Origin of the sequence: Novosphingobium sp. SG751A (genome assembly GCF_013149295.1) — a bacterium.
In the GTDB taxonomy this organism is placed as follows: Bacteria; Pseudomonadota; Alphaproteobacteria; order Sphingomonadales; family Sphingomonadaceae; genus Novosphingobium.
Genome location: NZ_JABGCB010000002.1, coordinates 57,672 through 114,463, shown reverse-complemented (window position 1 = coordinate 114,463; position 56,792 = coordinate 57,672). Strand labels below are relative to the sequence as shown.

Here is a 56,792-nt window from a genome sequence, read left to right as displayed (position 1 = left end):
TCGGCTTCATCACGCTGCCCAGCTCATAGGTCTGGTTGGTGGCGCGGTTGAAAATATTGGCCTGCTTGGTCGGATCGCTGTCGGAAATATCCTGCGGGCGCAGGGCGTTGGGGTTAAAGCTGGGCAGCGAGGCCAGCGCCATCACTTCGCCCGTGTCCACATCCATCACGATGCCCGCCGCGCCCTTGGCCTGTGCGCGGGTCATGCCCCACATCAATTCATCCTCGAGCGCGCCCTGAACCCGCGCGTCGATGGAGAGGACAGCGGGCGCACCGCGCGTCGCCGGATCGGTCAACTGCTTTTGGAAAACCGCCTCCATGCCGACCTGGCCCAGCCCCTTGCTGTCGACATAGCCCAGAATATGGGCCGCCATCGTGCCTTGGGGATAGTAACGCTCGGCCTCACGCGGGAATTCCAGCGCCGGTTCGCCCAGCGCGTGGATCTTGTTCGCCTCTTCAGGCAGGATGCGGCGGCGCAGATAGCCCGCCTTGCCCGAAGCAAGGCGCCGGGTCAGTTCCTCGACATCCTCATCGGGAAAAATGCGGACGAGCGCGGCGGCCAGATCGGCGGGCGAACGCACCAGCGGCGAGCCGTCGCCCATGGCATGGGGGTTGAACCAGAGCGCATAGGCCGGAAAGGCGCGCGCCAGCGGCACGCCGTTGCGATCAAGAATATCGCCCCGGTCGGGCAGCCCCGCCGTCCCCTCTCCGCCCGGACGCCCCGGATCGGAAAGGCCCAGATGCGCGATGCGCAGCAGCGCCAGAAGCAGCAGCATGGCAAAACCCACCAGCACCCAGAGCGCGCGAAACCGCGCCTGCGCCAGCGCCAGCGCGCGCACATTCTTGAGCACGCGGGCCTTTTCCGGGCCCTGCCCTTGCAAAGTGACGCCTTTATCCGCCATGCCCGCCGCTGCCAGTATGCTCATTCACGATGCCCCGCATTTTGCCCCGCCCGCCCGGAAAAGCGAGCCAGATGCTCGGAGATATCCTCGGATTTCTTTGCCTTCTTCGCGCCCGGTGTCGCGACCGCCGGTTCCGGCTTGGCGCCCATGCCCAGCGCGGCGAAGGGCGAGGTGGGCTTGGCCTCCACCGCCATCATCGTGCGCACCGAGGCATTGACCGCATCGGCCGAAGCCACGCGGATCGGATCGGGCGCATCGGGCGAACGCGGCTTGCCAAGGGCGGCGAGCTGACGCTCGCTTTCCAGATATTGTCCGACCGTGGGCGCGCTGTAGCCAAAGTCCACATCGTTGAAGGCTTTAAGCTGCTGCTGGCTGGCGCGCGTCTCGAACTCGGTTTCGAGGAACAGCTTTTCCTGCTTCAACTGCGTGATCTGTCGCTCGGCCAGCCGCACCTGACTTTTCACCGCATTGACGCGGAACGTCAGCGCCAGCGTCAGGGCAAGGCAAATCACCAGGGTCATGCCCCAGCCGATCGTGTGCATGCGATCACGGGTCAGATTCACGGGCGCCTCCGGGAGACAGCAGGACGAGCGGGAACATCGGTGCGCGTGGCAAAGCGCAAAGTGGCCGAACGCGCGCGGGGGTTGCGGTTCAACTCCACCTCGCCCGCGCGAATGGCTTTGGAAATATGGCTGTAGACAGCAGGAGCCGCGCTTGCGGCGACCGGCATATAGCGCGAGGTGGCACTGGCCACGCCGCTGGCATCCTTGAAGAACTGCTTGACGATGCGGTCCTCGAGGCTGTGAAAACTGACGATGGCCAGACGCCCGCCGGGATTGAGCAGGCTCTCGGCAGTGGCCAGCAGAGCCTCCAGTTCGCCCAGCTCATCGTTCACATGGATGCGGATCGCCTGAAAGCTGCGCGTGGCCGGGTCCTTGGGCGCGCCCGGCTTGTAGCCCAGCGCGCGGCGCACGACATTGGCCAGTTGCCCGGTGGTTTCAAGCGGGCGCGCGGCGACGATGGCGCGGGCGATGCGGCGCGACTGGCGCTCCTCGGCGTAATTATAGAGGACGTTGGCGATCTCTTCCTCAGCCGCCTCGTTGCAGAAATCGGCCGCGCTGGGCCCTTCCTGCGACATGCGCATGTCCAGAGGCCCATCGCTGGAAAAGGCAAAGCCGCGGCCCTGCTGGTCAAGCTGCATCGAGGACACGCCAATATCGGCCACCAACCCGTCAATCGCGCTCACGCCCGCCTGCGCCAGCGCATCGCCAACTTCCGAAAAGCGGCGCGGATGCAGGATCAGCCGGTCATAACCGGCGCCCCATTCGCGCGCGGCGGCAATCGCATCGGGGTCGCGGTCAAACGCATGGACCGTGGCCCCCGCCGCCAGCAGCGCGCGCGTATAGCCGCCCGCGCCCAGCGTGGCATCGACGATGACCTTGCCCGAAAAATCAAGCGAGCCTGCCGGATCCAACGCGCCGATGACCTCATCGAGCAGCACCGGAATATGCGGGGCATCATGCGGGATCGCAGCCAGAAGGCTCATTTGCGCGCCCTCCCGCCCGCTGCGGCCAGATAGCTCTCGCAGCTCGCCTTGGGCCCGATCCATTCATCGCCCGCCATCGCCATCAGCACTTCGGGCGACCACAGCGTGAAATAGTCCATCGTACCGTGGATATAGAGCCCATCCGTGATCGAAGCCTGGGCGCGCATGTGCGCGGGCAGGATAAAGCGGCCCGAATTGTCAAAGGCCACGCGCGTCAGATTGCCAAAGACCAACGCATCACGCGCCCGGGTAGAGGGGCGACCGGCGGCCACATCGGCGGCATGCTTCACACGGATTTCCTCGGCAAGCTGGTTTCGATAGGACGTGCCGCAGGCGAACAGACAGGGCCATTCTTCATGGCGGGCCACCAGCATCTCGTTAATGTTGTCGCTGGCCTCGGCCACGATCTTGCGGATGTCGGCAGGCAGGACGAAGCGCTCCTTGTCGCCCTTCGGCGAGAAGCCCTGTCCCATATAAATGACCGGGAAACCAGTCACCCCACCCACTACCTTTGCGAAGAAAGCCCCACCAATTGGGCAAAGCTTCGCCGATTGCCGCAGCGCCAAGGCCACGCCAAACCCCCGCAAAAGGACGGCTGAAACTCTACCCGATGATCATGTTCTATCGCGGAGTCTGCGGGCGGGAAAGGGACTTTGCGGGAAAATCTGCCACTTTGTGGAAAAGAATGAAAATTCCCTTATTTTTCAGGTTTATATAACGCTACGCTCAACGGCAATTTATTACCAAATCATTACCAAACCACCTCTGAGAGCACGTCAATTCCGTAATTTCCCGAGGTTCGCCATGGGTGGAAAACGACCCTTCCCGCCGATTCCCGCATACAGAGATTCGCGAATCCCGCATGATTCCCGTTATTTTGCCCGATTGTTGCGCCAAGGTGCCGCCCGGTGGCGCATTTTCCCGACTACGGCAGGTCTTCCCGCAGGTGGCACAGTTTCCCGCCGGTGGCAGGTTTTCCCAAAAGTGGCAGGTTTTCCCGCGCCGATCTGCGCGCGCGGAGAAGAACGCCGATCAATGCGGCGCGGCGGGCGTCACGCGGGGCGATGCGCCCGCTTGCACCTTGCCCGCATCGGGCGAAGGAATGACGCCAATGTCGGCCAGAGGATCGCTGCTGCCCCCCGCGCTGGTGCTGGCCTGCGCGCTGGCGGCGGCGGCATCGTTGCGCCGCGCATTGTCCATGATGATATTGGCCAGCCCCACCAGCAGCAGCATCAGCGACAGGCCGAACAGGCCCACCTGCAAACGCTGCACCATCTGCGCGCGGATTTCGCGCGGGGTGCGCTCAAATTCCGAGGTGGCCGGATCGCTTGGGGTGGAAATCTCCGTCATCGCGCGGATCTTACTCCATCACGCCAGCCAAGGAAAGACCGGCAGCCCCTTCGCCTCAAGCCACGCCTTGTTATAGAGCGTGGAGAGATAACGCAGCCCGGTGTCGCACAGGATCGTGGCGACGCGCGCGTCCTTCTTGCCCTCGGCCACCAGCTTGCGCCCCAATGCCACCGCCCCCGCGACATTGATCCCGCTCGACAGGCCCAGCGCAAGGCCTTCCTCGGCCAGCAGGCGGCGGACCCATTCGAGCCCTTCCGCGTCCGACATGCGGAATTGCGTGTCGATCGGCGCCCCGTCCAGATTGGCGGTGATCCGCCCCTGCCCGATGCCCTCGGCCACGCTGCTGCCTTCGGCCTTCAACTCGCCATGGGCATAGTAATTATACAGCGCCGCGCCATAGGGATCGGTCAGCGCAATGGTGATGTTCTCATCAAACGCCTTCAGCCCCAGCCCGACGCCCGCCAGCGTGCCGCCCGTGCCCGCCGCGCAGGTAAAACCATCAAGCCGCCCTTCCATCTGTTCCCAGATTTCCGGCGCGGTCGATTCGATATGGGCCTTGCGGTTGGCGGTATTGTCGAACTGGTTGGCCCAGATCGCGCCCTCGGTTTCCTCGGCCAGACGGCGCGACGTATGCACGAAATGCCCCGGATTGCTGAAGGGCGCGGCCGGCACCAGCACCAGCTCGGCCCGCAGCGCGCGCAACGTGTCCATCTTCTCGCGGCTCTGGGTTTCGGGCATGACGATGATCGTCTTATAGCCCAGCGCATTGGCGACCAGCGCGATGCCGATGCCCGTATTGCCCGCCGTACCCTCGACAATCGTGCCGTCGGGCTTAAGCGCGCCCGAGCGCTCCGCATCGCGGATGATCCACAAGGCGGCGCGATCCTTCACGCTCTGCCCCGGATTGGCAAATTCGCACTTGCCCCAGATCTCGCAACCTGCCGCCTCGCTCGGCCCTTTCAAAAGGACCATCGGGGTGTTGCCAATCAGATCGAGGGTGTTTTGATAAACGGGCGCTTTCGTCATGCCGCCCTAGGTAGGGGCGCCTTGCGCAACGCGCAATGCATTTGCGCAAGGCACCCCTAAAGTCAGGCTTTTAAACCCGCGCGCGAAACCCGGCGCGGCCCCAAAAGATCAGTCCGCCTCGGCAATCGTCACGCGCATGCCGTCGATGGCGTCGGTCACGGGCAACTGGCACGACAGGCGCGAATTGCCGTCGCGGTGGTCGCTGCTGTCCAGCAGGTCGTCTTCGTCGGCGCTGATCGCGGGCAGCTTGTCGGCAAAGGCCGGGTCGATATGCACATGGCACGTCGCGCAGGAGCAGCAGCCCCCGCACAGCGCCAGCAGATCGTCAAAACCCGCATCGCGAATCACTTCCATCACCGTGCGGCCGGTCTGGGCCTCGACTTCCTTTTCTTCACCCGCACTATTGACGATCACCAGCTTCGGCATATCAAATCCCTCTGTATGATGCGCAGTTATATGAAGCGCAGCGCAACGGCGCTTGGCCACGGCTGCTATCGGCAAGCCGCCGGTTTGGCAACAGGCCGAATTGCGCAAAATTTTGTCATTTCCATTCACGAAACGGGCACAAATGGGACTTTCGGCAGAAGCGATTGAAAAGGGGCTGAATGCCATTGCGCAAACCACGCCGGGCATTGCGCAAGCGCTCGGCCGGGTGGGATTGCCCGAGCCGCGCATCCGCGCGCGCGGCCATGCCACCATGCTGCGCACCATCGTGGGGCAACAGGTTTCAGTAGCCGCCGCCTCGTCCATGTGGGCCAAAATGGTGGGCGTTGCGGGCGAGGAGGCTGATCCATCCGCGCTGCTGGCCGCCGATTTCGATACTTTGCGCGCCTGCGGCCTCTCGCGCCAGAAACAGTCCTATGCGCGGTCGCTGTGCGAAATGGTGCTGGCGGGCGAACTCGATTTTTCCGCCCTGCCCGCCGATGACGAGGAAGCCATCACCCTCCTCACCCGCATCAAGGGCATCGGGCGCTGGTCGGCCGAAATCTACCTCCTCTTCGCCGAAGGCCGCCCCGACATCTGGCCCGCCGGCGACCTTGCCGTCCAGATCGGCCTTGGCAAATTGCTGGGACTGCCAGAGCGGCCAAGCGAGAAGCAGACGCGGATATTGGCCGAAGGGTGGCGGCCCCATCGGGGCGCGGCGGCGATCTTTACGTGGCATTGCTATAACAATGCGGCTTTGTGATTGTTTTGATTAAGGAAAGTCAAGATGCGAGGGACTCGTCCCTCGCGCTCCCATTACTGTCTGCGTAGCGCAAGGGCGGCGGCGTTGCGTGTCGGACGCGAGGTTGAAATGGAAAGCCTGCGGCGCGGACAGGCCTGACCCTACCGCGCCGCAGGCTTTCACTCCTCTAAACACCCCCTGGCCAGCCTCCCCCCATTAACGGGATTGCAAAGGGCCCCCGCCCTTTGCCCGCCGGAGGCACATCAAAGCCCGCCGGAGGCAAAACCTTCTTCTTGGCAGCCCCCCCACTTTTCCCTATCGCCACCCCACCATGACCGCCACCGCCCTCACCGCCACTGATCTGTGCTGCCGCCGCGGCGACCGCTGGCTGTTTTCGGGCCTTTCTCTGGGCTTGGCGCGGGGACAGGCGCTGCATGTTCTGGGGCCGAATGGGCTGGGCAAATCCAGTCTGATGCGGATGCTCGCGGGCCTGCTCCCGCCCAGCCCCGATCCGGTCAGCGGCATCACTGGCGCCATCGCGTGGGACGGCCCGCTGGCCCTGATGGACGAGCGCCACGGCCTTGATCTGGGCCAGCCTCTGGGCGCGGCGCTGGCGTTTTGGGCGCGGGTCGATGGGCCGGTGCCCGATGAAGCCATCAACGGGCTGGGCTTGGCCAATCTGCTCGACGTGCCGGTGCGCTATCTCTCCACCGGCCAGAAGAAGCGCGCCGCCCTTGCCCGCCTGATCGGCCAGAACGCGCCCAACTGGCTGCTGGACGAGCCTTTGAACGGGCTGGACGTGGCCGCCTGCGCGATGGTCGAACGCATGATCGCGCGCCACTGTGCGGGCGGAGGCGCCTGCATTATCGCCTCGCATCAATCCCTTGGCATCCCCGGACTCACCCGCCTCGACCTTGCCGAGTACGCGCTGTGAAGGGGGCCGCCCTCCTCGCCATCCTGCGCCGCGATCTGCGCCTGCTCCTGTTGGGCAGCGGGGGCGGAGGCGGCATCATGCTGCCCATCCTGTTCTTCCTTGCCGTCGCCATCATCTTCCCCTTCGCCGTCGGACCGGACCCCAAACTCCTCGCCCGCGTGGGCGGAGGCGTGATCTGGCTGGCCGCGCTGCTGGCCGCGATCCTGCCGCTCGACCGCCTGATCGAGCCCGACCGCGAAGCCGGCCTGTTCGAGCAATGGGCCCTGCGCGGCATCTCCGAAGAAGTCATCGTCGCCCTGCGCCTGCTGGCCCACTGGCTCTCCTTCGCCCCGCCCCTCATGCTGGCCACCCTGCCCGCCGCCGCGCTGCTCGGCCTCGACGCGCGCACCATCACCCTCGTCGAACTGGGCCTCCTTGCCGGAACCCCCGGCCTTGCCGCCGTGGGCGTAGCGGTGGCCACCATCACCGCAGGGTTGAAAGGCGGCGCGGCGCTGGCGGGCCTGCTCTTCATCCCCCTATGCGTGCCATTGCTCATCTTCGGCGCAGGTGCGCTGGCCATCGGCGGCGAGAGCGGATTGGCGCTGGCGGGCGCGGCCAGTCTGGTGCTGGTGGCCTTGACGCCTTTTGCCGGGGCGGCGGCGTTGCGGGCGGGCAGGTAGAAGTTTGCCTCCGGCGGGCAAAGGGCGAGGGCCCTTTGCAATCCCGTTACTGTCGGCGTTGCGGAGGAACTGCAACGGTGCGTTTGGAGGCGAGGACGAGAAAGGCAGGTAAGCCGCTTCGCGGAAAGAAAATAGGCGTTGCGCAAAACGGGGCTACAGTGGACATGAGAGATGCCGTTTTTTCCGTGTTTCCACGATGGTGGTGTCGATGACCGATATACTCAGTAGCGCTTTGAGCTTGAGTATTTGGCTGTGCGTGCTGCTTGCCAGCCAATATCATTGGAGAGGGCGCGTTGTGCTCGCCGTATTCGGCTTCCTCATTGTGCTGAAAGCCGCAGAATTGATCTCGCCATTAGAAATCAAGGTGCAATCGCGTTTAGGCCGCCCACTCAATATTGGAATGGAGTGTGCGACCTTGGTGCTGATTGTGTGGTCTTTGTTCAACCATGCCAAGCCGAAGCCGCCCAAAACAAATTGATACCCCAGCCCTGCGACCATCCCCCGCCGCGCAGCGGCCTTCAAACCCGTCACCTCGCCCCAAAACACCACGCCGCCACCCACGCGCCACCCCATAACGGGATTGCAAAGGGCCCCCGCCCTTTGCCCGCCGGAGGCAAACCTCCCCCCTTTAAACAAACCTCCCCGGTCCAAACACCCCCGGATCAACCTCGCCCGGCTCCTGCCCCAAGAGCAACCGCGCCGCCATCTCCGCCGCAGCGGGCGCGGTCTGGATGCCAAACCCACCCTGCCCCGCGCACCAGAAAAAGCCCGGCACCGAAACATCCCAGCCATAGACCGGCAACCGATCCGGCGCGAAGCTGCGCAACCCCGCCCAGCGATGCTCGACCGCCTCGACGCGCCAGTCGACCACCCCCTCAAAGCGATCGATCGCCACGGCCACGTCGATTTCCTCGGGCGCCGCATCGCAGGGCGGCACGGGCGTTTCATCGTGCGGCGTCAGCCAGAGCCGTCCGCCCTCGGGCTTGAAATAGAACGTCCCACCCATGTCCATCACCAGCGGCATGGCGGCCTGCGCTTCGGGCGAAACACGGATCTGGGCCATAGTGCGCCTTAACGGCTGAATACCCACGGGCCGCGCCCCGGCCATCGCAGCCACCTCGTCCGCCCAGGCGCCCGCCGCATTGACCAGCACCCCGGCGCGGATCTCGCGCCCATCCTCAAGGCTCAGCGCCCAATCGCCATCACGAGACGCAGCCGCCAACCGCGCCCGCGTCCACACCTCGCCCCCGCCGCGCCGAAAGGCAGAGAGGTAATGCTGATGCAGCCCCGCCACATCGATGTCGCGGCATGACGGCTCGGCAAGGCCCGCCACCCATTGCGGATCGAGGCCCGGCACCTGCGCCTCCATCCCCGCGCGGTCCACGGCGGGCAGATCGACGCCAGCGCCTGCAAAATCCTCGGCAAATTCCTCCAACGCGGCCAGATCCTCACGCCGCGCCAGATGCAGCCCGCCGCGCGGATGCAGAAAGCCCAGTTCCTCCAGCACCGGCCCGGAGGCCAGCGTCAAAGGCTGAACCTGCGGCCCGCCATAGGTTTCCTGCCAGAAAGCCGCGCTGCGCCCGGTGGAATGGTATCCGGGGCGGTCCTCGCCCTCCAGCATGACCACAGACCCCGCGCCGCGCGCCAGCAAATGCGCGCCCAGCGAGGCGCCCGCCATCCCGGCGCCCACGATTGCTATATCAAACCTCTGGCTCATCGCCCGACCCAAGCCGCTCAAAGCGCGCGGGTCAAGTCCGGTGTCACAGGCTGGGCCACATGCTCGCTCAGAAAGGCCTCGATCCGCTCCATGGCAGGCTCGCGCACCTCGTCCACCTCGCGCAGGATCTCATGGGCGGCCTCGGGGCCGAAACTCATGATCTCGCCATGGGGCAAGCGCCGCGCCGCCTTCAGATTGGCCCGGTGGCACACCAGCCCATCGGCGGCGGTCGACAGGATCAGCACCGGCGTCTCGACCCGCTCCAGCACGCCGGGCGCCATGAACGTCTCCATCGAGCGCAGCCCCGCCGCCATCCAGCCCCAACTGGCCGGGCCCATCGCCAGTTCGGGCCGCACCGCGCGCCAGTCCATCTCCTGCTGATAGCGCCGCGCGTCATGGGTCAGCAGCCCTTTGCGCGCATGGAGCGAGCTGGCCGGTTTTTCCCCGCCATTCCACGCCGGACGCCGCGCATCGCCCAGTTTGAGCATCGCCCAGCCCAGCATCTTTTGCGACCAGAAAGGCGCCCCCCCCGCCGCAAAACCCAGCATTGGCGCCGAAAGCACCAGCGCATCGGGATCGACCCGCCCCTGCGCCAGTGCGCGCAGCGCCAGATGCCCGCCCATCGAATGGCCGATCAGCACCACCGGCCCCGACCTTTCGCCCCGCCATTGCCGCCAGAACGCGGCCAGATCCTCGACCCACACCGAAAAATCATCGACATGCCCGGTAGTCGCATCCATCCCCAGCCGCCCCGACCCGGCCTGACCGCGCCAGTCGAGGCTGGTCACATGCCACCCGGCATCGCGCCATTCCTCCAGCGACTCGAGGTATTTTTCATAGAAATCGCCCCGTCCGGGCATGAACAGCAGGCTGCCGCGCAGAACATGGCGAGGGGAAAGATCGATTCGACGGATCGGCCAGCCATCGGGCGCCATCCAGAATTGCTCAACACCGCCCTCGGGAAGTTCCATTAGCACCTCTTTTCCGCCTTGCCGCCCGTCAGCCCCCCGATTGCGCCCGCATCCGCCATTTGCGCGCCTTGCGTTGGTTACTGTTTGGTAAGTCATCACCACTAAACCGGAACCCTGATCCACCCAGAGGTCCGCATGCTTGGTTTCTCCTTTTCCTACGGTCTGCTGATCGGCTTGGCAATCGCGCTGCTGGTGGCTGCCTATACCGATATGCGGCGGCGCCAGATCGACAACTGGCTCAATGCCGGGATCGCCCTTGCCGCGCCGCTGTTCTGGTGGGCCTGCCATATGGGCATGGCCGAAATCGGCTGGCAACTGGCGCTGGCGGGCGGGGCCTTTGTGGTGCTGGCCGGATTGTTTGCGATCGGGGCCATGGGCGGGGGCGATGTCAAGCTGCTGGTGGCGCTGGCGCTGTGGATCAAGCCGGTCTGGTTTGCCCAGTTGCTGATGGTGATGGCGGTGTCGGGCGGCGTGCTGACGGTGGCTCTGGCCGCATGGCATGTGGCGCGGCGCCATCCGCACAGGCCATCGATTCCCTATGGCGTTGCCATTGCCCTTGGCGGGCTGTGGGTGATCGCATCGGGCTATTTATTTCCCGCCGCCGGAACCGTTCTGGCGGGGTGATCGAATGTTAACCAATTTATCGGATATTTCCGGTCGTTCTGCCGTTAATGCGTAAGGGGCTTGTTCCGCGATGGATAGACGAAGGCTGATGCTGTTGATTGGCGCGATGGTCATCGCGATCGGCACAGCGCTTGCTGCCCGCAGCATGCTCTCGGGCGGAAACGTGGCCCCGGTCGTTCAGGCCGCGCTGCCCGTGGCGCCCACCGGCCCCAAGGTTCTGGTGGCCCAGCGCGCGCTGCCCCCCGGCACGATCATCACGGCCGACGCGGTCAATTTTCAGGATTGGCCGGGCAACCTGATGAAGGAAGCCTATTTCGTTGACGGCAAGATCGACATGAACAAGCTGATCGGCACGGTGGTGCGCTATCCGGTCACCGCGGGCCAGCCGCTGACGCAAGGCGCGCTGGTGGCGCCGGGCGACCGGGGCTTCCTTGCCGCCGCGCTGGGCGCGGGGATGCGCGCGATCACCATCACCGTCTCGGAAAAGTCGGGCGTGGCGGGCTTCATCTTTCCGGGCGACCGGGTGGACGTCATGCTCACCCAGACCATTCGCGGCAATGGCGGCGACGCGCAATCGCTTAACGTGACGGAAACCGTGCTGCGCAATCTGCGCGTGCTGGCCACCGACCAATCGACCGAAAACCAGACCAACGAGGGCAAGACCGTGGTACGCACCTTCCACACGGTCACGCTGGAGGTCACGCCCAAGATCGCCGAAAAGATCGAGGTGGCTCAGGCCGTGGGCGCGCTCAGCCTGACGCTGCGCAGCCTTGCCGACAATCAGGGCGATCTGGACCGGGCGATCGCCAATGGCGCGGTCAAGCTGCCCGAGGGCGCATCCAAGGCCGATGAGACCCGCCTGCTGGCCGGCGCCGCGCGCCGTCCTGCTTCGTTCAGCAACAGCGGATCGGGCGGCGAATCGATGACCACCGGGGCCGAAGTTTCGCGTTTTCAAAAGCGCACCCTGCCCGCCAGCGGCCCGACCATGCCTGCAGCAGGCGGCCCCTCGATGGGCGCGCCGGTGGTGGCGCGAGTGAACAACAATGGCGTGCGCGTGATCCGCGGACGCGACAGTCAGACCGTTTCCATGGGCGCCAATGGCCAGCCGGTTGCCGCGATTGCCAATGGCATGGGCGCGGCGGGCAACGCCTTTGGCGGCGGTGCATCCGGCCCTCTGGCCCAACCTTGAGATGAGAGGCCACAAGATGCAGCACCGCCTCACCCTTCCACTGTCTGGCCCTCTGGCCGCCATCGCGCTGGCCTCGGCCTGTCTGGCAGGCCTTGCGCCTGCCACGCTGAGCGCGGGGCCTGCCCATGCGGTCAAAAAGCCCGCCGCAAAGCCGGTTATGGCCCCCGCCAACGGCCCCAGCCGCGAAACGATGCGCGACCTTGGCGCGCGTGCCTATGCCCCCGTGGCGATCAGCGGCCCTTCGGCGGCCATGGCGGTCGCGCTGGGGCGCGGACAACTGGTCAATCTGCCCGGCCCGATGAAGGATGTCTTTGTCGCCGATGACAAGATCGCCGATGTTCAGGTCAAATCGAACAACCAGCTCTATGTCTATGGCCGCAGCGCGGGCGAGACGACGATCTATGCCAGCAATGCGGCAGGGCAAGTGATCTGGTCCACCAATGTGCGCGTGGCCAGCAACATCGACAGCGTCGACCAGATGCTGAAAGTCGCCATGCCCGAATCGCACATCAATGTGGCAACGCTGAGCGCAGGCACCTATCTGCTGACCGGCACCGTGGGCGCACCCGAGGATGCGGCCGAGGCCCAACGCCTCGTCACCGCCTATCTTGGCAAGGAAGCCAATGTCATCACCCGCCTGAAAACGGCCACCCCGCTTCAGGTCAACCTTCAGGTGCGCATCGCCGAAGTCTCGCGCTCGCTGACCAAGACGCTGGGGTTCAACCTGACCACCATGGGCAATGGCGGCAACGGATTCCAGTTCGGCGTTTCGCAGGGCCGCTCCTTTACCACCTTCACCCCCGGTTCGCCGCTGAATGTGGGGGGGACAGGAAAATATTATGCGAACACCCCCAACGGCGTCCAGGAAAAGGACGCCACATCGCTGTCGGCCCTCTCCACCGCCACCACGCTGGCCGGTACCGGCACGCTGCTGGGCGTAAACATTCTGGGCGCGCTGGATGCGGGCGAACAGATCGGTCTGGTCACCACGCTGGCCCAGCCCAACCTGACCGCGCTGTCGGGCGAGACGGGCGAGTTTTTGGCGGGCGGCGAATTTCCGATTCCGATCTCATCGGGCCTCGGCACGGTCTCGATCGAATATAAGAAATATGGCGTCAGCCTGAGCTTTACCCCCACCGTCCTGTCCGACGGGCGGATCAGCATGCGTGTGCGCCCCGAGGTTTCCGAACTCTCCAGCCAGGGCGCGGTCACGCTCAACGGCTATTCGATCCCCGCGCTTTCCACCCGCCGCACCGAAACCTCGGTCGAGCTGGGTTCGGGGCAAAGCATGATGATCGGCGGCCTGTTGTCAAACAAGGCAAGCAACACGATCCAGAAAATGCCCGGTGCGGGCGATCTGCCGGTGCTGGGCGCCTTGTTCAAATCCACCAGCTTTACCAAGGGCGAGACCGAACTGGTGATCGTCATCACCCCCTATCTGGTCAAGCCGGTCAATGATGGCGACATCAAGCTGCCCACCGACGGCATGCAGACCGCCAATGACATCCAGCAGGTGGCCGCCAATATGTTGAGCGAGGGCAAGAGCGGGGCGGAACGTCCCAAGCCGACCCTCAAGCCCTCCGAAGGCGAGAACGCGCCGCCCAAAAAGGTGAGCGCCGCCCCCGAAACCAAGGCGGGCAAACGCGCCGTGGCCGGCGAAGCAACCCAACCCGGCTTCAGCCTGAACTAAAGCGAGGCAGCGATGAACAGGATCTCTTCTCCTTTGTCCGGGCGCCTTTGGGGCGGAGCCGCGCTTGGCCTGTCGCTGATGCTGGCGGGATGCGGCGGCGTGGCGGAAAACCGGATGCTCTCCAGCGTCAATCAGCCCGTGGTCAGCCACAACAGCTTTGCCCTTGATGTCATCACCGGGCCGGGCGGCATCTCGCGCGCCGAGGCGCAGCGCCTGTCGGGCTGGTTCGATGCGCTGGGTCTGCGCTATGGCGACCGGGTAGCGATTGACGATCCGCTCAAAAGCGAGGCAACCCTTGGCGCGCTTGCCGAACTGGTCGGGCGGCGCGGCTTGCAGATCAGCCGCGAGGTGCCGGTGGGCGAAGGCAGCGTGAACGCGGGCATGGCGCGCATCGTGGTGACGCGCGCGGTGGCCAGCGTGCCCAATTGCCCCAACTGGTCGGACAACAGCGAAAGCAATTTCAACAATGCCACCAGCCATAATTACGGCTGCGCGGTAAACGGCAATCTGGCCGCGATGGTGGCCGATCCGGACCACCTGCTTTCGGGCGCGCGGGCCAAGGGCCAGACCGTGGTGATGACCAGCAACAAGGCCATCGACGCCTATCGCGCGGCCAAACCATCGGGCGATGGCGGCAATGCGGTCAAGAAGGTCGGCACCGGGGGGAGCAATTAAGCCATGAACGCACCGTGGAAACCCGGATCGGCGCAAGGGCGCGACAGTTTCGCCGCCTATGTCTGCGACGAGGCAACGCTGGACGTGATGCGCCCGCTGGCCGCCGATTTCGGCTGGGCGCCGGAAAAATGCACGCGCGGGGGCCTGCGCAGCGCGGTTCAGGCGCTCTCGGTCAGCTCCTCGCCCTCGATCCTCGTGGTTGATCTGTCGGAAAGCGGCGATCCGCTGGGCGATATCAACGCCTTGGCCGAGGTGTGCGAGCCCGGCACGGTGGTGATCGCCATCGGCCAGGTCAATGACGTGCGCCTCTATCGCGACCTGCTGGGCAGCGGCATCCACGATTATCTGCTCAAGCCCCTCTCCTCGGGCCTGATGCGCGACGCGCTGGTTCAGGCGCAGAACATGCTCAACGCCCCGCGCGCCAGCGAGGCCGGATCGGACACGCCGCATCTGAGCACCGCCGTCATCGGCACGCGCGGCGGTGTCGGCGCCTCGACCGTGGCCAGTTCGATCGCATGGCTGTTTTCCACCGACCACAAACAACCCACCGCCCTGCTCGATCTGGACATCCATTTCGGCACCGGCGCGCTCAGCCTCGATCTGGAGCCGGGCCGCGGCCTGACCGACGCCATCGAGAACCCCAGCCGCATCGACGGACTGTTTATCGAACGCGCGATGATCCGGGCGGGCGAACATCTCTCGCTGCTCTCGGCCGAGGCGCCGATCAGCCATCCGCTGCTGACCGACGGTTCGGCCTTTGTCCGGCTGGAGGAAGAATTCCGCCACGCCTTTGAACACACGGTCATCGATCTGCCGCGCAACATGCTGATCAATTTTCCGCATGTGCTGGCGGACGTGAATGTCGTGCTGCTGGTGACGGAGCTGACGCTGGCGGGCGCGCGCGATGCGATCCGCATCCTGTCGTGGCTGCGCGCCAATGCATCGCACGCGCAGGTGATGGTGGTGGCCAACCGCGTGCAGACCGGCATCGCCGAAATCAGCCGCGCCGATTTCGAAGCCTCGATCGAGCGCAAGATCAACGTGGTGATCCCCTTTGACGTCAAGGCCGCCGTCCATTGCGCGAAACTGGGCCAGACCTTTGCCGAGGCCAACCGCGCCACCAAGGCAGGCGCGGCGCTGCGCGATCTGGCGCTCTCGGTCAAATCGCTGATCGCGGTCGAGGCCAAGGAAGGCACGGCCCAGCCGGAACGCAAATCGCTGCTGGGCAAGATCGATTTCATGGCGCTGCTGAGCGGCAAGAAGGACGGGGCGAAAGAAAAGGCGCGCTGATATGGACACGGTCCAGATCCTGCTGATCACTTTTGGCGCGGGCGGCGTGCTGATGCTGCTGGCGCTGGCCTTTGGCGGGCCTTCGCCGGCCAAGGAAGGCGCGCGCCGGTTGCAATCGGTGCGTTTCCGCCATTCCGAAAGCGCGACCGACAAGGTCGAGGCGCAGATGCGCCGCGCCCTGGCCCAGCGCCGCCCGATGATCAGCAACGATGGCCGCCCGCGTTCCCAGCTCGAAATGCTGGCGCTGCGCCTGCACCGCGCGGGCAAGACATGGACCGTCCGGCAATATATCCAGGCCTCGGCGGGCCTTGCGGCGGTGGTGGCGCTGCTGCTCTGGCTCAAAAGCGGATCGCTGATGCTGGCGCTGATGGTGGGTCTGCTGGTGGGGGCGGGCGTGCCGCATATGGTGGTGGGCTATCTGATCCGCAAACGCTATGATGATTTCACCGCCAAATTTCCCGACGCCATCGAATTGCTGGTGCGCGGCCTGCGCTCCGGCCTGCCGGTGACCGAAACGCTGGGCATCGTCTCGACCGAAGTGCCCGGCCCTGTGGGTCAGGAATTCAAGCTGGTGACCGAACGCATCAAGATCGGGCGCGGCATGGACGAGGCGCTTCAGGACACCGCCGACCGGCTCAACATGGCCGAATTCAACTTTTTCTGCATCACCATCGCCATTCAGCGCGAAACGGGCGGCAATCTGGCCGAAACACTGGGCAATCTGGCCGATGTTTTGCGCAAACGCGCCCAGATGAAGCTGAAGATCCGCGCGATGAGTTCGGAATCGAAAGCTTCGGCCTATATCGTCGGTTCGCTGCCTTTCATGGTATTTCTGATGATCAACTGGGTAAACCCGCAATATCTGGCCGGTTTTTTCACTGATGATCGCCTGATCATCACCGGCCTTGGCGGGCTGACATGGATGGGCATCGGCGTGTTCATCATGGCCAAAATGGTCAGCTTCGAGATCTAAAGGGGGCAAGGCGATGGACCAGACTGCGGCGCACCCCCATATTCTGGGCTTTGATGTGTTTTTCGTCGGCACGCTGCTGGCGGGCGTGGCCGCGATCATGGTGATGGTGGCGATCTATGCCGCGCTGACCGTGCGCGATCCGATGCAGAAGCGGGTCAAGGCGCTCAACGAAAGGCGCGAGCAGTTGAAGGCGGGCATCGTCTCGCACACGCCCAAAAAGCGCGCCAATATCGTGCGCCGGTCGGACACGACCGATGCGATCCGCATGATCCTCGACAAGCTGAAAGTGTTGCAGGACAGCCAGTTGGCCGATGCCCAGCAAAAGCTGGCGCAGGCAGGCATCCGCAACAAGGAATGGGCGGTCGCGATCATCTTTGGCCGCATGGTGGCGCCGATCATCCTGGGCGGTCTGGCGGCAATCGTGATCTATTGGATCAATTATTTCCCGCTGTGGACCGATTTCAAGAAATTCATGGGCTTTGCCGCCGCCGTCGTCGGGGGCTACAAAGGCCCCGACATTTACGTCCAGAACCTGATTACCAAGCGCACCGCCGCGATCCGCAAGGGGCTGCCCGATGCGCTCGACCTGTTGGTGATCTGCGCCGAGGCGGGCCTGACGGTGGACGCAGCCTTTTCGCGCGTGGCCAAGGAACTGGGCCGCGCATACCCTGAATTGGGCGATGAATTCGCGCTGACCGCCATCGAATTGTCCTTCCTGTCCGAACGGCGCCAGGCGTTTGAAAATCTTGCCTATCGCGTGGCGCTCGATTCGGTGCGCGGGGTGGTGACCACCATGATCCAGACCGAGCGCTACGGCACCCCGCTGGCCTCGGCGCTGCGCGTGCTCTCGGCCGAATTCCGCAACGAGCGCATGATGCGCGCCGAGGAAAAAGCCGCGCGCCTGCCCGCGATCATGACCGTGCCGCTGATCCTGTTCATCCTGCCGGTGCTCTTCATCGTCATCCTTGGCCCGGCGGCCTGTTCGATTGCCGACGCCTTCAGCAGCGGCCCGGCGGCAACGAAGAAATAATCCTGTCCTACAGCAAACCATTCCGGTTATAAGCCGCCACCATCCCGCGCCATGATCCGCATCGGGGGCCGTCGACAGCCCCCATCGGACCCCGGCAAGGGAGGACCGGCAGGCAATGCGGGGCAAAGGCGGCGGCATCACAGTCGCCAGCGCGCCCAACCGCCAAAAAGCCAGCGGGATCAAGACGATGGACGGAAGCCTGCGAGCCCGCCCGCCATCCACCCAGCTGATGAGGGCCGAGCAGGGACACCGGCGTTTCCCCTGCCATTCGCCAAAACGCGCCACACCGCCGCCCTTGCGCACCAAGGCGGCCCGCCATGCCTGCCGGTCCACGGCCCTTTATCCGCATTGGCCCGCGGAGGCGACGCTATGGTCGCCTCAGATTTCCCGGTGCGATTCGAGGTATTTCTCAGGAATGCGCAGGATCTCGGCGGCAATCTGGGTCTCGCGCAGAAAAAGCCACAGGCCCCACATCAACAGCGCAACCGAGATCAGAAAGCCCCCCGCCGCCACGCGCTCCAGCGGCACCGACACCATCTCCTCCAGAAACAGGATCGCCACCGTCAGCCCGATGCACAGACCCGACATCACCAGCACGCGAATAGCCTTGGTGTTCAATTGGATACGCAGATCCACCTGACGCATTTCCAGCACCACGATGTCATGCGCCGCCCCGGTGGTTTCGCCATAGAGCTTTTGCAAAGCGCGCGCACGATCCACGATCCGGCCCAGCCGCGTGGACAGGATGTTCATGATATTCCCAATCGCCACCAGAACGAAAACCGGGGCAAGGGCAAGCTGGATAGTATGCGCAATCATGGCTTCGTTTCTAATTCATGGGCGCGCCAAACCCAAGGCCCCCCGATTCCTATTCACAGGAACCAGCTCTGCTTCCACCCAAAGACCGATTCGACCGCCCGCCCGGCCCCGTCGCGCGCGGGATTGAAACGGAAGCGCTCCATCGCCATCCGGCAGGTCAGCGCGTCGGCGGCGGGATCGCGGCTGGGCCGGTGGATGCGGCAGGCAACCGGGCGACCATCGAGACCCACCGTGATCGCCACGATGACATAATCGCCGATCCGTGCTTCGCGCCCCTCGCGCGGATAGTCGCGGGCGGTGATGGTTCCGGCGATCTTGACGGCCGGGCCGCCCCCGCCCTGCCCCATGCCGCTGCCCCCCGCGCCGCCGCCATCGCCCGATGGCGCGGCGCCCGTCCCCGCCCCGCTGCTCGCGCCCGAGGATTGCGCGGCGCCGGTGCCGGCCACGGAGGGCGCCACGGCGGGACGCAGGGCAAGTGCGGCCTTGGGCGCGATCACCGGGCGAGGGATGGCCTTGTCGCCAGCGGCCCCCTTGGGCGCGGCAGCCTGCGGTTTGGGTTGCGTCTGAGGTTTGGGTGCGGGCGGCGGCAGAGTGAAATCGACGCTTTCCATCGCCCCCGCCGCGCCATCAGGCACCCCCTCCACCCCGCGGCCCAGCCCCAGCAGGGCCAGCAGCACCAGCCCCTGTATCCCGCCCGCCAGCATGGCGGCGCCAAGGCGCACTCGATAGGAAGGTTGCTCCATCACGGTCAGTCTAGCACCAACGCCCCGCTGCGCGCCAAAGCAAAAAGGGGCGGAAAGCCTAAGCCTTCCGCCCCTGTATCCGAAACCTGAAACAGGCTTACTTCTTCAGCGTGCCCAGATAAGCCACGATGTTGGCGCGCTCGGCCGCATCGGGGATCACCATCGCCATGCGGCTGCCAGGCACCAGCTTGGTCGGGCCGGCAATCCACTGATCGATCAGCGCCGGGGTCCAAGCCTTGCCATAGGCCTTGAGCTGGGGCGAATACATCGCGAAATCGGTGGTGCCGGCCTTGCGGCCAACCACGCCCAGCAGGTTGGGGGCCATGGTGGGCTTCTGGCCCGCGCCGATCACGTGGCACAGCTGGCACTTGGTCTTGAACGAGGCCGCGCCCTTGACCGGGTCACCGGCAGCAGCAGCAGGAGCGGCAAAACCGAGAGCCATCGTGGCGGCAGCCACCAGCGCGGCAGCGGGGGTAAACAGTCGCGACATCGTCATTCATCCTCTTTTCAAGCGAAAGGCCCGGAATATGCGATTCATCAAGAATCATCCCGACCGTCCTTTTCATCGGCGCTCATGCCCGCAAAGTGGCGGGGAAAGCAAGCGTTGAGAAAGGCCCGATCGCGTTCATAAACAACGCGAACCTCTGGCATTTTCTCTGGCCTTGCCGCCCCTTGTCCCACAATGCGCAGTTTTGCGCTGTACGGCTCTTATCGGACAAAATGGCTGTCGGCGCGCTGAATAGGAATTACAGCCTTTCGATCTTCTGCGTGGCCTCATCAATGATGCGCGCCACTTCGAAAGGCAGATCCTCGCCCGCCCCATCGCGGCCCAGCCGCTCCATGATCGCCGCACGCAGATTGTGGACCGCGCGGCGCACCGGGGCGCCATCGGTCCGCTCGGCCTGCGCGGCCAAGGCCTTCAGCCGGGCAAAGAGCGCCTCGATCTGTTCGGTCTTACCCTCGATTTCGCCGCGGCCAAGGTCGCTGATGGCAAACAGGCGGCGCTTGCCCCCTGCGGTGTCCACCTCGACCACCAGCTCCATTTCGCTCAGCATCACCAGCAGCGGGTAAAGCACGCCGGGGCTGGGCTGATAGGCGCCGCCCGATTGCTCGGCAAAGGCACGGATGATCTGATAGCCGTGCTGGGGCGCATCGGCCAGCAGCGCGAGGACCAGCAGGCGCAATTCATCGCCGTCATACAGCTTGCCCCGGCGTCCGCCGAAGCCGCGCCCGCCGCCCCGGCCGCCAAAGCCGCCCCCGCCGAAACCGCCCCCGCCAAAGCCACCGCGCCCGAACGGGCCGCCTTCAAAGCCGCCGTCAAACCCGGCGGCAAAGCGCCCGTGATGGTCGTGATGCCCATGTTGGCGATGGCCGTGATGGCCAAAGCCGTGGGCGCCCTTGCGCCCGTGTTTTCCGATGTTCGATCCGAACATTGCATACTCCTTCATATCGGTCATGAAGCCGAATGTAGGAGAATTCTAAAAACCTTCAAGATATATCTTTAAAAAAATTCCACCCGCCGATTGTCCCGGTCGATCCGCCACCCCTGCCGCCTGTGGGGATCATGCGAAACATGGGCGACATAGCCCGCCCCCCGCGCCTCCCAATCAGCCGCCGCCATCGCCTCCCAATCGCGCCGCAACCAGCGCCCATCACGCGGAAATTGCGCGAAATCCCCGGCTCGCCGCTGGGCCGAAAGCGCCGCGACATAATCCTCCAGCGCCTCGTCCCGCGCGGCCCAATCGACCCAGCCGATCGCGCTGTCCTGACAATAGGCATTGTTGTTGCCCTGCTGGGTGCGGCCAAATTCATCGCCTGCGGTCAGCATGATCGTGCCGGTCGAGGCGAACAAAGTACCCAGCAGCGCGCGCATATCCGCCCCACGCCGCGCGTTCACCTCGGGCGAATCGCTGGGCCCTTCCACGCCGCAGTTCCAGCTGTGATTCTCGCCATGGCCGTCGCGATTATCCTCGCCATTGGCATGGTTGTGGCGATGGGCATAGGCCACCAGATCGGCCAGCGTGAAGCCGTCATGGGCGGCCAGAAAATTGACGCTGCGGCATTGCTGCTCGCCAAACACATCCGCGCTGCCCGCAAGGCGCGTGGCCAATGCGCCCAGCGAACCCTCACCCTTCCAGAACCGCCGCACATCATCGCGAAACGCATCATTCCATTCCAGCCAGCCCGCCGGAAAGCGCCCCAACTGATAGCCGCCCGGGCCAATATCCCACGGCTCAGCAATCATCACCCGGTCGGCCAGCAGGGGATCGGCGGCAATTTCGGCAAAGATCGGCGCATGGGCGTCAAACCCCGGCCCCCGCGCGAGAACCGGCGCCAGATCGAAGCGGAACCCATCCACTCCGCATGTGGCCACAAAATGCCGCAACGCCGCCAGCGTCAGTTCGCGCACCGGCGCATAGGCGAAATCCAGCGTATTGCCGCAACCCGTATCGTTGATCAACGCCCCCGCCGGGGCATGGGCATAGGCCGCATTATCCAGCCCGCGCAGCGACAATACGCCGCCCAGCACATCGCTCTCGCCGCTGTGGTTGAACACCAGATCGAGGATCACCCCGATCCCCTCGGCCCGCAGCGCCGCCACCGTCTCGCGCAATTCGGCCACCCCGCCAGGGCACAGGCCGGGATCCAGCGCCATCATCGCCACCGGATTATAGCCCCAGAAATTGCGCAGGCCCAAAGGCGGCAAATGACGCTCATCCAGCCAAGCCACAATCGGCATCAGTTCCACCGCGCCCACGCCCAGTTTTTTCAGATGCGCGATGATCGCGGGATGGGCCAGCGCCCCCACCGTGCCGCGCTGCGCCTGCGGCACATGGGGGTGCAGCAGCGTGAAGCCGCGCACATTGACCTCATAAATCAGCCCGCCGGGTGCGAAACAGGGCGGCAGAGGCGAGACCGGCGGCATCTCGCCCGGCACAATCGCGCGGGGCACAATCGCGCCCGTATCCGCGCCATAAAGCGCCAGCCTCGGGTCCTGAACAAAGCGCCGGTCCAGCTCCACCGCATAGGGATCGACCAGCAATTTGGCCGGATCGAACCAGCGGCCATTACGCGGATCCCACATGCCATCGGCGCGATAGGCATAGCGCGCGCCTGCCCGGTTTCCGGGCAGGCTGACGCACCAGTCATCGCCGTCGCGCGTCATGGCGATCCGCACCTCCGCCTGCCCTTCAAACAGACAGAGGCACACCGCATCGGCCAGCGGGGCGCGCACCGAGAAATGGGTCGCGCCTGCCTCTGCCCACGCGCCGTAACGCGCCATCAGGTGATGACGCTGGGCTCGGTCCGCCCGGTGTGGCGCGAGATGCCCGCGATGCCGTCTGCCGCCGCGATCAGATCGGCCAGCTTGACCGGTGTCTCGCCCGCCAGATCGCCGCCCACAGGCTCATATCGCTCCAGATAGACGCGCAGGGTTGCCCCTTCGGTGCCCGTGCCCGACAGGCGGAAGACGATGCGGCTGCCCCCGACGAACAGGATGCGCACGCCCTGATTGGTCGAGATCGAGCCATCGACCGGATCGGTATAGGCAAAATTGTCCGCGGTCTCGATAGTCAGCCCTTCGAAACTCTGCCCCGGCAGGGTGGCCAGCGCACCGTTCAATTCACCCATCAATGCATTGGCCGCCTCGGTGGGCAGGCCCTCGTAATCGTGGCGGGCATAGTAATTGCGCCCGAATTTGGCCCAATGTTCCGCCGCGATCTGCGCCACCGGCTGCTTGCGCACGGCCAGAATGTTCAGCCAGAGCAACACCGCCCAGAGCCCATCCTTTTCGCGCACATGGTCGCTGCCGGTCCCGGCGCTTTCCTCGCCGCAGATCGTGGCCATGCCCGCATCGAGCAGATTGCCGAAGAATTTCCAGCCCGTGGGCGTTTCAAAGGCCGGGATGCCAAGGCTCTGCGCCACAAGATCGGCCGCCGCGCTGGTCGGCATCGACCGCGCAATACCCTTGAGGCCCCCCGCATAGGCGGGCGCCAGATGGGCATTGGCCGCCAGCATCGCCAGCGAATCCGAAGGCGTCACGAAAATCCCGCGCCCCACGATCAGGTTGCGGTCGCCATCGCCATCGGATGCCGCGCCGAAATCAGGCGCATCGGGGCCAAACATCGTTTCAAACAATTCATGGGCATGGACCATATTGGGGTCCGGGTGATGCCCGCCGAAATCCTCCAGCGGCACGCCATTCTTCACCGTGCCCGGCGCAAAGCCCAGACGCCGCTCCAAAATCTCATGCGCGTAAGGGCCGGTCACGGCATGCATAGCATCAAAGCTCATCGTCAGCCCGCCGGCGACAGCAGCACGGATCGCTCCGAAGTCGAACAGCTTTTCCATCAGCGCCGCATAATCAGCCACGCTGTCGATCACCTCGACCGCCATGCCCGCCACATCACTCACGCCAAGCGTGTCCAGATCGATGTCGGCCGTATCCACCGCGCGCCACTCGGTGATTTCCGTGCTGCGCTGATAGATCGCCTCGGTCACGCCCTCGGGCGCGGGGCCGCCATTGGCGATGTTATACTTGATGCCGAAATCCTCGTCCGGCCCGCCCGGATTATGGCTGGCCGACAGGACAAGACCGCCGCTGGCGCCATATTGGCGGATCACGTTGGAGGCCGCAGGCGTGGACAGGATGCCCCCCTGCCCCACCAGCACGCGCCCATAGCCATTGGCCGCGGCCATGCGGATCGCCTGCTGGATCACGGTGCGGTTGTGATAGCGCCCATCGCCGCCGATCACCAGCGTGGCCCCATCGCCCCGCTCAACCACATCAAACACGCTTTGGATAAAGTTTTCCGCGTAATTGGGCTGGGCGAAGACCTTCACCTTTTTGCGCAGGCCCGAAGTGCCCGGCTTTTGCCCGGCAATCGGCTGGGTAGCCTGAGTGATGACCTGTGGGGTCGCAATTGTCGCGGTCATGCTGGCGAATACTCCGAGGCGATGGAACGATACAGATCAGCATAGGTGCCGCCTGATTGTGTCCACGTAAAGTCCGAAAGCATCCCCGCCTTTTGCATGGCGCGCCAGACATCCTGTTTATGATAAAGCGAAATTGTCCGCGCGATCGCCTCGCACAGGGCATCATGGTCGACCGCATCGAATTGCACGCCCGTAGCCGCCCCGGCCTTGAGCGCGGCCAGATTGGCATCGACCACCGTATCGGCCAGCCCCCCCGTGCGCGCCACCACCGGCACGCAGCCATAGGCCAGCCCATATAATTGCGTCAGCCCGCAAGGCTCGAACCGGCTGGGCACGAGGATGGCGTCGCCCCCCGCCTGCATCCGGTGCGAGAGCGCCTCATCATAGCCGATGCGCAGGGCGATGCGGCCCGGATGGCGCGCGGCGGCAGCGGAGAGTTCACCCACCAGCCCCGCATCGCCCGACCCCAGCAGCGCCAGACGCCCGCCCAGCCCGGCCAGATGGTCAAGGCACCCGGCCAGCACATCCATGCCCTTTTGCCATGTCAGGCGGCTGACCACGATAAACAGCGGGCCATCGTCGGATTCGAGGCCGAATTCCTTTTCCAGCGCTCGCTTGTTCGCCTGCCGTTTGGCAAGGCTGCGCGCGGTGAACTGGCTCTTGATCGCAGGGTCGGTGGCCGGATTCCATTCGGCCGGGTCGATGCCGTTGACAATGCCATGCACCTGCGCGCCCCGGCTGCGGATCAGCCCTTCCAGCCCCATGCCGAAATGCGGCTCGCGGATTTCCAGCGCATAGGTGGGCGAAACGGTGGTGATCGCATGGGCAGCCTCAAGGCCGGCCTTGAGCATGCCCACGCCGCCGTGATATTCCACGCCATTGACCGCCCATGCCTGTGGCGGCAATCCGATCTGGTGAAACAGCGCGGCGGGGAAATGGCCCTGAAACGCCATATTGTGGATGGTCATCACGCTGGGCACAGAACGCCCGGCATAGGGCGCGAATTTGAGATAGGCCGGGGCCAGACCCGATTGCCAATCATGGGCATGGAGGAGGTCGAACTCCATGCCCTCGACAATGCCCCCCGCCACATCGGCCGCCGCCCGCGCAAAGACGGCAAAGCGCAGGCCATTGTCGGGCCAGTCCTGCCCCGCCTCATTGCCATAAGGCCCGCCGGGGCGATCAAACAGCGCCGGGCAATCGAGCACCAGCACCGGCGCGCCATCAGCCGCCCCATCCAGCGTTCCGGCCAGCAGCCGCGCGCGGTGGCCAAAGATCGCCTCCCATTCGTGGAGAACCTTTGGCCCCGCCGGTTTGGCGCGTTTTGATTTTGGCGCGGGATATTGCGCCCCCAGCCGCGCCAGCACCCCCGGATAGCCCGGCAGCATCGTGGTCATCGCCACCCCATGCGGGGCCACCGCGGCGGGCAGCGCGCCCGCCACATCGGCCAACCCGCCGGTCTTGATGAAAGGCACGGCCTCCGAGGCGAGGCTGAGGACGCGCAGGGTCATGGCTCCCAATCCCTTCAATCCAGATCCAGCGCCTGTATCATCGGCTTTGTGATGAGACAGACGCCGTTTTCAGTGCGGCGAAAACGCTTGGCGTCCAGTTCGGGGTCCTCGCCCACCACCAGACCTTCAGGGATGCGCACGCCCGAATCGATGATCACGCGAGAGAGTTTGGCATGACGCCCGATGTTGCAATAAGGCAGGATCACCGCCTCATTGACCTGCGACCAGCTCCCCATCTTGACCCCCGTAAACAACAGCGAGCGATAGGCCGTGGCCCCCGAGACAATGCAGTCCTGCGAGATCAACGAGCGGATCGCATGGCCCCGGCGCCCTTCGTCATCGTGGACGAATTTGGCGGGCGCGGCCACGACCTGATCGGTCCAGATGCGCCAGTCACGGTCATACATGTTGAGCATCGGCACCGTGTCGGTCAGATCGAGATTGGTCTCGAAATAAGCATCAAGCGTGCCGACATCGCGCCAGTATTCACCGATCTCGTCGGCGGCGCGAACGCAGCTTTCGGTAAAGCGATGCGCCACCGCCTTGCCGCCCTTGACGATCTTGGGGATGAGATCATTGCCGAAATCATGCGTGCTGATCGGGTTGGCCGCATCCTCGCGCAGCAGGTCGAACAGGAATTTGGTATCGAACACATAAATGCCCATCGACGCCAGCGACCAGCCCGGCTTGCCCGGAATTTCAGGCGGATTGATCGGCTTTTCGACGAAATCAGTGATGACGTCATTGCCGTCCACCGCCATCACGCCAAAGCCGCTGGCCTCCTTTTGCGGGACCACAAGGCAACCGATCGTCACATCCGCGCCGCTGTTCACATGCTGACGCAGCATCAATTCATAGTCCATCTTGTAGATATGGTCGCCCGCCAGGATGACCATATATTTGGGACCATAGCTCTCGATGATGTCGATGTTCTGGTAAACGGCGTCGGCGGTGCCTTCATACCACTGGGTTTCGGAAACGCGCTGCGATGCGGGCAGGATGTCGAAGCTTTCGTTACGTTCCGGGCGCATGAAATTCCACGCGCGGTTCATGTGGCGGATCAGGCTGTGGGCCTTATACTGTGTGGCCACGCCGATGCGCCGGATGCCTGAATTGATTGCATTCGACAGGGCAAAGTCGATGATCCGGCTCATCCCCCCGAAATAGACCGCCGGCTTGGCGCGATTGTCGGTCAGTTCCTTCAGCCTGCTGCCCCGCCCCCCGGCCAAGACATAGGCCATCGCCTCGCGAGCCAAAGGCTGGCTATTCGTATCGCGCATCATACCCTCCCATTCACGCCGCAGCTTCAGTCCATTCCAGCATAATCGTGGCCAGAGGCGGCAGCGTGACCAACGCCGCGCCATCCTGCGCCACAACCTGTCCCATATTCCCCGCGCCGGTCCCGCCATAGCAGGCCGCATCGGTGTTGATGATTTCGCGCCACACCCCGTCGCGCGGCAAAGGCAGGCGGTAAGAGCCATGCACCTGAGGCGTCATATTGCTGATGACGGCCACACAGGCCCCATCGCCGGAATGGCGCGCCCATGCAAACACACTGGCCAGCGCATCGTCGACCACCAGCCATTGGAACCCCTCGCCCTCGCAATCGCGGGCGTGGAGCGCGGGCGTTTCGCGATAGGCGCGGTTGAGATCACGCACCAGCGCGCGCATCCCCTCATGCGCCGGATTGGCCAGCAGATCCCAGTCGAGGCTGCGCTCCTCGCTCCATTCGCGAAGTTGCGCAAACTCCTGCCCCATGAACAGCAGCTTCTTGCCCGGATAGCCCCACATCAACCCGTAATAGGCGCGCAGATTGGCGAATCTCTGCCATTCATCGCCCGCCATCTTGTTGACCAGACTGCCCTTGCCATGGACCACCTCGTCATGGCTGATCGCCAGCACGAAATTCTCGGCAAAGGCATACATCAGGCCAAAGGTGATGTCGTTATGGTGGTGACGCCGGTGGATGGGATCGCGCGCCATATAGCGCAGCGTGTCATGCATGAAGCCCATGTTCCACTTGAAGCCAAAGCCCAGCGCGTTGCGATTGTCATCGACCGCGGGCAGCGTCACGCCCGGCCATGCGGTCGATTCCTCGGCCACGGTGAAGAAGCCGGGGAACTGGCCATAGACCGCCCGGTTGACCGCGCGCAGGAAATCCACCGCTTCCCAGTTCTCGCGCCCGCCCGCCTCGTTGGGGATCCATTCGCCCGCCTTGCGGCTGTAATCGCGATAGAGCATCGAGGCCACCGCATCGACGCGAAGGCCATCGACATGATAGCGCTCGGCCCAGAACAGCGCGTTGTTGACGAGGAAAGAGGACACCTCGCGGCGCCCGAAATTATAGATGGCGGTGTTCCAGTCGGGGTGAAAACCCAGACGCGGATCATCATGTTCATAAAGCGCCGTGCCGTCAAAGCGCGCCAGCCCATGTGCGTCGGTGGGGAAATGGGCGGGCACCCAATCGACCAGCACGCCGATCCCGACCCGATGCGCCCCATCGACGAAACGGGCAAACCCTTCGGGCGGGCCAAAGCGGGCCGAGGGGGCAAACAGGCCCAGCGTCTGATAGCCCCATGACGGATCATAAGGATGCTCGGCAATCGGCAGGAACTCGATATGGGTAAAGCCCATCTCAACCACATAGGGGATCAGCTTTTCCGCCATGGCGTCCCAGTCGAGGAACCAGTCCTTGTCGTCGCGCATCCATGATCCGGCGTGGACCTCATAGATGCTGATCGGCGCGCGGCGCGGATCGACACTGGCCCAATATTCGCGGTGGCCTTCATCGCCCCAGTCCTGTTTCACCGGATGCGCGGTCAGACTGGCGGTCGAGGGGCGCAATTCGCCCGCCTGCCCCCACGGATCGGCTTTAAGCGGCAGGACTGCGCCATCGGCCCCCACGATGCGATATTTATACGCCGCCCCCACGCCCACGGTGGGCACGAAGATTTCCCACACGCCGATGTCGGCGCGGCGGCGCATCGGATGGCGGCGATGGTCCCAATCGTTGAAATCGCCCACCACGCTGACCAGCGCGGCATTGGGCGCCCAGACCGCAAAGTGAACGCCGTCGCTGCCCTCATGATGGATGCAATGCGCGCCCAGCTTGTCGAACAGGCGCAGGTGATGGCCCTCGTTGATGAGGTAATCATCCAGAGGCCCCAGCACCGGCCCATAGGAAAAGGCATCCTCGACAAACCAATGCGCGCCCAGCGCCCCCACGCGATAGCGCAAGGGCTGCGACGCCCCGGCGATCACGCCTTCAAACAGGCCCCGGTCATCGACCCGCTCCAGCGCGCCCAACTCCGCCCCGTCCAGCGCGCAGGCCACCGCGACCTGCGCTCCGGGCAGAACCGCCCGGACAAAAGTGCCCCCCGGCCCCTCATGCGGCCCCAGCAAGGAGAAGGGATCGGCATGAGTTCCATCGAGCAGGGCGGCAATAGCGGTCGGGTCGGGCTTCACTTGGACATTATCCTTATTTCACGCCCCAGATGTCGCGTGCATATTCGCCGATCGTGCGATCAGAGGAAAACCAGCCGACATTGGCAATGTTGTGAATAGCCGACTTGCGCCAACCGGCCTCATCCATCCAGCGCGCATCGACGGCGCGCTGGGCCTGAGCATAGGAGTCGAAATCGGCGGCCACAAGGAACCAGTCGCTGTCATACAGACCACCCATCAGGCCCTTGTAACGGTCGCGGTCATCGGGGCTGAACACGCCGCTGGCGATGGCCTGCACCGCCTGACGCAATTCGCGGTTGCCCTCGATGATGGCGCGCGGGTTGTATCCATTGGCGCGGGTGTCCTCGACCTCCTGCGCCGTCATGCCGAAGATGACGATATTCTCGTCGCCCACATGGTCCTTGATCTCGATATTCGCGCCGTCCAGCGTGCCAATGGTCAGCGCGCCATTGAGGGCGAATTTCATATTGCCGGTGCCCGAGGCCTCCATGCCCGCCGTGCTGATCTGTTCGGACAGATCAGCGGCCGGGATGATCCGCTCGGCAAAGCTGACATTGTAATTGGGCACGAAGACGACCTTGAGCAAACCGCCCACCGATGGATCGGAATTGACGCGGCGCGCAATGTCATTGGCCAGTTTGATGATCAGCTTGGCATTGTGATAGCTGGGCGCGGCCTTGCCGCCGAAGATCTTGACGCGCGGCACCCAGTCGCGCTCGGGATGGCTGCGGATCTGGTCATAAAGCGCGACCGTCTCGACCAGATTGAGCAACTGACGCTTATATTCATGGATGCGCTTGATCTGAACGTCGAACAGCGCATCGGGATCGAGCCGCACGCCCATCAATTGCTTGATATGGTTAGCCAGCGCCACCTTGTTCGCGCGCTTCACCTCGGCAATGCGCTCGCCAAACTGCGCGTCCCCGGCCAGAGCGTTCAGCCCCGCCAGTTTTTCCGCATCGTCAAGGAAGCCATCCCCGATCCCCTCGCGGATCACCTTGGTCAGGCCCGGATTGCATTGCTGGAGCCAGCGGCGCGGGGTCACGCCATTGGTCTTATTGTTGATCCGCGTGGGGTAGAGCTTGTGCAGATCGGAAAAGACCGTGCTTTTCATCAGGTCGGTATGCAACGCGGCCACGCCGTTGATCGAATGCGCGCCCACAAAGGCCAGATTCGCCATGCGCACCCGGCGTTCGCCATGTTCATCGATCAGGCTGATCGCGGCAATCTGCTCGCCGCTCATCCCGGCCTTGCGCGCCTCGCGCAATACGCGGCTGTTGATCGCATAGACGATCTGCATATGGCGCGGCAAAAGCCGTTCGAACAGCGGCAGCGGCCAGCTTTCCAGCGCCTCGGGCAAGAGCGTGTGGTTGGTATAGCCGATGGTGCCCTTGGTCACCTCCCACGCCTCGTCGAACTCGAGATGATGCACATCGATCAGCAGACGCATCAGTTCGGCCACGGCCACGCTGGGGTGCGTATCGTTCAACTGGATCGCGGCCATTTTCGGCAGGTTGCGCACATCCTTGTCGGCCTGAAGATGGCGGCGCAGGATGTCCTGAATCGAGGCGCTGGAGAAGAAATATTCCTGACGCAGCCGCAGTTCCTGACCCGCAGGCGTGTTGTCGGCGGGATAGAGCACGCGCACCAGGCTGTCGGCCTTGACCTGTTCGGCCAGAGCGCCGGCATGATCGCCCGCGTTGAACGCATCCAAACGCAGCGGATCGAGCGCCCATGCCGTCCACAGGCGCAAAGTATTCACCCGCGCCCCGCGCCAGCCCACCACCGGCGTATCGACCGCGCTGGCCTCGACCTGCTCGGCCGGGTGCCACACCACTCCGCCATTGCCCTCGATCACCTCGCCGCCAAAGCCCACGCGATAGGCGCTTTCCCGGCGGTCGAATTCCCACGGATTGCCATGGGCCAGCCATGTTTCGGGCAATTCCACCTGCCAGCCATCGTCGATCCGCTGACGGAACATGCCGTTCACGTATCGGATGCCATAGCCATAGGCCGGAATATCAAGGCTGGCCAAACTCTCCATGAAACAGGCCGCCAGACGCCCAAGCCCGCCATTGCCCAGCGCCGCATCGGGCTCCAGTTCCTCCAACTGCGCCAGATCGAACCCATGTTCGCGCAGCGCCGCCTCCATCTCGCGCGTCACGTCCAGATTGGAGAGCGCATCGCGCATCAGCCGCCCGATCAGGAACTCAAGGCTGAGATAGTAAACCCGCTTACCCTCTTCCTCATAGGTGCGGCGGGTCGATTCAAACCAGCGGTCGATGATCCGGTCGCGCACCGAAAGCACGGCGGCGTGAAACCAGTCATGCGGCTTGGCGGCGCGTTCGTCCTTGCCCACGCGGTGGCGCAGAACATCGACGATGAGATCGCTGATCGAGGGCTGGGAATCTGTCTGGGACTGGCTCATGCAACGATACTCCCCATGATGCCCGAGGCGCCCAATGGCCGCCCGAGACGCTGATGTCCTGTCCTCCCCCAACCGACTTCGCGCCTTGCCTCTGATGAGCGCATAGGATTTCGCGTCGCTTCCTTTGCAGGAGACTAGGACAGCTTTGCCCAACCCGACAAGGTATGATGCAATCTATTGTCGCAATTTCTTGCCCTGTCGATGCGGCTCCTTTGGCAATACGTATGCCATCGCGGCGCAGCACTCTTGGCGCTGCGGCGCAGCAATGCCAGAATGAGGGTCATCGGGGCCTTCCCGCGCCCCATGCTGCGGAGCCGCGCGATGAATGATACCCTTTCGGAACAGACGCTCTGGTGGCGCGGCGCGGCGATCTATCAGATCTATCCGCGCAGCTTTGCCGACAGCAATGGCGACGGCATCGGCGACCTGCCGGGCATCACCGCCCGCCTGTCCCATATCGCCTCCCTTGGCGTCGAGGCGATCTGGATCAGCCCGTTCTTTACCAGCCCGATGGCCGATTATGGCTATGACGTGGCCGATTATTGCGATGTCGATCCGATCTTCGGCACGCTGGATGATTTCGACGCGCTGGTGGCGCGCGCGCATGAACTGGGGGTCAAGGTCACCATCGACCTTGTCTTTGCCCATACCAGCGACGCCCACCCATGGTTTGCCGACAGCCGAGCATCGAAGGAAAGCGACCATGCCGACTGGTACGTCTGGCGCGACGCCAACCCGGACGGCACCCCGCCCAACAATTGGCAATCGGTGTTCGGCGGCCCGGCATGGACATGGGACGCGCGCCGCCAGCAATATTACTATCACCAGTTCCTGAAAGAGCAGCCCCAGCTCAACGCGCATAACCCTGCGGTGCAGGAAGCCTGCCTTGATGTAATGCGCTTCTGGCTGGATCGCGGGGTGAACGGGTTTCGGCTTGATGCTTTGAACCACGCCTTTTTCGACCCCGAACTGCGCGACAATCCGGTGTCGCGCGGGCATCATGTGCGCACCCGCCCCTTCGATTTTCAGGACAAGATCCACAGCCAGAACCACCCCGCCGCCATTCCCTTCATCGAACGCATCGGCGCGCTGTGCGGGGAATATGGCGCGATCTTCACCGTGGCCGAGGTCGGCGGCGATGGCGCGGTGGGGCTGATGAAGGATTACACGGCGGGCGATGCGCGCCTGTCGAGCGCCTACAGCTTCGACTTCCTCTATGCCCCCGAACTGACGCCGCAGCGGATCAAAAGCTCGCTGGGCCAATGGCATGGTGGGGATGAAGGCTGGCCGAGCTGGGCCTTTGAGAACCACGATGCGCCGCGCCATATCTCGCGCTGGGCGCCAAATGCCGACCACGGCGCCGATCTGACCGCCTATGCCCGGCTGACCATGGCGCTGCTGATCGCGCTGCGGGGCAATATCTTCCTCTATCAGGGTCAGGAACTGGCGCTGACGCAGGACGAGATCCCCTTCCACCTGCTCAAGGACCCAGAGGCCATCGCCAACTGGCCGCTGACGCTATCGCGCGACGGGGTGCGCACGCCGATGCCATGGCAATCGGACTCCTCCCATGGCGGCTTTACCACGGGCGAGCCGTGGCTGCCCCTTTCGGAGGCCAATATCGCCCGCGCCGCCGCCACGCAGGAGGCCGATCCGGCCAGCCCGCTGCACTGGACCCGCGCGATGCTCGCCCTGCGCCGGGGCAGCGCGGCCTTGCGCCTCGGCGCGATGGAGGATGTGCATACCCATGGCATGTTGCTGCATTTCGCCCGGCATTGGGGAGATGAACGGGTGCATTGCGCCTTCAACCTTGGCGCCGCGCCGATGCGCCATGCCTGTCCGGCGGGCGCGCTGATACTGTCGGTCAATGGCGGCGGGGCGGCGCAATTACCGCCATTCGGCGCAGTTTTCATTCGCCAGACATTGGGCTAACACGCCCGCATGACATTGCCCATTGATGACGATCATGCCGCGCTGGCCGCGGTGGCCGCGCATGGCGGCGCGCTTTGCACAGTCGTGGGGATCGACGGCAGTTGGTCGCGGCGCTGGGGCGCGCAACTGGCGGTGCTGGGCGAAAAGACGATGGTGGGATCGCTGGCCGATGGCTGCCTCGAAGCCGCCTTGATGCGCGAAGCGATGGCAGGCGGTCGTCCGCGCGTGCTGCGCTATGGCGCGGGTTCGCCCTTTATCGACATCCGCCTGCCCTGCGGTTCGGGGGTCGAGGTGATGGTCGATCCGGCCCCCGATGCCGATGCGCTAAAGGGCGCAGTGGCGGCGCTGGAGCGGCGCGAGGTGGCGCATCTGTCGCTGGGCGAAGGCTTTACGCGGCGCTATCTGCCCCGCCTGCGCCTGCTGGTGCTGGGCAGCGGGCCTGAGGCCGCCGCCCTTGCCGCCATGGGTCGCACGCAGGGGATCGAGGTCCTTCTGGTCACGCCCCATGGACAGGCGGGAGATGCCATAATGTCGCTGGGCCGGCCCCCCGCCCTGCCCGATGGCTGGACGCCCGATCCATGGACCGCCGTGGCTGTCCTGTTCCACGACCACGAATGGGAGCGAACGCTGATCCCATGGGCGATGGGCACCGATGCGTTTTATGTGGGCGCGCAGGGCGGCGCGAAAACGCGGGCGAACCGGGTGGAATTGCTCTCCTCGCTGGGGTTTGACGAGGCGGCGCTGGCGCGTCTGCATTCGCCCATCGGGTTGATCCCCGCCACGCGGACGCCCTCGGTGCTGGCGCTATCCGTACTGGCCGAGGTGGTGGGGGCGTATGAGGGGTTGTTAGGGTAGGGGTTTAAGGAAGTGTGCCTCCGCCAAACCTACAACCGATCAGCCTGCGACACCGCATCACTGGCGCGCAAACTCGAAACGATGCGCGTCAGATGCGCCAGATCGCTGACCTCCAGATCAACCTCGTAAGTGCCGAAGAGTTCATCGCGGTGGACATTCTGGAGCTGGGTGATGTTGGCCTTGTTGGCGGCGAAGATGCCGGTGACCTCGGCCAGCGTACCGGGGCGGTTATAGAGGATGCAGCGCAGGCGGCCGACGGCGCCGACGCTGCGATCGCCCCATGACAGGTCGATCCAGTCATGGTCCCCGCCCTCGATCAGGACGTCGCAGGCGATGGAATGGACCTCCACCCCGACGCCGGGTTTGCGCAGGCCCACGATGCGGTCGCCCGGCACCGGGTGGCAGCATTCGGCAAGGTGGAAGGCCATGCCGGGGGTGAGCCCCTTGATCGAGATCGCGCGCTCCTGCTTGGGCCATGCCTCAGGCTCGGGCATATCGCGCGCAGAGCCGGGGACCAGCGCCTCCATCACCTGCCGGTCGTCCAGCTTGGCCGTGCCGATGGCGGCCATCAACTCGTCCTCGTTCTTCAGCCCCAGCCGCTTGACCGCCTCGGCGGTGGCCTTCTTGCCGACCTTGGTGGGCAGGCGCTCGATGATCTCATCAAACAGCTTGCGCCCGATGGCGGCCAGTTCGGAGCGCTCCTTGATGCGCACCGCGCGCCGGATGGCGGCGCGCGCCTTGCCCGTCACGCAAAAGCCCAGCCATGCCAGTTGCGGGCTGGCGCTGCGGTTCTTGATGATTTCCACCACATCGCCATTGCTCAGCGCCGTGCGCAAAGGCACATGGCGCCCGTTGAGCTTGGCGCCCACGGCCATGCTGCCCAGGTCGCTGTGCACCGCATAGGCAAAGTCGATGGGGGTCGCGCCCTTGGGCAACTGGAACAATTTGCCCTTGGGGGTGAAGGCGAAGATGCGGTCCTGATAGATCGCCATCCGCGTGTTTTCGAGCAGTTCTTCGGGATCGTTGCTGGCCTCCAGCACCTCGACCAGATCGCGCAGCCAGCCCACCTGCGTATCGGGCACCACCCCGCCCTGCTTATAGCTCCAATGCGCGGCCAAGCCATATTCGTTGGTTTCGTGCATATCCCATGTGCGGATCTGCACCTCCATCCGCATGGCCTTTTCATAGATCATCGAGGTATGCAGGCTTTGATAGCCATTGACCTTGGGGGTCGAGATATAATCCTTGAAGCGCCCCGGCAGCGCCTGCCAAGTGGTGTGCAGCACGCCGATGGCGCGATAGCAATCCTCGACATTGCCCACCAGTACGCGGAAGGCCATGATGTCGGTGATCTGGTCGAAATTGACATGGCGTTCGGCCATCTTGCGCCAGATCGAATAGGGGTGCTTTTCGCGCCCCCACACCTTGCACTTCACCCCCGCCTCGGTCAGCGCCTGGCTGATCGAGAGGGCGATCGCGTCCACCTGCCCGTGGTCCTGGCTGCGGATTTGGGCAAGGCGGCCGGTGATCGTGGCATAGGCTTCGGGCTCAAGCTGCTGAAACGCCAGCAACTGCATCTCGCGCATATATTCATACATGCCCACGCGCTCGGCCAGCGGGGCATAGATATCCATGGTTTCCTTGGCGATGCGGCGGCGCTTGTCCTCGCTCTTGATGTAATGGAGCGTGCGCATATTGTGCAGCCGGTCGGCCAGCTTGACCAGCAGAACGCGCAGGTCCTCGCTCATCGCCAGCAGGAACTTGCGCAGGTTTTCGGCCGCGCGCTCCTTCTCGCTCATCGCCTCGATCTTGGTCAGCTTGGTCACGCCATCGACCATCCGCGCCACATCCGGCCCGAACAGCTTTTCCACCTCATCAATGGTGGCCAGCGTGTCCTCGACCGTATCGTGCAGCAAGGCGGTGATGATCGTGTCCTGATCGAGCTTCAGCTCGGTCATCAACCCGGCCACCTCGACCGGGTGGCTGAAATAAGGGTCGCCGCTGGCGCGCTTCTGGCTGCCATGCTTCTGGACGGTATAAACATAGGCGCGGTTGAGCATCTGCTCATCCGCATCAGGCGCGTAAGCCTTAACCCTCTCGACAAGTTCGTATTGGCGCAACATCGTTATGCGACTTTGGGGGGATGGGCGCAGAAGGGCAAGGGGGTTTATGGGATTTTAGGCCGGGTTTCGGCGGGAGTTAAATGCCTCCGGCGGGCAAAGGGCGAGGGCCCTTTGCAATCCCATTACTGTCATCGTGGTGCGTCGGGTTCGGCGGAGCGCAACAGAGCCAGGCTTTAAAAACAAAGCCTGCGGCGCTTTTGAGCGTAAGTTCGCAGCGCCGCAGGCTTTCCAACCGTCGAAATTACATCAAGGCTGCAAACCTCCAACCACCCCATTAACGGGATTGCAAAGGGCCCTCGCCCTTTGCCCGCCGGAGGCAAATCTCCCCCTTCTTACGCCCCCCGAACAAACGCCCCGCAGGCAATCCGCCCACCCGCATTCCCGGTGGGGTCAGTCTTGTAATCGTCGGGCGCGGCATGGACGACCACCGCCCCGCCATCCTTGTCGAACAGCGCGGTGAGCAGTTCATCCGCCTTATAGTCCAGCGGCAGGGTGACATTGGCCGTGCCGTCATCGCCCACGGTGATATTGGGCATATCGCCCATATGCGCGCCCATCGGGTTGTCGCGGCCATGCTGATGCCCGGCCGGGTTCAGGTGTCCGCCCGCCGAGGTGAAGGCGGGAACCTCGCACACGCCGCGCATATGCAGATGGACCGCATGCACGCCCGCCGGCAGGCCAGAGAGCGAGAGCTTGAGCCCCAGCTTGCCCTTGACCTCAACGATCGAGGCAAGGCCGGCAGGCATCGTATCGCCCTTCATCAGCGCCGCGCTGGCCAGCACCTTCTCCTTGGGGGGGGCCACCTTGGCCATGCCCGCACCCGGCAGCATCACCCCGGCCAGCGCCCCGGCAATCGTCAGACCCGTCAAAATCTTAGCCATCATCCGATCCTTTCCACCTATCCGCGCCCTTAACGCGCCAACCCGGTTTTTGCTCCCGTATCAGCTCCAGACCGCTTCGGGCGGCAGGCTCATCAGGATCGCATCGATATTGCCGCCGGTTTTCAGCCCGAACAAAGTGCCCCGGTCGTAAACCAGATTGAATTCGGCATAGCGGCCGCGCCATTCAAGCTGCTGCTGCTTTTGTGCGGCGTCAAAGGCGATGCCCATCCGGCGGCGCACCAGTTGCGGAAAAATCGACAGGAAGGTCTCGCCCACCTCTTTGGTAAAGGCGAAATTGGCCTCCCACGCCGCCTCGTCGGCGCATTCCAGATGATCGTAGAAAATGCCGCCCACCCCGCGATGCACCTTGCGATGGGGGATGTAGAAATAGTCATCCGCCCATGCCTTATAGCGCTCGTAATAGCCCTCGCCATGCGCGTCGCAGGTGGCCTTGAAGGCGCCGTGGAAATCCGCGGTATCCTCATCATAAGGCAGCGGCGGATTGAGATCCGCGCCGCCGCCGAACCACGCTTTGGTGGTGGTCAAAAACCGCGTATTCATATGTACGGCGGGCACATGCGGATTGGCCATATGCGCGACAAGGCTGATGCCCGTGGCGGTAAAGCCGGGGTTTTCCACGCTGGCGCCGTTGATGCTGGCAGCGAACTGGGGCGAAAAGGCGCCATGGACGGTCGAGACATTGACCCCCACCTTTTCAAACACCTTGCCCTTCATCAGGCCCTGCACGCCGCCTCCGGTGTCCGCCTCGCCCGCTACCGCATCGCGGGTCCACGGCGTATATTGGAAACCGGCGTCCGAACCCGCCTCGCGCTCGATCTTTTCAAATTCGGCGCAAATGCCATCGCGCAGAGCTTCGAACCAGGTCTTGGCGCGCTGCGTATAGGGGGTCCAGTCGGTCACTTATCGCCTCTCTTGCGGGGATTGTTGCGCTCCCGCTTGCCACCGCCGGACGGGCGCGGCAAGGGGGCCGGATGGCCGCGATGCAGTTTGCCCCTTTTTCCTTTGCCGATCAGGAATGGCTGATCTCGGACAGCCGCGCGGTCTATTGGCCCGCGCAGCAGGCGCTGCTGGTGGCCGACCTGCATCTGGAAAAGGCCAGTTGGTATGCCCAGACCGGCCAGATGCTGCCCCCCTATGACAGCCGCGAAACGTTGGAGCGGTTGAACGCGGCGGCGGCGATGACGGGCGCGCGGCGGATATTGTGCCTTGGCGACAATTTCCACGATGACGGCGGCCCGGCACGCATGGAGCCGGAAGCGGCCCGGATGCTGGGCGATCTGGCGCGGCGACTCGATGTGGTATGGATCGTGGGCAATCACGATGCGGGGCTGGCCGCAGAAATGACGGGCGATGTGGTCGAGGAGATGACGCTGAACGGCATCGCCTTGCGTCACGAGGCTCTGGCCGAAGAAGCAGGGCCGGAGATCTCAGGCCATTACCATCCCAAATTGCGGCTGCGGGTACGCGGACGCGCGATCAGCCGTCCCTGTGCGCTGCGCAGCGAGAATCGGCTGATTTTGCCCGCATTTGGCGCGTTGACCGGGGGGATGGATGCCGCCGACCCGGCGCTGATCGCCGCTATGCGGCCCGCAAAACGCGCCGAGGCGATCTTGTGCGCGGCGGCAAAAGCCGTCATCATGCCCGTCTGGACCGCCTGAGACACAAGTTTCGCGATTTTGCCTCACCTGTGGCGAAATTGCGCTTTCATGCATGTGTGTTTCGATCTAAAGGCGCTCATCCAGAAATGTTCTATGGAGAGTAGATTATAGCCCCCCCTCCCCGGCGCAGCATGGCGCCCCCCGTCAAAAGCGGGCCTCGCTACAACGAGATGATTAACGTGCCCAAGGTGCGCGTGATCGATGACGAGGGCGAAAACCTCGGCATCCTGTACACGCGCGAAGCGATCGAGCGTGCGTTCGAACTTGGGCTTGACCTTGTCGAAGTGTCGCCCAACGCCGACCCGCCGGTCTGCAAATTCCTCGACGTGGGCAAGTTCCGCTATGAGGCGCAGAAAAAGGCCAACCTGGCCCGCAAGTCGCAAAAGACGCAGGAGATCAAAGAGATCAAGATGCGTCCCAATATCGACGATCACGACTATGACGTGAAGATGCGCGCCATTCACAAGTTCATCGGCGAAGGTGACAAGGTGAAGGTGACGTTGCGCTTCCGCGGTCGCGAACTTTCGCACCAGCAGTTGGGCATGAACCTGCTCAAGCGCGTGCAGGAAGATGCGGCCGAACTGGCCAAGGTCGAAGCCTATCCGCGCATGGAAGGCCGTCAGATGCTGATGGTGCTTTCGCCCAAATAAGGCTACAAAGACCCTGCCTCGCTGGTTTGGCGGCCATTTCCGGCCAAACAGGCTGACCGGCAGGATCTACGAAGAGGCGCTGGAACCCCAAGGAGCGATCCGGGCGGTTCCGGCGCCTTTTTCTTTGCCTGCAGAGGATCTGCTGCGGGGCCGCACCTCAGGCATCCGCCCGAAGCTTGCAGCGCCGGGAGCGGGGCTGGGACCGCACAAAATCGAAAATGTCAGGGGGCCTGTAAGCCGGGTTCTGTGAAGGCCGCTCGTATCCTTGCGGACGCGGCGGCCAGCGGCAGCCATTCCTCTCGGCGCCCTGTTGCCAGTGCGCTCCAGCAACCAACCCGGGCAACTGGCGCGAAACCCGCCTGTCCTTGCGGACGCGTTGCCCCTATTCGGTCTTGCTCCGGGTGGGGTTTGCCTTGCCGATTCTGTCGCCAGAATCGCGGTGCGCTCTTACCGCACCCTTTCACCCTTACCTTGGGATTTGCATCCGTTCGGCGGTTTGCTCTCTGTGGCACTTTCCCTTGAAGGTCGGCCAAAAGCCTTCCCCCCGGCGGGCGTTACCCGCCACCCTCGTTTCGTGGAGCCCGGACTTTCCTCGGCAGAGTTGAACCCTGACGCGGCTGCCCCGCCCCCTGACGCGCGGACCGCTAGCAGGCTTTGGCAGGGGAGAAAAGCGATTAAGGCGACGATTTTTGCGCTGCATCAAGGCAAGGCTTGCCCACGATGCCATGGCAGGCCTGACACCATACGCCGCGCGCTCGATATATTCAGAAACCATCACATTACACTTATGTTGCAACTGCGTCACACTGTTGCTGAATTTTGGATGAATATGTCAAAACGCGATTGCATGTCGCGGCCCACCCCCCAATAGACTTTCATCACTGTAAGTAAAGTGCCGGTGCGGGCTCTTCCCACAGGCGCTTTCAGGGGGACAATCCAGTTATGAATAACCACAAGCACCTTCGTGGCGCGTGGCTGCGCCATGGTGTTGCAGCGCTCTCGCTTGTCACCACGCTCGCCTCGGCCCCGGCCTTTGCGCAGGCCACTGCCAGCGAACCGGAAACCATCGTCGTCACCGGCACGCTGTTCCGCCGCACCAACACCGAAACGCCTTCGCCGGTCACCGTGCTGACCTCTGAATCGTTGATTAAGGCCGGTATCACCACCGCCTCGGACGCGATTCGCTCGATTTCGGCCGACGGCGCCGGTTCGATCGGTTCGGGCTTCCAGTCGGGCTTCTCGGCGGGCGGTTCGGCCGTGTCGCTGCGCGGTCTGGGCGTTTCCTCGACCCTCGTGCTGGTCGATGGCCTGCGTTCGGCCAATTTCCCGCTGAACGATGACGGCCACAATGCCTATGTCGACCTCAATTCGATCCCCTTCAGCCTGATCGACAAGATCGAAGTGCTCAAGGACGGCGCTTCGTCGAGCTATGGCGCGGATGCGATCGGCGGCGTGGTCAACCTCAAGCTGAAGAAGCAGTTCAACGGCGTGGCCGGCAATGCCGAAAGCGGCATCTCCGAGCGCGGCGATGGCCGCTACAGCCGCCTGAGCGCCACGGTCGGCTTTGGCGACTATCAGAACGAGGGCTGGAATTTCTACGTCAACGGCGAATACCAATACAACGGCCGCATATCGAACGCGAGCCGCGGCTTCCCCTACAACACCCAGGATCTGCTCTCGATCGGCGGCCTCGACAAGAACGCCGACGACTCCTCGATGACCCGCAACGTGCCCACCGCCTATGTCGTGCGCACCTCGCAGAGCGATCTGAACAACCCGCTTTCGGGCGGCATTAATGCATCCGACGGCAAGACGGCGCAATATACCGCGCTTGGCCTTGCCAATTGCGCGGGCGGCACCTTCACTGCCTCAAACGGCACCGGCTGCAAATACGATCTGGTCAACCAGTATCGCCAGATCGCCCCGCTGCAGGAACGCTACTCGATCAACGGCCGCCTCAGCTTCCGCGTCTCGGACAGCATCGAAGGCTATATCACCGGCAGCTGGAGCCACAGCTATGTGTCGATCAATGGCACGCCTTCGGCCATTCGCGCCACCCAGCCCTTCGGCGGCTCGCCCACGCTGGCCTCGTCCAGCCCCGGCATCGTGCTGCCCGTCTACGTCTGCTCCTCGGGCGTGAACTGCGCCACGGCGGCGGATCGTCAGCTCAACACGACGAACAACCCCTATGCTTCGGCCTATGCCAATGATCCGACCAATGGCGCGGCCCGCATCTATTACATGTTCGGCGACATTCCGGCGGGCAGCGAGCGCACCAATGACGTGTATCGCTTCACCTCGGGCCTGAACGGCAAGATTGGCGAAAGCACCGACTGGCGCGTTGAGGGCGTCTATGCCCGCGACAACCTGAAGCTGACCCAGCACGGCCTGCTCAACATCGCCAACCTGATGAAGGCCATCAACACCGGGTCGTATAATTTCGCCAATCCGTCGGCCAATTCGGCGGCTGTGCGCAACTTCATCGCCCCGGACCGGACCACGCCGTCCTATTCGGAAATGTATGGCGTTGACGCTTCGATGACGCGCTCGCTGTTCGAACTGCCCGGCGGCAAGGCGCAGCTGGCCATCGGCGGCCAGATCCGCGCTGAAAAACTGGAAAACCGCAACCAGAATGTGGCGCTCGACACCTATGGCCTGACCACGGCTTCGGCCTATGGCCAGCACACCGTGTCGGCGGCCTATTTCGAAGTCGATGCGCCGATCTCGCGCATGCTCGACACCAACTTCTCGGGCCGTTTCGACCATTATTCGGAAGGCTATTCGAAGTTCTCGCCCAAAGTTGGCGTGAAGTTCACCCCGATCAAGGCGCTGGCCTTCCGCGGCACCTACTCGGAAGGCTTCCGTGCCCCGACCTTTGCCGAATCGGGTCCGCGCAGCCAGTATGCCGGTTTCGTTTCGACGACCCCGCCCGCCGGTTTTGTTGACCAGCACGGCGGCGCCGCGGCCAACAATTCCTATAACAACGTCTATAATCTGGGCCGTGGCTCGGTTGGCAACCCCAACCTCAAGCCGGAAAACTCGCGCAGCTTTACGTTGGGCATGATCGCCCAGCCGACGCGTTGGCTCAGCTTCACGGCTGACTATTACAACATCAAGAAGTCGAACCTGATCGTTTCGGGCCCGCTGGCCGGTAAGGCTGTGGACGCCTATTTCAGCGCCACCAATCTGGCCGCTGCTCAGGCCGCCGTGGCCGCTGTTGGGCCGGGCTATTCGGTGAACTCGGTTGACTCTGTCGACCCGCTCTATCCCGACGCCCTGCCGCGCGTGCTGATCATCAACGTGCCCTATGTGAACGCGAACTACTCGGTCACCTCGGGCCTTGATTTCTCGGCCACGGCCAAGGTCAATCTGCCGCGCAACATCAAGTGGACCAGCCGTCTGGAAGCCACTTATGTCATTCGTTATGACCTGAACAATGCCGGTGTGCTCCAGCGTTATGCCGGCACCTTTGGCCCCTACGACCTGTCGTCGGGCAACGGCACGCCGCGCATCCGCGGCAACTGGCAGAACACGCTGGAAATCGGTCAGCTCTCGCTCAGCCTGACGACCTACTATGTGGGCCGCATCAAGGAAACGGCTGCCGACCAGGCCAGCACGGACACCAGCTGCTCGCAGAACCTCTACAAGACCGGCAACAACTTCTGCTATGTCAGCCCGTTCATCAACAATGACTTCAACGCGACGCTCAAGATCAACGATCGCATGACCGTCTATGGCATTGTGAAGAACCTGTTCGACGCCAAGGCTCCGGTGGCCCCGGCCGCCTACTCCAGCGCGCCGAACTTCCTCACCACCTGGCACTATGCCGGTCTGGTGGGCCGCGAATTCCGCGCGGGCGTGAACATCAAGATGTAAACATCGCGTGGGCCGGAAAGGGCTTTGGCTCTTTCCGGCCTGCGGATGAGCAATTGGGCGCTGCCTTTCCATTGCGGGGGCGGCGCCTTTTTTGTTTTTAGGGGGGAAGTATGCCTCCGGCGGGCAAAGGGCGGGGGCCCTTTGCAATCCCATGAATTGGGTGGTGCCGGATTTGTGGGGGTGATTTTTCCGGATGGTTTGAAAGCTTGCGGCGCGGCAACCTTGTGCTGATCGGCGCCGCAGGCCTCAAAATTCAAACGCCGCGTCCTTCGCCCAAGGCCAATCCCATGGCGCAACGATGACAGTATCGGGATTGCAAAGGGCCCCCGCCCTTTGCCCGCCGGAGGCAAACCTTCCCCTGTTAATAGGGAAAGTCCTCCTCCCCGCATTCCTTCCAATCCTCGCCCTCCGATGCATCACGCGCGATCAGCAATTCGAAGAGCAAAGCCCCCACCTCGCCGTCCAGTTCGCCATCGACGATGCGCGGGCGGAACCGGCGCTGAAAGGCGGCGACAGCGGCCCGGCCATCGGTGACTTCATAGCCGAAGCGTTCGAGGGACAAATAAAACGCCCCCGGATTTTCATGCAGCAGCCGGATGCGCGGATGCGGCGTGGGCAGCGCCAGCCCATAGCGCGCGAGCAATTCCCAGTCGAACAACTCGCCCGGATCCTGTTTGCGCGCGGGGGCAACATCGGAATGGCCCACCACATTGGCCGGTTCGATATTATGCCGCGCCATGATGCTGGAAAGGAGCGGAATCAACGATTCCATCTGCGCCTCGGTAAAGGGGCGATAGCCGAATTCGTGGCCGGGGTTGACGATCTCGATGCCGATGCTGGCCGAGTTGACGTCGGTGATTCCGCGCCAATAGGATCGCCCCGCATGCCACGCCCGCTTTTCCTCGGGCACAAGGCGGATGACGGTGCCATCCTCGTCGATCAGGTAATGGGCCGAAACCTCAGCGGCCGGATCGCACAGACGGTCGAGCGCCTCCTGCATGGTCTGCATGCCTGTGTAATGCAGCACGACCATGCTGATCGGCAATTTTCGCTCATTGCAATTGGGCGAGAGGCATTCGCGGTGAACCAGTTCGTTCATGCCAGCTTCTCCCCCAATGCCATCAGGCCGGAATGACCGCGCCCATCACCAGCGCTTCCTCGCTCAGCGCATATTGCACGCTGCCGCCAAGACCCGCCGCCATCACCTGAAGCATGGCCGCAGGCGCGGTCTTGCTTGACAATTCGCCCGGCGCCAATTTGCCGTCCAGCGCCAGCCCGATGGCCGGATCGAAGGCGATGCGCGGCCCCGCCGCGCGCACGACGATTTCGGCGGCGCCGTCGCGCACCTCGGCGGCAATGTCGATCGTGCCGCCGCGCACCAGCCCATCAATCGCGATCAATGCAAAGTTGAGCAGCGTTTTCACCGCCGATTTGGGCAGCATATCATTGCCCAGCGCGAAATTGACCGCCACCCGATCCTTGCCCGCCAGCAAAGCCTCGATCAGCCCGCGCGGTTCGGCCACGGGAATCAGGTCGCCAAAGCCCCCCGCCGCGCCAAAGGCCAGACGGTAGAATTTCAGCTTGTTCGCGCTGACCCGCGCCGATTGTTCGAGCAGTTCGAAACAGCGCTCGCGCATCGCCGGATCTTTTTCCTCGGCCAGCAGTTCCAGCCCGTTCGACAGCGCGCCCACCGGGCTGAGCATATCGTGACACAGGCGCGAACAGAGCAGGCTGGCAAGTTCAAGGGCAATCGTACGGTCGATGGTATCGGACATTTTGTGCATTTTCCCGGATGGCGCCTGATGGTTGCGCCTGTTTGTCGCAGGGCGCCCTTACGCTTCCCTTAACCCTCATCTTCGCGTGTGAAAAGCACTTCAAATCCATTGGCCCCATCGCGCCACCAACTGACCGTTTTGCCGCCACAAATCGCCCAGATCCGGCCATCGCGCGCGGCCATGGCGGCATCGGTTTTGCTGGGCGTGGCAAGGCCGGTGGGGTGGGAATGGTAATAGCCCAGCACCTGCTCTTCCCCCGCCCTTTCGGCGCGAAAGGCCGCGATAAGGGCCGCCGGATCAATCTCAAAATGGCGCGAAGGATCGGGCGCGACATTGGCGCAGGGGCGGATTTGCGCCACATTTTGGCCCCACCCCAACAGCAATCCGCAGGCCTCATCCGGGTGCGCCCGGACGGACTCTTCGCGGATCGCGGCGATTATTCCCCTTGCCAAGTGAATTTCCATGCCCATTTGCAAAAGAATGAGCATGGGGGAAAGCATCGTACAAGGGGCAATTTCAGGCGGCGGTCGGCTGGACCGCGCGCTGGCGGAAAGCTGCCCGGCAGGGGCAGCGCTCTCGCGCGAGCGAATCAAGGCGCTGATCGGCGAAGGCCGGGTAACCATCGATGGCCGCGCAGTGTCGCAGGCCTCGATGAAAGTGGCCGCGGGCGCGCAATTCATCATCGCCCTGCCCGAAACCGCGCGCCTGGACGCGGTGGCGCAGGATATTCCGCTCGACGTGGTTTACGAGGATGACCATCTGATCGTGGTGGACAAGCCAGCGGGCCTTGTCGTTCATCCGGCGGCCGGCAATCCCGACGGTACGCTGGTCAATGCGCTGCTGCATCATTGCGCGGGGCAGTTGTCGGGCATTGGCGGGGTGGCGCGCCCAGGCATCGTCCACCGGATCGACAAGGACACATCGGGCCTGCTGGTGGTGGCCAAATCGGACATCGCGCATGAAGGTCTTGCGCGGCAATTTGCCGACCACTCGATCGAACGCGCCTATCTGGCGCTGACGCAGGGCATTCCCAATCCGCCGCGCGGGACGCTGCGCGGCGTGATCGCCCGCCACCCCACCGACCGCAAGCGGATGGCCCTGATGCCTGAAACCCTTATCAAACCGGGCGGCGATACCATAGAGGGCGATGACACAGGCCCAAAGCGCGGCAAACATGCCGTCACACATTTCCGCCTGCTCGAGTCGCTGGATCGCGCCGCGCTGGTCGAATGCCGACTCGAAACCGGGCGCACGCATCAGGTGCGCGTGCATATGGCCTCGATCGGCCACGCCTTGCTGGGCGATCCGGTTTATGCCCGATCACAGAAATCGCAAAAACCAATCCTGGCAGAGCTTGGCTTTGCGCGGCAGGCGTTGCATGCTGCGGTTCTCGGTTTTACGCATCCGGTTTCTGGCGAAACTCTCCGTTTCGCCAGCCAGTTGCCCGCTGACATGCGGGAACTTTTATGCCGGTTGGGCGGTTCTGATGCCGACCAGCCGGTCTCTTCCCTGCTATCCGGTGCCATTGGGCCGGGCAGCAAGGAGGGCCAACCGTGGCCGCCGCCGAGGGATGCCTGTTAAGGGTCCGTCAATGCGCGTGCTGACAAGTTGAAGGACGATGACTGCTATGACCCAAGACAGCAATCTGCCCGCCGTCCCGGCGCTTGCCTCCGGCGAGGACGGGCTGAACCGCTATATGTCGCAAATCCGCAAGTTCCCCGTGCTGACGGCGGAACAGGAATATATGCTGGCCAAGCGCTATGCCGAGCATCAGGATCCTGATGCCGCGCGCCAACTGGTCACCAGCCACCTGCGCCTCGTGGCGAAGATCGCGATGGGCTATCGCGGCTATGGCCTGCCGATGAGCGAGCTGATTTCCGAAGGCAACATCGGGTTGATGCAGGGCGTCAAGAAATTCGAACCCGACCGCGGTTTCCGTCTGGCCACCTATGCGATGTGGTGGATCAAGGCCAGCATGCAGGAGTTTATCCTGCGTTCGTGGAGCCTTGTGAAGATGGGCACCACGGCGGCGCAAAAGAAGCTGTTCTTCAACCTGCGTCGGATGAAGAAGAACATCGACGCCTTTGAGGACACCGACCTTCACCCTGACGATGTGAAGAAGATCGCCACCGACCTTGGCGTGTCCGAGGCCGAGGTGGTCAACATGAACCGCCGGATGATGATGGGCGGCGATGCTTCGCTCAACGTGTCCTTCAACGAGGATGGCGAGGGCCAGTGGCAGGACATGCTGGCCGATCAGGGCCCGTTGCAGGACGAAACCGTCGCCAATGCCGAGGAGGCCCAATGGCGCCACGCGCTGCTGGCCGAGGCGATGGAAAGTTTGAACGAGCGCGAGCGTGCGATCCTCTTCGAACGGCGCCTGACCGACGATCCCAAGACGCTCGAAGAACTGAGCCAGACCTATAATGTCAGCCGCGAACGTGTGCGCCAGATCGAGGTGCGCGCCTTTGAAAAGCTGCAAAAGGCGATGCAGTCCATCGCGCGTGAAAGGATGCTGGTGGCTGCGGCCTGATGCAGCACCGGGGCGGGATGCTTTCCGCCCCATTCCGGCACAGGTCCGGTTAACGATCTTGCCGCGAATCATCACCTGCCCAAACTGCTCTCCGAACGCGGGGAGTGAAGATGGACGAGGCAATCTGGCTGATTTCTGACGGTCGCAGTGGCAGCACGTGGTTTTCGCGCCTGTTGGCCTCGGCGCGCCCCTGCCATATCGAACATGAGCCTGTTCACCCGCTTTTCACCCCGACGCTGAGCGATGAGGCGCAATTGCCTCTGCCTTGCGACCCGGTGATTGAAAACAAGCTGGTGCCCTTGTTCGAGGCGATCCGGGCGGGCCATCACCGCACCGCCCGTTTTGGCGAGAGTGACCGACGCGCCGATGGCGGGCTAATCATCCGCGATGTCTTTGCCCTGATGGTCGCGCCGCGCATGATCGAATTGCTACCCTGGCTCCGCCCGGTGGTGATCCTGCGCCACCCTTGCGAAGTGGCTGCGTCGAAATGCGCGCTTTCCGATTGGGTATGGTTCAGCCAGGTTGAGATGCTGGCGCGCGATGAGGTGCTGCTGGCAGCTTTTCCACAATTGCCTCGGCTGATCGCCCGCGCGCGCAGCCCGTTTCAGCGTTACGTGCTGACATGGTGCGTGGCCCATGCGTTTTTGCTGTCGCGCATCGCGCCATCTCGCCTGCATGTGGTGCGTTATCCTTCGCCGCTGGATGCCGCGCGTCGCAATGTGGCGCAAATCATGGGATGCGAGGCGCCCCAGGCCGACTTTCATCAGGCCTTTGTCGAGCGTTCGCCCACCGATCGCCCACCCGACGGGCGTCCCTTGCTGACTCGCCTTATCCATCCGCGCCGCGCCCCCGGCGAGACCGAATGGCAATGGGCCAACGCCATGCTGCACGAATTCGCGCTGGAGCCGTGGTTCCCGATTTCCGAATCGGCCACCGGATTATCCCACGCAAAAGCGCTGGCAGGCTAATCCGGCCAAAAAATCTGCCCCCTTGTCCTATTTAATATGTTGATTTGATGACGGGCTTTGTAATTTCTTAGGAATATTGCCGTTACTATGCATTCTTACTAGGTGTGGCGTTAGGATAATTCCTGCGCCGCTTATTCTGGCAAGGATCAACTCCATGGCTGTCGAGACGCCCCCCTCGCATGGCGAAAACCTTTCCGATGTGTCTTTCACCTCGGGCCTGCATGGGCTGATCGGGGCCTCCCCGGCCATGCGCGAGGTCTATTCCCAGATCAAATATCTGGCCGCAAGCCGGGCCAATATCTTTATTTCGGGCGAAACCGGCACCGGCAAGGAGGCCTGCGCCGAAGCCATCCATCGCGCATCGCCCCGCTCGGCCGCGCCCTTTGTCACGGTGTCCTGCAATGCCATGCCGCCCGAGCTGATCGAGCGGCGGATCTTTGGTGACCCGTCCGAAAGCTCGCCTGCCGCCCCCCCCTTCGCACTGCGCGCGGCTGATCGCGGCACCTTGTTTCTTGATGAGGTCAGCGTGCTGCCCCTGCCGCTTCAGGGGCGCCTGCTGCGCTTTTTGCAAAGCGGCATGGCGGGGCGCACGCTGGTTGATGTTCGTCTGATCTGTTCGAGCAGCCGCCCGATGCTGAACGAACTGGCCTCGGGCAAATTCCGCGAGGATCTCTATTACCGTCTGGCGGTGGTGCCGCTCGAACTGCCGCCCTTGCGCGAACGCGGCGGCGATATCGAGGCGTTGGCGCAAAGTTTCCTGCGCCGCTTTGCCCGCGAACAGGGCAAGAAATTCGATCCCCTTGGCCCGGATCACATTGCAGCGCTCGAAGCCTATGCGTGGCCGGGCAATCTTCAGGAATTGCAGAATGTGATCCGCCGCGCCGTCCTATTGTTCGACGGGCCGGACCTGCCGTTGCGCGCGCTGCCCGCCGTGCCGCCCGCGCCCTTGGGCCAGACCCCGCAAACGGTCGAAGCCCCGGCCCAGCGGCCCGCCTCCGCCGAAACCAGCCACGAGGCTTTGTTCGAAGCGCTGGCCGGGTTGACACTGGATCAGATCGAAAGACTGGCGATCGAGGGGGCCATTCAGGCCGCACATGGCAGCCTGCCGGGGGCCGCGCGCATTCTGGGGGTCAGCCCATCGACGCTTTATCGCAAGCGCGAACGCTGGAACGACGCCCAGCGCAGCGCCTGATGTCAGGCGGGGTTACCAGTCCCCGCCATTGCCGTCATCCGAGGAATCCCAGGAACTGTCGTCGGAAATGCCAAAGTCATTGCCGCCCATGTCCTGATTGGAATTGCCCGAATCCCAGCCCGAATTGTCCTCGCGCAACGGGCGGCGCTGTTCGTCCTTATGATCGCCGAACATGCCGTCGATGATCTTCTCACCGGCGGCAAAACCCGCGCCCGCCGCCGCGCCCGTGGCCAAACCACCAAGGATCGAGGAGCCCATGCCGCCGCCCTGCTGCGGAGGATAGCCGGGCTGCGGATAACCGCCGCCATAGCCCTGATTGCCATAACCGGGGCCGCCATAGCCGGGGCCTCCAAAACCCTGCCCGCCCTGCGCACCATAGGGCGCATTATAGACCTCGGCCTGACGGCTGCGGCGGCGGAAAAAGGCCAGTACGCCAAACACCAGCGCGCCGATCAGTACGATGCCGACCCACGAGATCCCGCGCGATTGCGCAGGCTGGGGCGCCTCACTGCGCGTGACCGCGCCGTTTCCCACCGATCCGCCATTAAGCTGCGACTTGAGCGCGGCCACCGATTGCGGCTGGATGCCCGGCAGACCCGGCGCCAGCTTTTCCGCCTGCGCCAGTTGCGCCCGCGCATCGGCGGTCTTGCCCTGCTTGGCCAGCAATTCGGCCTGAACGTAATGGGCCTTGGCGCTGTTCGGGTGAGCCTTGAGCACCTCGTCCATCATGGTCACGGCCTTGTCCACCTGCCCCGCGCGGGCGGTGGCATAGACATCGCGCACGCTTGGTTCGGCCGCCATCACCGGCGCCGACACCATCATCAGGGCCACAGGGGCCAAAAGCCACAGGGCAGACTTCTTCATCTTCCTCACTCCATTTGACGCAAGCCGCGCCGCAACGTGATCTGGTGCGCCTTATGACTTTTGCAAGATGAACAGGCCCTGTGCCGCATCGAGTGCGGCCGCGACCACCGCATCGCGCGAACCATCCGCCGCAAGGACGCGCCAATCCGACAGATCGCCGCAATTATAGGCCATCTGGCGCGCCACCACGGCGGCATCGGCATCCGAAGCATCGCCCCGCCGCGCCGTAACCCTTTGCTGCATCGTCGCGCCATCGGCCGTCAGCCAAAGACCGAGAAAGGGCGCATCCGCCGCACGGGCCGCCTGCGCGATGGCCGCGCGTTCGTCCGGCGCGGCAAAGACCGCATCGGCCACCACCGGCCATCCCCGGCACAGCATCGCCCCGGCCCGATCAACCATCGCGGCATAGACCAGCGCGCTGGCCTCTCTTGTATAGGTTTCGCCCGGCAGGCGATCTTCGGGGGCCACGCCCGCCAAACTCTTGCGGATCACATCGGAACGCAGCCAGCGCGCACCCGGCGCCGCGCCGATCCTGTGCGCCAGCGCCCCGGCCAACGTCGATTTGCCCGTGCCCGACAGCCCGCCCACCGCGATCAGCCCCACCGCGCCGGGCCGCAAAAATTTCAGCGCCGCATCGAGATAAGCAAGCGCCTCGCCCGCCTTGTCCGCGCGCGCCGCGCCGCTCAACCGCACCGCCGTGGCCGCCCCCACATGCGCCCGGATCGCCGCGCGCACCGACAGGAACAGCGGCAGCGCGGGCCAGCCATCCTCCTCGCCCATCCGATCAGCATAGCGATTGGCGATGAGATTGGCGGCTTGGGCATAGCCCTTGTGCCACAGATCCATCAGCAGAAAAGCCAGATCATAAAGCAGGTCAGTCGTCGCCAGTTCGGCGCTGAATTCAAGGCAGTCGAAAGGCACGGGCCGCCCCTGCCACAGGCATATATTGGCCAGATGGAGATCGCCGTGCCCATGGCGCACCTTGCCCGCCCGCGCCCGGACGTCGAGCAGATCGGCCACCTGGGCCAGAGCCTCAAGGCTTCGCGCCTGCAAATCAGCGACCTTGCCCGCGGGCAGCAGATCGGGGGCGATGGCGGCAAAGGAGCGGGCGTTGCCGATAATCACCTCCCGCATCCGAGCCGCCCCATCGGCGTCGGGCAGGATCTGCGCCTTGCCATGAAAATCGGCCACGCCATCGGCCAGAGCATGGAGCATCGGCTGGGTCAGCGCCCCACGCGCGGCCACCTGCGTCAACAGGTCCTGCGCGGGAAAGCGGCGCATGACGACCACCCAGTCGATCACCTCGCCTGCCCCATCCCAGCCCGGCGCCCCGTCCGCCCCACGCCGGATCGCGCGCAGCCCGCAATAGAGGTCGGGCGCCGTGCGTCGGTTGAGCACCAGTTCGGCCCGGCACGCCGCCTCACGCAGGGCCAGCGTGGAGAAATCGAGATAGCCCAGATCAACCGCGCGCTTGAGCTTATAGACTGTGTCGGGGCCAAGGAAGATCATCGCCCCATGGGTGTCGATCCGCTCGACGCCGGGCGCGGAGAGAAAGGCGATGGTCACGCTCTGGTCCTGCTCGCTGTGATCCATGGCCATGGGATGCGCCTTTATGCCTTCTGCTCAATCTATTGCATATCAGATCATGGCGCATGTTGCGCCTCGTCAACAAGGCTGGCTGGATCAGCCGCGCGCGCGATGCTATGGAAACCGCCTTATGGCCCCGCCCAGCGAAGAAAGCCACGCATGAACCAGACGCGCATAAACGAGACTGGCGCTGTCGACACAACCTTGCGAAAGCCCGCGCCCGATGCGCTGTCTGATTCTGGGCCCGAAGAGGTGGAGATCAAGCTGGCCACCGGCGAGGCCATGCTCAAAGCCTTGCGCCGACATCCCGCCTTGCAGGGCGAAAGCCAATGCGAAAGCCTGCGTACAACCTATTTCGACACGCTGGACGGCGCGCTGGCGGCGGGCAAGGCCAGTCTGCGCGTCAGGCGGCGGGCGAAGGGCTGCGAACAGACGCTGAAAATCGCGCTGGGCCGCAAGAGCCAGATGCAGCGCAGCGAATGGAACCAGCCCTTGCATGCCGATGCGCAGGCCCCCGACCCGGCCGCCTTTCCGGCCCCGGCGGCGCTGGCGCTGGATCAGATGCGGCAGGGCGCGCATCTTGTGCCTTATGCCGAGCTGATCGTGGAGCGTGAAACGAGACTGCTGCGGCGGGACAAGGCTTTGATCGAGGTCGCCTTTGACACGGGCGAGATCCGTGCTGGTGAACGTCCCAGTCAGCCGATTGCCGAAATCGAGCTGGAATTATGCGAAGGGCGGTTGGCGGACCTTTTGCGACTGGCGCTGGAATTGCCGCTGGGGCCGGATCTGGGCTGGTCGATCCGCACCAAGGCGCACCGGGCGCAGGCGCTGGCCAAGGGGCGCGCACCGCAGGCCGTATCCGCCGCCCCGGTGGCCCTGACGCGGGGCATGAGCGCGGGCCGCGCCGTTCAGACGATCGGGTGGAATGCGCTGGCCCATGCGGTGGGCAATCTGGGGCTGGTGATCACGCGGGGCGATGCAGGGGCGATCCATCAGTTGCGGGTGGCGATCCGGCGGCTGCGCGCGGCGCTTTCGCTGTTTGGCAAAGATCTGCTGACGGGTGATCCGCGGGCGCGGGAATGGCGGCAGGAATTGCGCGAGGCCGCGATACTGCTGGCCCCGGCGCGCGATCTCTATGTGTTGGCGCAGGGGATCAAACATCCGCCCGAAGCGCTGCTGCGCGCGCAGACCATCGCAACTCAGGCCGCACGCGAGGGGTTGGGCCAACCCCGGTTTCAGCGACTCTGGCTGCAACTCGCACTCTGGCTGGAAGAAGGCGCCTATCTGGCTTCGCCGCTGGCCGGGGCAGCGGTAGAACCTTTGGCCGCCACCATGATCGAGCGCCAGCGCGGCGCGATCCGGGGGATGCGCAAACGTCTGGCCGGGATGAGCGACCGGGACCTGCATGACCTGCGCAAGGATTTGAAAAAGCTGCGCTATTCGGCGGGATTCTTTCAGCCGCTGGACAAAAGCCGGACCGCGCGCGCGCATCAGGATGCACTGGAGCAGGTGCAGGAAGCGCTGGGCCGGATACAGGATCAGGCCAGCGCGATGCAGGCGGGCGTGGCCATTGCACGCCTGCTCGACATGCCGCGCGGCGAGGCGCTGACGTTGCAATCGCAGCTCGACGCGGCCATGGCCCTGCACGCTGCGGCGCGCGCGCAGGCAATTGATCGGGCCCGCGATGGGCTGGGTCTGGAAAAGGCCCATGCAGGCTGGTGGGAAGCGCTGTAAGGCGCTAGCCGGGGCAGGAAGGATAAAAGGGAGAGTCATGAGCGATACCAGCCTGCGCCTGAAAATCGCGATCCGGGTGATGAGCGGGGATGAAATCGCCATGGGGCCGGGCAAAGCCGATCTGCTTGAGGCGATTGATGCCACCGGGTCGATTTCGGCCGCCGGGCGGGCCATGGACATGAGCTATCGCCGGGCATGGCTGCTGGTCGATGCGATGAACCGGTGCTGGGCCTCGCCTTTGGTGGAAACCATGCCCAATGGCGCGGCGCGTTCGGGCGCGCGGCTCAGCGTTGCCGGGCGCAAGGTGCTGGACGCCTATCGCGCCCTGCAAAGCGGCGCCGCGATGGTGGAAAACGGGGCGGAATGGCAAAGCCTGAAGGCCCAGCTTTTGCCCATCCCGCGCGAACACCAATAGGGATCGCTTGTGTATGGCAAGGTTTGCGGGTTAAAATGACAGCCAGCAAATTCCCTATTGTTTCATTTTCATGACAAGGATAGTGACAATTCGTCAGATCGCCAGCCTGCCCTATCGACGCGTTGGTGATTCGCCCGATTCGCCTGTTGAGGTCCTTATGGTTACCTCGCGGGGGACCGGACGTTGGGTTTTGCCCAAAGGCAATGCGATGAAGGGTCTGTCCGCCCATGCCGCCGCTGCGCAGGAAGCGTATGAGGAAGCAGGGCTGGAAGGCGCGGTTTGTCCCACTCCTCTGGGCGATTACCGCTATCGCAAGCAGTTAAAATCGGGCGCCTCACTCCTTGTGGACGTGAGGGTTTTTCCGTTGGCTGTAACAACCGAACTTGACGAATGGCCCGAAGCAGGGCAGCGGACGCGGCAATGGTTCCCGCTGGCAACGGCGGCGGACCTTGTTGATGAGCCAGAACTGCGCGCACTGATGGTCCGGTTTCGGCCATCCGACTTTGCCGATTCGTCCGGCAAGCCAATCGTGGGCCGCAGTCTGGCACTGATGAGGGAAACTGTTCGAATGTTTCACTGGTTTCAGGCGCTGCTCCCCAAGCAGGGCAATTTCTTCGCGCTGTTTGAAGCCCATGTTGCCACGCTGACCGCGGGCAGCGACGCTTTGGCCCGCCTGCTTCAAGGCGGTTCGGGCATGAATCAGCATATCCGCGAGATTGTCGAGCGCGAGGAAGAAGCCGACAATATCACGCGCGAAGTGCTCACCACGGTGCGCAAGACGTTCCTGACCCCGTTCGACCGCAGCGCGATCACCAGCCTGATCGGTTCGATGGACGATTCGATCGACCAGATGCAGCAGACCGCCGGCGCGGTCAGCCTGTATGAAGTGACCGAATTCGAGCAGGAAATGCGCGACATGGCCGCGATCATCGTCGATTGCTCGCGCCTGCTGGCCGAAGCGATGCCGCTGCTGCGCGACATTCACGGCAATGCCGCCCGCCTGCACGAGCTGACCGGGCGCATCGTCGAAATGGAAGGCCATTCGGACGAAATCCACGCCAAGGGCCTGAAGAAGACCTTCAAGCTTTATGGCAAGGCCGATCCGCTGACTTTCTTTATCCAGCGCGAAATCTACATTCACCTCGAAAAGGTGGTGGACCGTTTCGAGGACGTCGCCAACGAGATCGACGGTCTCGTGATCGACCACGCCTAAGGGGGCGAACAGATCATGGACCATGTTATCGTGGCCCTGCCCTTGATCATCGCCCTTGTGGCGCTGGCGCTGGCATTCGACTTTATCAACGGCCTGCATGACGCAGCCAATTCCATCGCAACGGTGGTTTCGACCAAGCTGTTGACGCCGGTGCAGGCGGTGCTTTTCGCCGCCTTCTTCAACTTTGCCGCCTATTGGCTGTTCGGGTTGAAAGTGGCCGAAACGGTGGGCAAGGGCATCATCGACAAGGATGTGGTCACCCCCCATGTCATCTTCGGCGCCCTGGTGGGCGCGATGGTCTGGAATGTGTTCACATGGATTAAAGGCATCCCCTCGTCATCCAGCCATGCGCTGGTGGGCGGGCTGGTCGGCTCGGGCGTGATGCATGCGGGCACCCATGCCGTCGTATGGTCGGGCATCATCAAGACCACCTCCTTCATCGCGCTGGCGCCTTTGCTGGGCATGATGGCGGCGATGATGCTGATGATGATCACCTCGTGGATCTTCATGAAGGCCACCGCCAAGAGCGCGGAAGGCGTGTTCAAGAAGCTGCATATCGTCTCGGCGGCGGCCTATTCGCTGGGCCACGGCGCCAATGACGCGCAAAAGACCATGGGCATCATCACGGTGCTGCTCTATTCGCAGGGTCTGCTCAAGGGCGACTTTGCGGTGCCGGGCTGGGTCGTGATCGGCTGCTATGTCGCCATGGGCCTTGGCACGCTGTCGGGCGGGTGGAAAATCATCGAAACCATGGGCAGCCGCATCACCAAGCTGTCGCATCATCAGGGCTTCTGCGCCTCGATGGGCGGTTCGCTGCTGCTGTTCGGCGCCACCGCTTTCGGTATCCCGGTTTCGACGACGCACACAATCACCG

The 56,792-nt window shown here is 63.9% G+C and carries 51 protein-coding genes and 1 other RNA gene (2 of these 52 cut by a window edge); 24 read left to right on the top strand and 28 right to left on the bottom strand.

Annotated elements, in window-relative coordinates; all coding sequences use genetic code 11:
- The 7 genes from FHW96_RS02960 to FHW96_RS02930 all read right to left on the bottom strand — a co-directional run.
- Nucleotides 1–901: the 5' portion of a penicillin-binding protein 2 gene (locus tag FHW96_RS02960; RefSeq protein ID WP_172339330.1), read on the bottom strand. 863 nt of this gene lie to the left of the window's left edge; 901 of the gene's 1,764 nt are visible here — the first part of the coding sequence; it begins with the start codon at nt 899–901; its stop codon lies off the left edge, out of view.
- 20 nt (nt 902–921) lie between these two features.
- Nucleotides 922–1,464: a hypothetical protein gene (locus tag FHW96_RS02955; protein WP_172339073.1), complete on the bottom strand. Its 543-nt coding sequence runs from the start codon at nt 1,462–1,464 to the stop codon at nt 922–924.
- Nucleotides 1,461–2,447, bottom strand: a complete 987-nt coding sequence (gene rsmH, locus FHW96_RS02950) for a 16S rRNA (cytosine(1402)-N(4))-methyltransferase RsmH (protein WP_172339072.1) — start codon at nt 2,445–2,447, stop codon at nt 1,461–1,463. Before rsmH ends, FHW96_RS02955 begins: the two co-directional genes overlap by 4 nt.
- Nucleotides 2,444–2,953, bottom strand: a complete 510-nt coding sequence (locus tag FHW96_RS26460; protein ID WP_172339071.1) for a division/cell wall cluster transcriptional repressor MraZ — start codon at nt 2,951–2,953, stop codon at nt 2,444–2,446. The genes rsmH and FHW96_RS26460 overlap by 4 nt, the downstream gene beginning before the upstream one ends.
- A 526-nt stretch (nt 2,954–3,479) precedes the next feature.
- Nucleotides 3,480–3,797: a hypothetical protein gene (locus FHW96_RS02940; RefSeq protein ID WP_172338991.1), complete on the bottom strand. Its 318-nt coding sequence runs from the start codon at nt 3,795–3,797 to the stop codon at nt 3,480–3,482.
- Nucleotides 3,798–3,815: 18 nt separating this feature from the next.
- Nucleotides 3,816–4,823: a cysteine synthase A gene (locus FHW96_RS02935; protein WP_172339070.1), complete on the bottom strand. Its 1,008-nt coding sequence runs from the start codon at nt 4,821–4,823 to the stop codon at nt 3,816–3,818.
- Between the two features lie 108 nt (nt 4,824–4,931).
- Nucleotides 4,932–5,249, bottom strand: a complete 318-nt coding sequence (locus FHW96_RS02930; RefSeq protein WP_172339069.1) for a 2Fe-2S iron-sulfur cluster-binding protein — start codon at nt 5,247–5,249, stop codon at nt 4,932–4,934.
- A 142-nt stretch (nt 5,250–5,391) separates the two neighbouring features.
- Between FHW96_RS02930 and FHW96_RS02925 the strand changes: the two genes are divergently transcribed.
- From FHW96_RS02925 to FHW96_RS02910, 4 genes are all read left to right on the top strand, one after another.
- Nucleotides 5,392–6,009 (top strand): DNA-3-methyladenine glycosylase, encoded by a 618-nt coding sequence (locus FHW96_RS02925; protein ID WP_172339068.1) that lies wholly within the window; start codon nt 5,392–5,394, stop codon nt 6,007–6,009.
- Nucleotides 6,010–6,319: 310 nt separating this feature from the next.
- Nucleotides 6,320–6,922: a heme ABC exporter ATP-binding protein CcmA gene (gene ccmA, locus FHW96_RS02920; protein WP_172339067.1), complete on the top strand. Its 603-nt coding sequence runs from the start codon at nt 6,320–6,322 to the stop codon at nt 6,920–6,922.
- Nucleotides 6,919–7,581: a heme exporter protein CcmB gene (locus tag FHW96_RS02915; protein ID WP_172339066.1), complete on the top strand. Its 663-nt coding sequence runs from the start codon at nt 6,919–6,921 to the stop codon at nt 7,579–7,581. The genes ccmA and FHW96_RS02915 overlap by 4 nt, the downstream gene beginning before the upstream one ends.
- A gap of 208 nt (nt 7,582–7,789) precedes the next feature.
- A complete protein-coding gene (locus tag FHW96_RS02910) occupies nt 7,790–8,059 on the top strand; it encodes a hypothetical protein (protein WP_172339065.1) in 270 nt (89 codons plus the stop codon).
- 150 nt (nt 8,060–8,209) lie between these two features.
- Here the strand turns inward: FHW96_RS02910 and FHW96_RS02905 are convergent, their stop codons facing one another.
- Complete coding sequence (locus FHW96_RS02905) at nt 8,210–9,298, bottom strand: FAD-binding oxidoreductase (protein WP_172339064.1); 1,089 nt, start codon at nt 9,296–9,298, stop codon at nt 8,210–8,212.
- A gap of 17 nt (nt 9,299–9,315) precedes the next feature.
- Nucleotides 9,316–10,269 carry an alpha/beta fold hydrolase gene (locus FHW96_RS02900; RefSeq protein WP_172339063.1) on the bottom strand — a complete coding sequence of 318 codons (954 nt, stop codon included), beginning with the start codon at nt 10,267–10,269 and terminating at the stop codon, nt 9,316–9,318.
- A 135-nt stretch (nt 10,270–10,404) separates the two neighbouring features.
- Here FHW96_RS02900 and FHW96_RS02895 point away from each other — a divergent pair, with 135 nt between their 5' ends.
- From FHW96_RS02895 to FHW96_RS02865, 7 genes are all read left to right on the top strand, one after another.
- Nucleotides 10,405–10,893 (top strand): prepilin peptidase, encoded by a 489-nt coding sequence (locus tag FHW96_RS02895; RefSeq protein WP_172339062.1) that lies wholly within the window; start codon nt 10,405–10,407, stop codon nt 10,891–10,893.
- Nucleotides 10,894–10,963: 70 nt separating this feature from the next.
- Nucleotides 10,964–12,082 carry a Flp pilus assembly protein CpaB gene (cpaB, locus tag FHW96_RS02890; protein WP_172339061.1) on the top strand — a complete coding sequence of 373 codons (1,119 nt, stop codon included), beginning with the start codon at nt 10,964–10,966 and terminating at the stop codon, nt 12,080–12,082.
- 16 nt (nt 12,083–12,098) lie between these two features.
- The gene (locus FHW96_RS02885; protein WP_172339060.1) at nt 12,099–13,772 is read left to right on the top strand and encodes a type II and III secretion system protein family protein; all 1,674 of its coding nucleotides are present in this window, start codon (nt 12,099–12,101) and stop codon (nt 13,770–13,772) included.
- Nucleotides 13,773–13,784: 12 nt separating this feature from the next.
- Nucleotides 13,785–14,447 carry a CpaD family pilus assembly protein gene (locus FHW96_RS02880; RefSeq protein WP_172339059.1) on the top strand — a complete coding sequence of 221 codons (663 nt, stop codon included), beginning with the start codon at nt 13,785–13,787 and terminating at the stop codon, nt 14,445–14,447.
- Nucleotides 14,448–14,450: 3 nt separating this feature from the next.
- Complete coding sequence (locus FHW96_RS02875; RefSeq protein ID WP_172339058.1) at nt 14,451–15,737, top strand: pilus assembly protein CpaE; 1,287 nt, start codon at nt 14,451–14,453, stop codon at nt 15,735–15,737.
- A gap of 1 nt (nt 15,738) precedes the next feature.
- Nucleotides 15,739–16,710 carry a type II secretion system F family protein gene (locus tag FHW96_RS02870; protein ID WP_172339057.1) on the top strand — a complete coding sequence of 324 codons (972 nt, stop codon included), beginning with the start codon at nt 15,739–15,741 and terminating at the stop codon, nt 16,708–16,710.
- Nucleotides 16,711–16,723: 13 nt separating this feature from the next.
- Nucleotides 16,724–17,740 (top strand): type II secretion system F family protein, encoded by a 1,017-nt coding sequence (locus tag FHW96_RS02865; protein WP_172339056.1) that lies wholly within the window; start codon nt 16,724–16,726, stop codon nt 17,738–17,740.
- Between the two features lie 378 nt (nt 17,741–18,118).
- Here the strand turns inward: FHW96_RS02865 and FHW96_RS02860 are convergent, their stop codons facing one another.
- The 10 genes from FHW96_RS02860 to FHW96_RS02815 form a co-directional block, all read right to left on the bottom strand.
- The gene (locus tag FHW96_RS02860; RefSeq protein ID WP_172339055.1) at nt 18,119–18,559 is read right to left on the bottom strand and encodes a DUF2721 domain-containing protein; all 441 of its coding nucleotides are present in this window, start codon (nt 18,557–18,559) and stop codon (nt 18,119–18,121) included.
- Between the two features lie 53 nt (nt 18,560–18,612).
- Nucleotides 18,613–19,302 carry a TonB family protein gene (locus tag FHW96_RS02855; protein ID WP_253950726.1) on the bottom strand — a complete coding sequence of 230 codons (690 nt, stop codon included), beginning with the start codon at nt 19,300–19,302 and terminating at the stop codon, nt 18,613–18,615.
- A 97-nt stretch (nt 19,303–19,399) separates the two neighbouring features.
- Nucleotides 19,400–19,798: a cytochrome c family protein gene (locus FHW96_RS02850; RefSeq protein WP_246404413.1), complete on the bottom strand. Its 399-nt coding sequence runs from the start codon at nt 19,796–19,798 to the stop codon at nt 19,400–19,402.
- Nucleotides 19,799–20,048: 250 nt separating this feature from the next.
- Nucleotides 20,049–20,759, bottom strand: a complete 711-nt coding sequence (locus tag FHW96_RS02845) for a PadR family transcriptional regulator (protein WP_253950706.1) — start codon at nt 20,757–20,759, stop codon at nt 20,049–20,051.
- A 44-nt stretch (nt 20,760–20,803) separates the two neighbouring features.
- Nucleotides 20,804–22,585, bottom strand: a complete 1,782-nt coding sequence (glgX, locus tag FHW96_RS02840) for a glycogen debranching protein GlgX (protein ID WP_172339053.1) — start codon at nt 22,583–22,585, stop codon at nt 20,804–20,806.
- Nucleotides 22,585–24,237: an alpha-D-glucose phosphate-specific phosphoglucomutase gene (locus FHW96_RS02835; RefSeq protein ID WP_172339052.1), complete on the bottom strand. Its 1,653-nt coding sequence runs from the start codon at nt 24,235–24,237 to the stop codon at nt 22,585–22,587. The genes glgX and FHW96_RS02835 overlap by 1 nt, the downstream gene beginning before the upstream one ends.
- Nucleotides 24,234–25,748 carry a glycogen synthase GlgA gene (gene glgA, locus FHW96_RS02830; RefSeq protein WP_172339051.1) on the bottom strand — a complete coding sequence of 505 codons (1,515 nt, stop codon included), beginning with the start codon at nt 25,746–25,748 and terminating at the stop codon, nt 24,234–24,236. The genes FHW96_RS02835 and glgA overlap by 4 nt, the downstream gene beginning before the upstream one ends.
- A gap of 14 nt (nt 25,749–25,762) precedes the next feature.
- Nucleotides 25,763–27,028, bottom strand: a complete 1,266-nt coding sequence (gene glgC / locus FHW96_RS02825; RefSeq protein WP_172339050.1) for a glucose-1-phosphate adenylyltransferase — start codon at nt 27,026–27,028, stop codon at nt 25,763–25,765.
- 13 nt (nt 27,029–27,041) lie between these two features.
- Entirely contained in the window at nt 27,042–29,213 is a 2,172-nt protein-coding gene (glgB, locus tag FHW96_RS02820; protein ID WP_172339049.1) for a 1,4-alpha-glucan branching protein GlgB, read from the bottom strand.
- Nucleotides 29,214–29,226: 13 nt separating this feature from the next.
- Entirely contained in the window at nt 29,227–31,641 is a 2,415-nt protein-coding gene (locus tag FHW96_RS02815) for a glycogen/starch/alpha-glucan phosphorylase (protein ID WP_172339048.1), read from the bottom strand.
- A gap of 321 nt (nt 31,642–31,962) precedes the next feature.
- On the opposite strand from FHW96_RS02815, the gene FHW96_RS02810 reads away from it, so the two are divergent.
- The gene (locus FHW96_RS02810) at nt 31,963–33,573 is read left to right on the top strand and encodes an alpha-amylase family glycosyl hydrolase (protein WP_216650749.1); all 1,611 of its coding nucleotides are present in this window, start codon (nt 31,963–31,965) and stop codon (nt 33,571–33,573) included.
- Nucleotides 33,574–33,582: 9 nt separating this feature from the next.
- Entirely contained in the window at nt 33,583–34,428 is an 846-nt protein-coding gene (locus FHW96_RS02805; RefSeq protein WP_172339046.1) for an XdhC family protein, read from the top strand.
- A gap of 29 nt (nt 34,429–34,457) precedes the next feature.
- Here FHW96_RS02805 and FHW96_RS02800 read toward each other — a convergent pair whose 3' ends face one another.
- The 3 genes from FHW96_RS02800 to hemF form a co-directional block, all read right to left on the bottom strand.
- Nucleotides 34,458–36,551 carry a bifunctional (p)ppGpp synthetase/guanosine-3',5'-bis(diphosphate) 3'-pyrophosphohydrolase gene (locus FHW96_RS02800; RefSeq protein WP_172339045.1) on the bottom strand — a complete coding sequence of 698 codons (2,094 nt, stop codon included), beginning with the start codon at nt 36,549–36,551 and terminating at the stop codon, nt 34,458–34,460.
- A gap of 332 nt (nt 36,552–36,883) precedes the next feature.
- A complete protein-coding gene (locus FHW96_RS02795; RefSeq protein WP_305849670.1) occupies nt 36,884–37,435 on the bottom strand; it encodes a superoxide dismutase family protein in 552 nt (183 codons plus the stop codon).
- A 57-nt stretch (nt 37,436–37,492) separates the two neighbouring features.
- The gene (gene hemF, locus FHW96_RS02790; protein ID WP_172339044.1) at nt 37,493–38,353 is read right to left on the bottom strand and encodes an oxygen-dependent coproporphyrinogen oxidase; all 861 of its coding nucleotides are present in this window, start codon (nt 38,351–38,353) and stop codon (nt 37,493–37,495) included.
- 71 nt (nt 38,354–38,424) lie between these two features.
- Between hemF and pdeM the strand changes: the two genes are divergently transcribed.
- Together pdeM and infC are read left to right on the top strand one after the other, a co-directional pair.
- The gene (gene pdeM, locus FHW96_RS02785; protein WP_172339043.1) at nt 38,425–39,111 is read left to right on the top strand and encodes a ligase-associated DNA damage response endonuclease PdeM; all 687 of its coding nucleotides are present in this window, start codon (nt 38,425–38,427) and stop codon (nt 39,109–39,111) included.
- A 131-nt stretch (nt 39,112–39,242) separates the two neighbouring features.
- A complete protein-coding gene (infC, locus tag FHW96_RS02780) occupies nt 39,243–39,761 on the top strand; it encodes a translation initiation factor IF-3 (protein ID WP_168602223.1) in 519 nt (172 codons plus the stop codon).
- Between the two features lie 217 nt (nt 39,762–39,978).
- Here infC and rnpB read toward each other — a convergent pair.
- Nucleotides 39,979–40,394, bottom strand: an RNA gene (gene rnpB, locus FHW96_RS02775) — RNase P RNA component class A.
- A gap of 309 nt (nt 40,395–40,703) precedes the next feature.
- On the opposite strand from rnpB, the gene FHW96_RS02770 reads away from it, so the two are divergent.
- Nucleotides 40,704–43,637, top strand: coding sequence for a TonB-dependent siderophore receptor (locus tag FHW96_RS02770; protein ID WP_172339042.1), 2,934 nt, complete (start codon nt 40,704–40,706; stop codon nt 43,635–43,637).
- Between the two features lie 361 nt (nt 43,638–43,998).
- Here FHW96_RS02770 and FHW96_RS02765 read toward each other — a convergent pair whose 3' ends face one another.
- The 3 genes from FHW96_RS02765 to FHW96_RS02755 form a co-directional block, all read right to left on the bottom strand.
- On the bottom strand, nt 43,999–44,736 hold the full coding sequence (locus tag FHW96_RS02765) for an N-acetylmuramoyl-L-alanine amidase (RefSeq protein WP_172339041.1): 738 nt from the start codon (nt 44,734–44,736) through the stop codon (nt 43,999–44,001).
- Between the two features lie 22 nt (nt 44,737–44,758).
- Nucleotides 44,759–45,412 carry a histidine phosphotransferase family protein gene (locus FHW96_RS02760; RefSeq protein WP_172339040.1) on the bottom strand — a complete coding sequence of 218 codons (654 nt, stop codon included), beginning with the start codon at nt 45,410–45,412 and terminating at the stop codon, nt 44,759–44,761.
- 68 nt (nt 45,413–45,480) lie between these two features.
- On the bottom strand, nt 45,481–45,876 hold the full coding sequence (locus tag FHW96_RS02755; protein ID WP_172339039.1) for a M67 family metallopeptidase: 396 nt from the start codon (nt 45,874–45,876) through the stop codon (nt 45,481–45,483).
- A gap of 16 nt (nt 45,877–45,892) precedes the next feature.
- On the opposite strand from FHW96_RS02755, the gene FHW96_RS02750 reads away from it, so the two are divergent.
- The 4 genes from FHW96_RS02750 to FHW96_RS02735 all read left to right on the top strand — a co-directional run bounded on the left by FHW96_RS02750 (nt 45,893) and on the right by FHW96_RS02735 (nt 50,105).
- A complete protein-coding gene (locus tag FHW96_RS02750; RefSeq protein ID WP_172339038.1) occupies nt 45,893–46,993 on the top strand; it encodes an RluA family pseudouridine synthase in 1,101 nt (366 codons plus the stop codon).
- A gap of 46 nt (nt 46,994–47,039) precedes the next feature.
- Nucleotides 47,040–47,945, top strand: a complete 906-nt coding sequence (rpoH, locus tag FHW96_RS02745; protein WP_172339037.1) for an RNA polymerase sigma factor RpoH — start codon at nt 47,040–47,042, stop codon at nt 47,943–47,945.
- Between the two features lie 110 nt (nt 47,946–48,055).
- A complete protein-coding gene (locus FHW96_RS02740) occupies nt 48,056–48,913 on the top strand; it encodes a hypothetical protein (protein WP_172339036.1) in 858 nt (285 codons plus the stop codon).
- A 154-nt stretch (nt 48,914–49,067) separates the two neighbouring features.
- The gene (locus FHW96_RS02735; RefSeq protein ID WP_172339035.1) at nt 49,068–50,105 is read left to right on the top strand and encodes a sigma 54-interacting transcriptional regulator; all 1,038 of its coding nucleotides are present in this window, start codon (nt 49,068–49,070) and stop codon (nt 50,103–50,105) included.
- Between the two features lie 12 nt (nt 50,106–50,117).
- Here the strand turns inward: FHW96_RS02735 and FHW96_RS02730 are convergent, their stop codons facing one another.
- Nucleotides 50,118–50,969: a M48 family metallopeptidase gene (locus tag FHW96_RS02730; protein WP_172339034.1), complete on the bottom strand. Its 852-nt coding sequence runs from the start codon at nt 50,967–50,969 to the stop codon at nt 50,118–50,120.
- 51 nt (nt 50,970–51,020) lie between these two features.
- Complete coding sequence (locus FHW96_RS02725; RefSeq protein WP_172339033.1) at nt 51,021–52,568, bottom strand: bifunctional aminoglycoside phosphotransferase/ATP-binding protein; 1,548 nt, start codon at nt 52,566–52,568, stop codon at nt 51,021–51,023.
- A 147-nt stretch (nt 52,569–52,715) separates the two neighbouring features.
- On the opposite strand from FHW96_RS02725, the gene FHW96_RS02720 reads away from it, so the two are divergent.
- From FHW96_RS02720 to FHW96_RS02705, 4 genes are all read left to right on the top strand, one after another.
- Nucleotides 52,716–54,290 (top strand): CHAD domain-containing protein, encoded by a 1,575-nt coding sequence (locus tag FHW96_RS02720; RefSeq protein ID WP_172339032.1) that lies wholly within the window; start codon nt 52,716–52,718, stop codon nt 54,288–54,290.
- A 37-nt stretch (nt 54,291–54,327) separates the two neighbouring features.
- The gene (locus FHW96_RS02715; protein ID WP_172339031.1) at nt 54,328–54,705 is read left to right on the top strand and encodes a winged helix-turn-helix domain-containing protein; all 378 of its coding nucleotides are present in this window, start codon (nt 54,328–54,330) and stop codon (nt 54,703–54,705) included.
- A gap of 70 nt (nt 54,706–54,775) precedes the next feature.
- Complete coding sequence (locus tag FHW96_RS02710) at nt 54,776–55,918, top strand: DUF47 family protein (RefSeq protein ID WP_172339030.1); 1,143 nt, start codon at nt 54,776–54,778, stop codon at nt 55,916–55,918.
- Nucleotides 55,919–55,933: 15 nt separating this feature from the next.
- A protein-coding gene (locus tag FHW96_RS02705; protein WP_172339029.1) for an inorganic phosphate transporter crosses the window boundary here: on the top strand, nt 55,934–56,792 show its 5' portion. It continues 158 nt past the right edge of the window; the window shows 859 of its 1,017 coding nt (coding positions 1–859); the start codon lies at nt 55,934–55,936; the stop codon falls past the right edge of the window.

Excerpts from the sequence above, each read along its gene's own strand:
- FHW96_RS02755 (WP_172339039.1), bottom strand. The coding sequence starts at position 45,876 with ATGGAAATTCACTTGGCAAGGGGAATAATCGCCGCGATCCGCGAAGAG.
- FHW96_RS02925 (WP_172339068.1), top strand. The coding sequence starts at position 5,392 with ATGGGACTTTCGGCAGAAGCGATTGAAAAGGGGCTGAATGCCATTGCG.
- FHW96_RS02935 (WP_172339070.1), bottom strand. The coding sequence starts at position 4,823 with ATGACGAAAGCGCCCGTTTATCAAAACACCCTCGATCTGATTGGCAAC.
- ccmA (WP_172339067.1), top strand. The coding sequence starts at position 6,320 with ATGACCGCCACCGCCCTCACCGCCACTGATCTGTGCTGCCGCCGCGGC.
- FHW96_RS02740 (WP_172339036.1), top strand. The coding sequence starts at position 48,056 with ATGGACGAGGCAATCTGGCTGATTTCTGACGGTCGCAGTGGCAGCACG.
- FHW96_RS02905 (WP_172339064.1), bottom strand. The coding sequence starts at position 9,298 with ATGAGCCAGAGGTTTGATATAGCAATCGTGGGCGCCGGGATGGCGGGC.
- FHW96_RS02910 (WP_172339065.1), top strand. The coding sequence starts at position 7,790 with ATGACCGATATACTCAGTAGCGCTTTGAGCTTGAGTATTTGGCTGTGC.
- FHW96_RS02750 (WP_172339038.1), top strand. The coding sequence starts at position 45,893 with ATGAGCATGGGGGAAAGCATCGTACAAGGGGCAATTTCAGGCGGCGGT.
- FHW96_RS02795 (WP_305849670.1), bottom strand. The coding sequence starts at position 37,435 with ATGATGGCTAAGATTTTGACGGGTCTGACGATTGCCGGGGCGCTGGCC.
- glgX (WP_172339053.1), bottom strand. The coding sequence starts at position 22,585 with ATGGCGCGTTACGGCGCGTGGGCAGAGGCAGGCGCGACCCATTTCTCG.
- FHW96_RS02735 (WP_172339035.1), top strand. The coding sequence starts at position 49,068 with ATGGCTGTCGAGACGCCCCCCTCGCATGGCGAAAACCTTTCCGATGTG.
- FHW96_RS02715 (WP_172339031.1), top strand. The coding sequence starts at position 54,328 with ATGAGCGATACCAGCCTGCGCCTGAAAATCGCGATCCGGGTGATGAGC.
- FHW96_RS02885 (WP_172339060.1), top strand. The coding sequence starts at position 12,099 with ATGCAGCACCGCCTCACCCTTCCACTGTCTGGCCCTCTGGCCGCCATC.
- FHW96_RS02725 (WP_172339033.1), bottom strand. The coding sequence starts at position 52,568 with ATGGCCATGGATCACAGCGAGCAGGACCAGAGCGTGACCATCGCCTTT.
- FHW96_RS02850 (WP_246404413.1), bottom strand. The coding sequence starts at position 19,798 with ATGACGATGTCGCGACTGTTTACCCCCGCTGCCGCGCTGGTGGCTGCC.
- FHW96_RS02815 (WP_172339048.1), bottom strand. The coding sequence starts at position 31,641 with ATGAGCCAGTCCCAGACAGATTCCCAGCCCTCGATCAGCGATCTCATC.
- FHW96_RS02845 (WP_253950706.1), bottom strand. The coding sequence starts at position 20,759 with ATGACCGATATGAAGGAGTATGCAATGTTCGGATCGAACATCGGAAAA.
- FHW96_RS02860 (WP_172339055.1), bottom strand. The coding sequence starts at position 18,559 with ATGATTGCGCATACTATCCAGCTTGCCCTTGCCCCGGTTTTCGTTCTG.
- FHW96_RS02810 (WP_216650749.1), top strand. The coding sequence starts at position 31,963 with ATGAATGATACCCTTTCGGAACAGACGCTCTGGTGGCGCGGCGCGGCG.
- FHW96_RS02770 (WP_172339042.1), top strand. The coding sequence starts at position 40,704 with ATGAATAACCACAAGCACCTTCGTGGCGCGTGGCTGCGCCATGGTGTT.
- pdeM (WP_172339043.1), top strand. The coding sequence starts at position 38,425 with ATGGCCGCGATGCAGTTTGCCCCTTTTTCCTTTGCCGATCAGGAATGG.
- FHW96_RS02875 (WP_172339058.1), top strand. The coding sequence starts at position 14,451 with ATGAACGCACCGTGGAAACCCGGATCGGCGCAAGGGCGCGACAGTTTC.
- FHW96_RS02765 (WP_172339041.1), bottom strand. The coding sequence starts at position 44,736 with ATGAACGAACTGGTTCACCGCGAATGCCTCTCGCCCAATTGCAATGAG.
- FHW96_RS02895 (WP_172339062.1), top strand. The coding sequence starts at position 10,405 with ATGCTTGGTTTCTCCTTTTCCTACGGTCTGCTGATCGGCTTGGCAATC.
- FHW96_RS02940 (WP_172338991.1), bottom strand. The coding sequence starts at position 3,797 with ATGACGGAGATTTCCACCCCAAGCGATCCGGCCACCTCGGAATTTGAG.
- glgC (WP_172339050.1), bottom strand. The coding sequence starts at position 27,028 with ATGCGCGATACGAATAGCCAGCCTTTGGCTCGCGAGGCGATGGCCTAT.
- FHW96_RS02730 (WP_172339034.1), bottom strand. The coding sequence starts at position 50,969 with ATGAAGAAGTCTGCCCTGTGGCTTTTGGCCCCTGTGGCCCTGATGATG.
- FHW96_RS02710 (WP_172339030.1), top strand. The coding sequence starts at position 54,776 with ATGACAAGGATAGTGACAATTCGTCAGATCGCCAGCCTGCCCTATCGA.
- FHW96_RS02900 (WP_172339063.1), bottom strand. The coding sequence starts at position 10,269 with ATGGAACTTCCCGAGGGCGGTGTTGAGCAATTCTGGATGGCGCCCGAT.
- infC (WP_168602223.1), top strand. The coding sequence starts at position 39,243 with ATGGCGCCCCCCGTCAAAAGCGGGCCTCGCTACAACGAGATGATTAAC.
- FHW96_RS02865 (WP_172339056.1), top strand. The coding sequence starts at position 16,724 with ATGGACCAGACTGCGGCGCACCCCCATATTCTGGGCTTTGATGTGTTT.
- FHW96_RS02855 (WP_253950726.1), bottom strand. The coding sequence starts at position 19,302 with ATGGAGCAACCTTCCTATCGAGTGCGCCTTGGCGCCGCCATGCTGGCG.
- FHW96_RS02880 (WP_172339059.1), top strand. The coding sequence starts at position 13,785 with ATGAACAGGATCTCTTCTCCTTTGTCCGGGCGCCTTTGGGGCGGAGCC.
- rsmH (WP_172339072.1), bottom strand. The coding sequence starts at position 2,447 with ATGAGCCTTCTGGCTGCGATCCCGCATGATGCCCCGCATATTCCGGTG.
- FHW96_RS02760 (WP_172339040.1), bottom strand. The coding sequence starts at position 45,412 with ATGTCCGATACCATCGACCGTACGATTGCCCTTGAACTTGCCAGCCTG.
- FHW96_RS02800 (WP_172339045.1), bottom strand. The coding sequence starts at position 36,551 with ATGTTGCGCCAATACGAACTTGTCGAGAGGGTTAAGGCTTACGCGCCT.
- FHW96_RS02805 (WP_172339046.1), top strand. The coding sequence starts at position 33,583 with ATGACATTGCCCATTGATGACGATCATGCCGCGCTGGCCGCGGTGGCC.
- rpoH (WP_172339037.1), top strand. The coding sequence starts at position 47,040 with ATGACCCAAGACAGCAATCTGCCCGCCGTCCCGGCGCTTGCCTCCGGC.
- cpaB (WP_172339061.1), top strand. The coding sequence starts at position 10,964 with ATGGATAGACGAAGGCTGATGCTGTTGATTGGCGCGATGGTCATCGCG.
- FHW96_RS02835 (WP_172339052.1), bottom strand. The coding sequence starts at position 24,237 with ATGACCGCGACAATTGCGACCCCACAGGTCATCACTCAGGCTACCCAG.
- FHW96_RS02930 (WP_172339069.1), bottom strand. The coding sequence starts at position 5,249 with ATGCCGAAGCTGGTGATCGTCAATAGTGCGGGTGAAGAAAAGGAAGTC.
- FHW96_RS02870 (WP_172339057.1), top strand. The coding sequence starts at position 15,739 with ATGGACACGGTCCAGATCCTGCTGATCACTTTTGGCGCGGGCGGCGTG.
- glgA (WP_172339051.1), bottom strand. The coding sequence starts at position 25,748 with ATGACCCTGCGCGTCCTCAGCCTCGCCTCGGAGGCCGTGCCTTTCATC.
- FHW96_RS02720 (WP_172339032.1), top strand. The coding sequence starts at position 52,716 with ATGAACCAGACGCGCATAAACGAGACTGGCGCTGTCGACACAACCTTG.